Here is a 55,218-nt window from a genome sequence, read left to right on the forward strand (position 1 = left end):
CGACGGCGGCACGGAGCGATCGGCGCGCCCCCGACGGCGCGCCGCTCGCCCTGGAGGTCGCCGACCGGCCGGACCACCCGTGGCTCGAGGCCTGGCTCGCGGTCAAGTCCGGCGGGGACGGCCGCGACGTCGCCCGTCGGGTCGTCGCCGGGGCGCCCGCCGACTACGTCACCGCGCGGGACGGCCAGGGCGTCGTCGGGGTGGTCCGGGCGGCGACGCTCGGGCAGTGGTGCGTCGTCTCCTGCCTCATGGTCGACCCGCGTGCCCGGCGCCGTGGCGTCGCGTCGGTGCTGACCGCCGCGGCGCTCGACCGCGCCGCGGCCCGGGGCGCGGCGCACGTGCTCGTCCAGGTGGAGGAGGGCAACGCCCCGGCGCGCGCCCTCTACGCGGCGGCCGGCTTCACCCCCGCGGCGGCGTACCACTACCGCGAGCTCCCCTGACGACGGCCTGAGCGGCAGGACCCGCCTCCCCTGGTCGAGGTGCCGTGGGACGCGCACACTGGTCGCCATGATCTCCGTCGAGCTGGCCGAGCGGCTCGTGATCGCCGGCCTGAGGTGGCGTCCGGCGCCGGGCGACCGGTTCGTCATCCCGCAGCCGGAGCTCGCGGGCCAGGTCTTCACGCTGAGCGACATGACCATCGAGGTGCACGACCACCCGGGCGGGACGGTGCTCGGCTTCAACGGCACGACGGAGTGGGCGCTGGACTCCGTCGCCCAGGACGACGCGCTCTGGCTGCCCCGCGAGGACCAGCTGCGCGAGCTCCTCGGCGGCACGTTCGTCTCGCTCGCGGTGCAGGGCCGCGCGCCCGGCCCGCAGGACGACGTCGACGGGTCGGACCCGGCCCTCGGGACCTACGTCGTGACGACCCGCGCCGCCGACGGCGGGGAGCGCCGGTTCACCGCCGCGACCGCGGCCGACGCCTACGCGGGCGCCCTCCTCGTGCTCGTGGAGCGGGCCGTCGGGTCGGGCGTCGCGGGCTGACGGCCCGTCGGCGGCACCGCCGCGCACGCTCGGGGGCGGCGGCCGGTGACCACTAGACTCGCCAACCATGTCCACCATCTCCCGCGAGGAAGTCGCGCGCCTGGCCGCCCTGGCCCGGATCGACCTGTCGGAGGCGGAGCTGACGCGGTTGGCGGGCGAGCTCGACGTCATCGTCGAGTCCGTCGCGAAGGTCAGCGAGATCGCCACCGCCGACGTCCCGGCGACCAGCCACCCGCTGCCGCTGACGAACGTGTTCCGCGACGACGTCCCGGTCGAGCCGCTGCCCGTCGCCGACGTGCTCGCCGGGGCGCCGGCGGCCGAGGACGGCCGCTTCCTCGTCCCGCAGATCCTCGAGGAGGACTGATGGCGGCCGACCTCACGCGCCGCAGCGCCGCCGACCTCGCGCAGGCGCTCCGCTCCGGTGAGGTGTCCAGCGTCGAGGTGACGCAGGCGCACCTGGACCGCATCGCCGCCGTCGACGGCGCGGTGCACGCGTTCCTGCACGTCAGCACGGAGGACGCCCTGGCGACCGCGCGCGACGTCGACGCCCGGCGCGCCGCCGGCGAGGAGCTCCCGGCCCTCGCGGGCGTGCCCGTCGCGGTCAAGGACGTCGTCGTGACGAAGGGCATGCCGACGACGGCGGGCTCGCGGATCCTGTCGGGCTGGGTGCCGCCCTACGACGCGACGCTGGTCGAGCGGCTCCGGGCCGCCGGGATGCCGATCCTGGGCAAGACGAACATGGACGAGTTCGCCATGGGCTCCTCCACGGAGCACTCGGCCTACGGGGACACGCACAACCCCTGGGACCTCGACCGCATCCCGGGTGGCTCGGGCGGCGGCAGCGCCGCGGCCGTCGCGGCGTTCGAGGCGCCGCTCGCGATCGGCACGGACACGGGCGGCTCGATCCGCCAGCCGGGCGCCGTCACGGGCACCGTCGGGGTCAAGCCGACCTACGGCGGCGTCTCCCGCTACGGCCTCATCGCGCTCGCGTCCAGCCTGGACCAGGCAGGCCCGGTCACCCGCACCGTGCTCGACTCCGCGCTCCTGCACGAGGTGATCGGCGGGCACGACCCCCGGGACTCCACCTCGCTGGCCGAGCCGCTGCCCGACGTCGTCGGCGCCGCCCGGCTGGGCCTCACCGGCGACCTGACCGGTGTCCGCGTCGGCGTCGTGCGCGAGCTGGACGGGGAGGGCTACCAGGCCGGCGTCCGCGACCGGTTCGAGGAGTCGCTGGACCTGCTCCGCGGCGCGGGCGCCGAGGTCGTCGAGGTCTCCTGCCCGCACTTCGACTACGCGCTGGCCGCGTACTACCTCATCCTGCCCAGCGAGGCGTCGAGCAACCTGGCCAAGTTCGACGGCATGCGCTTCGGTCTGCGCGTGGAGCCCACCGACGGCCCGGCGACCGCCGAGCGCGTCATGGGCGCCACCCGCGGCGCCGGGTTCGGCGACGAGGTCAAGCGCCGCATCATCCTCGGCACGTACGCGCTGTCGGCGGGGTACTACGACGCCTACTACGGCAGCGCGCAGAAGGTCCGTACGCTCATCCAGCGCGACTTCGCGGCCGCGTTCGAGCAGGTCGACGTCCTCGTCTCGCCCACGGCGCCGACGACGGCGTTCAAGCTGGGGGAGAAGCTCGACGACCCCCTCGCCATGTACCTCAACGACGTGGCGACCATCCCGGCGAACCTCGCGGGGGTGCCGGGCATGTCCGTCCCGAACGGGCTGGTCGACGGCCTGCCCGTCGGCTTCCAGATCCTGGCGCCCGCGCGCGCCGACGACCGCCTGTACCGCGTGGGCGCGGCCCTGGAGACGCTGCTCGAGCAGCGCTGGGGCGGTCCGCTCCTGGCGCAGGCGCCCGAGCTGCCGACCGCCGCGCCCGAGGGGAGCCAGCCATGAGCACGTCCACCGTCGCCCTGGTCGACTACGACGAGGCCGTGGCCCGCTTCGACCCGGTCATCGGCATCGAGGTCCACGTCGAGCTCGGCACGCGCACCAAGATGTTCGACGGCGCGCCGACGGAGTTCGGGGCGGACCCCAACACCCAGGTGACGCCGGTCTCGCTCGGCCTGCCCGGCGCGCTGCCGGTGCTCAACGGCACGGCCGTCGAGTCCGCGATCAAGATCGGTCTCGCGCTCAACTGCCAGATCGCCGAGGTGTGCCGGTTCGCGCGGAAGAACTACTTCTACCCGGACATCCCGAAGAACTTCCAGACGTCGCAGTACGACGAGCCGATCGCCCACGACGGGTTCCTGGATGTCGAGCTCGAGGACGGGACCGTCGTCCGCGTGGAGATCGAGCGCGCGCACATGGAGGAGGACGCGGGCAAGAACACCCACGTGGGTGGTGCGACGGGGCGCATCCACGGTGCGGAGTACTCGCTCGTCGACTACAACCGCGCGGGGATCCCGCTCATCGAGATCGTCACCCGGCCCATCACCGGGGTCGGGACCCGGGCGCCCGAGGTGGCGCGGGCGTACGTGCAGACCCTGCGGGACATCTTCCGGGCGCTCGAGGTGTCCGAGGCACGGATGGAGCGCGGCAACGTCCGCGCCGACGTCAACGTGTCGCTGCGGCCGTCCCCCGACGCCCCGCTGGGGACCCGGACCGAGACCAAGAACGTCAACAGCTTCCGGTCCGTCGAGCGCGCGGTGCGGTTCGAGATCTCCCGTCAGGCCGCCGTCCTCGACGGCGGCGGCACGGTCGTCCAGGAGACCCGGCACTGGCACGAGGACACAGGCGTCACGACGCCCGGCCGCGTGAAGTCCGACGCGGAGGACTACCGCTACTTCCCGGAGCCCGACCTCGTGCCGGTCGCCCCGTCGCGGGACTGGGTCGAGGAGATCCGGGCGACGCTGCCGGAGATGCCGGTCGCGCGCCGTCGGCGGCTGCAGGACGAGTGGGGCTACGCCGACGCCGAGATGCGCGACGTGGTCAACGCCGGCGCGATCGAGCTCATCGAGTCGACGGTCGCCGCCGGGGCCTCGCCCGCGGCCGCCCGCAAGTGGTGGATGGGCGAGCTGGCCCGCACCGCGAACACCGACGGCGTCGCGCTGGAGGAGCTGCTGGTCACGCCGCTGCAGGTGGCCGAGCTCCAGGGGCTCGTCGAGTCGGGCCGCCTCAACGACAAGCTCGCCCGGCAGGTCCTCGCGGGCGTCCTCGCGGGGGAGGGGTCACCCGAGCAGGTCGCCCACGACCGGGGCCTGGAGGTCGTCTCCGACGACGGGCCGCTGATCGCGGCGGTCGACGAGGCCCTGGCGGCCCAGCCCGACGTCGCGGAGAAGATCCGCAGCGGCAACCTGGGGCCGGTCGGCGCGATCATCGGCGCGGTCATGAAGGCCACCCGCGGTCAGGCGGACGCCGGACGGGTGCGCGAGCTGGTGCTCGAGCGCGTGGCGCAGGACTGATCCGACGCCGGTCGGTGGCGGGACGGGTCGTCGGGGACGGCGGCCGGTCGCGTCCGAGGGAGGAACGTCATGGAGAAGCCGACGCTGCGCGGTGAGCTCGTCGTCCTGCGACCCGTCGCGGCGCGCGACGCCGAGCAGATGTGGGAGATGGTCAACGACCCCGAGGGGCGGCGCCTCACCGGCACCGTCGTCGAGCACACCCGGGAGCAGGTCGACGCCTGGTGCGCGACGGTCTCCGGGCGCCCCGGCCGCATCGACCTCGCGATCACGACCCACGACTCCGACGAGTTCCTGGGCGAGATCGTCCTGGCGGACGTCGACGAGCACGACGCCAACGCGTCGATGCGGATGGCCCTGCGTCCCGGGCAGCGTGGTCGGGGCTTCGGCGGCGAGGCGATCGGGCTCGTGCTCGAGCACGCGTTCGCGGCGCCGCCCGAGGGCCTGGGCCTGCACCGGGTCGCGCTGGACGTCCTGGAGATCAACCCGCGGGCCCGGATGCTCTACGAGAGCCACGGGTTCGAGGTGGAGGGACGTCTGCGGGAGGTGCACCGGGACGGGGAGTACTGGACCGACGTCGTCCTCATGGCGATCCTCGAGGACGACTACCGGGCGACCCGGGACGCCGAGCGCTGACCGGACCCCGCCGTCCCCGCGACGCGACCGTGCCCACGCCGCCCACGCCGCCCACGCCGCCCACGCCGCCCACGCGCTGCGGACGGGACGTCCCAGGACCAGGATGGCCCCGATGCTGACCGTCACCCTCGCCCACCCCGGGGTCCTCGACGCGCTCGAGGGCGCCGCCGACGGCGTCCCCGCGCAGGTCCGGCTCGTCGGCTGGGACCCTGCCGACCCGCTGCCCGACGGCGTCGCCCCGGCGGACGTGGCCGCCGTCGTCCTCGCCCGGGCCGACCGCGACCGGCTCCGGGCCCTGGAGACGCTGCCCGCGCTGCGCCTCGTGCAGCTGCCGAGCGCCGGGTTCGAGCACGCCCTCGCGCACGCCCCGGTGCGCGCGGCGCTGTGCAACGCCCGCGGGGTGCACGACGCCGGGACCGCCGAGCTCGCCGTCGGGCTCCTGCTCGCCGCGCAGCGCGGCATCGACGACGCCGTCCGGGACGCGCAGGAGGGGGTGTGGCGGCCCCGGGAGCGTCGGTCGCTCGCGGACCGGCGCGTCATGGTCCTGGGGCACGGGTCGATCGGTGCTGCCGTGGCCCGGCGGCTCGAGCCGTTCGAGGTCGTCGTCGTGCGGGTGGCCCGCACCGCCCGGGTCGAGGACGGCGCCGTGGTCCACGGCGCGGACGAGCTCGCCCGCCTCCTCCCGACGGTCGACGCCGTCGTCGTCGTGCTGCCGCTCACGGAGGCCACCCGCGGCCTGCTCGACGCCGCGGCGCTCGCCGCGCTGCCCGACGGCGCGCTCGTCGTCAACGTCGGGCGGGGGGCGGTCGTCGACACGGACGCGCTCGTCGCCGAGGTGACGGCGGGCCGGCTGCGTGCGGCGCTCGACGTGGTCGACCCCGAGCCGCTGCCGGCGGACCACCCGCTGTGGCGGGCGCCCGGCGTGATCCTCACGCCGCACGTCGGGGGCGCGTCGGACGCCACGGTGCCCCGCATGGCGGCCCTCGTCCGGGCGCAGGTGACCGCGCTGGCGACGGGCACCGCGCTGCGCAACGTGGTCCGGGAACCCCGGGAGGACCGGTCGTGACCGCGGGTGCGACCGGCCGGCTGCCGGGGGAGCGCGGGGCGGCGCCGCTGGGCCGGACCTTCCGCAACCCGGTCCTGCCCGGCTGCCACCCCGACCCGACGGTGTGCCGCGTCGGCGACGACTACTACCTCGTCACGTCGTCGTTCGAGTACGTGCCGGGACTGCCCGTGCACCACAGCCGCGACCTCGTGCACTGGCGTCCCGTCGGGCACGTCGTCGACCGGCCCTCCCAGGTCGCGCTGCACGACGTGGAGGCCTCGCGCGGCCTGTACGCCCCGACGCTGCGCCACCACGACGGCACGTTCTACCTGACCAGCACGGTGGTCCGGCACGGGACCCAGGAGCCCTCGGGCAGCTTCGTGATGACGGCCACCGACGCCGCCGGCCCGTGGTCGGACCCGGTCTGGCTCGACGCGGAGGGGATCGACCCCGCGCTGTTCTTCGACGACGACGGTCGCGCCTGGTGCACCGGCATGCGGGAGAGCCGGCCGATGGCGTGGGAGGGCCAGACGGAGATCTGGATCCGCGAGCTCGACCTGCGCACGCTGCGGCTGGTCGGGCCGGAGCACGTGCTGTGGAGCGGCGCGCTCCAGGGCGCCGTGTGGGCGGAGGGACCGCGGCTGTTCAAGGTCGAGGGACGGTACGTGCTCGTCGCGGCCGAGGGCGGGACCGAGCACACGCACGCCGTGACCGTGGCCAGGGCGGACCGGGTGACCGGTCCCTACCGCGGCAGCCCGGCGAACCCGGTGCTCACCCATCGCCACCTCGGCCGCGCGCACCCCGTCGTCGGCGTGGGTCACGCGGACCTCGTGGAGCTGCCGGACCACACGTGGTGGGCCGTCGTGATGGGCTCGCGGCCCTACGGCGGGCTCTACGAGAACCTCGGACGCGAGACGTTCCTCGTGCCGGTCACGTGGGAGCAGGGCTGGCCCGTGTTCGCGCCCGGCGTGGGTCAGGTGTGCCAGGTCGAGGTGGCGCCCTCGCTCCCGCCGCACCCGTGGCCGGTCCCGCCGGTCCGGGACGACTTCGCGGGCGGGCTCCGCCCCGAGTGGACCTCGGCGCGGGGCCCGGCGGAGGAGTTCTGCCGGCCCGTTCCCGGCGGGGGGCTCGAGCTCGCCCTGCGGCCGCAGACCCTCGCCGACGGCGTCCCGTGCGCCTTCGTGGGGCGTCGCCAGCAGCACGTCGACGTCGACGTCCGGGTGCGGCTCCACTTCGACCCGACGACGGGGGACGAGTGGGCGGGTCTCGCGGTCCGGCAGTCGGACAGCCACAGCTACCTCGTGGTCGTCGCAGGCCCGGACGTCGTGGACGGTCCGCGGCGGGTCCTGGTCGTGCGCCGCCTCGAGGGGCGACGCACCGTGCTGCACTCCGAGCCGGTGCCCGACGGCGCCCTCGACCTCACGCTGCGGGTCCGGGGGCAGGACTACGCGGCGCTCCTGACCGACGAGGCCGGCGTCGAGCGGCACCTGGCGACGCTCGACGGCCGGATGCTCGACAGCCGGGTGGAGGAGACCTTCGTCGGGGTGTGGATCGGGCTGTACGCGACGAGCAACGGGATGCCGACGCGCTCCGCCGCCCACGTCGACTGGGTGGAGTACCGGCCGGTGGAGCGCTGAGGGGCCGGTCTACCGGACCGCGGCGGTGGCACCGACCGGAGCCGGCGCGCAGGTACCCCGCTCGACCAGGCGCGTGGGCAGGCGCAGGTGGGCCGCGGGGACCGGGCGCCCGGCCATGAGCTCGACGAGCATGCCGATCGCGACCGAGCCCATCTGCTGCATGGGCTGCGCCACGGTGGTCAGCGGTGGCGTGGTCGCCGCCGCCTCGGGCACGTCGTCGAAGCCGACGACGGACAGGTCCCGCGGCACGGCGAGGCCCAGGTCGGCGGCGGCCTCGATCGTCGCGATGGCCATGAGGTCGTTGGCGGCGAAGACCGCGGTGGGCCGGTCGGCGAGCTCGAGCAGCTCGTGCGCGGGCCGGTCGGCGGTCTCGCGGCGGTAGCCGCCGACGCGCACGAGAGCGGGGTCCACCGGGACGCCGGCGCGCGCCATCGCGGTGCGGAAGCCCTCCTCGCGCAGCCGTGAGCTCTCCAGGTCCGGCCGCCCCCCGAGGAAGCCGATCCGGCGGTGCCCCAGGGCGAGCAGGTGCTCCGTCGCCGTGACCGCGCCGGCGAGGTTGTCCGAGTCGACCGTCGGGATGCCGGACGGGCCGGCGTGGGGGTCGATGGCCACGACCGGGACGCCGTCGTGCACCTCGACCACGGTGGGCGTCACGAGCACGGCGCCGTCGATGAGCGTGCCACTGAGGCGGGACAGCGAGCGGCGCTCCCAGCCGACGTCGGTGCCGCCGGCGCCGCCGCCGGAGTACGCGAGCAGCTCGTAGCCGGTGCCGGCCACCGCCTGGGAGACCCCCTTGAGGATCTCCGTGCTGAAGGGCTCGAACTCCGCGACGAGGATCCCGATGACGTTGGTCCGGTGGCTGCGCAGGCTGCGGGCGACGAGCGAGGACTCGTAGCCCAGGCTCGCGATGACCTCCTGCACCCGCTCGTTGGTGGCCTGCGCGACGCCGTAGCGACCGTTGATCACCTTGGAGACGGTCGCCACGGACACGCCGGCGGTCCGCGCCACGTCGTTGATGGTCACGCGTCCGGTTCGGCTCACGTCCCGGATCGTATCGCGTCGAAAACGTTATCGATAACGGTTGACACGCCTCGATCCGGTTGAGAGGCTTCCCCACGTCCCGGCCACCGGACCGCTCCAGGCCGGATCCACCGCGGAAACTCAACGAAGAGGACGACTCCATGAGCACACGCAAGGCTCTGATGCTCCCCATGGCGGCCGTGACGGCCGCCGCGCTCCTCGCCGCCTGCGGCGGGGGCGACGCCGGCTCCGGCAGCGCCGGGGGCGAGGGCGGCGGCGACGTCGAGCTCACCTTCTGGCACAACTCGACCACCGGCCCCGGCAAGGAGTACTGGGACGAGACGGCGGCCCAGTTCGAGGAGGCGAACCCGGGCGTCACCGTCTCGATCCAGACCATCCAGAACGAGGACATGGACGGCAAGCTCCAGACGGCGCTGAACTCGGGCGACGCGCCCGACATCTTCATGGCGCGCGGCGGCGGCAAGCTCGCCGACATCGTGGAGGCGGGCCAGGCGCTCGACCTGACGGACCTGATCGCCGACGACGTCAAGGACGCGGTCGGCGGCACGCTCAACGCGTTCAGCATCGACGGCAAGGTCTACGGCATGCCGACCTCCGTGCTTCCCGGCGGCATCTACTACAACACGTCGATGTTCGAGCAGGCCGGCATCGAGGGCACCCCCGAGACGATCGAGGAGCTCGAGGACGCCGTCGCGAAGATCAAGGAGCTCGGGGTCGACCCCATCGCGCTCGGCGGCAAGGCGGCCTGGCCGGCGGCGCACTGGTACTACTTCTTCGCGCTGCGCACCTGCTCGCAGGAGGCCATGGAGACCGACGGGGCCGCGGTGCAGTTCGAGGACCCGTGCTGGGAGGAGGCGGCCCAGGAGCTCCAGGACTTCGCGAGCATCGAGCCGTTCAACGAGGGCTTCCTCACCACCGACGCCCAGGGCAGCGCCGCCTCGTCCGCGGGCATGATCGCGAACGAGCAGGCCGCCATGGAGCTCATGGGTGCCTGGAACCCGGGCGTCATCGCGGACCTCACCCCGGACAAGCAGCCGATGGAGGACCTCGGCTGGTTCCCGTTCCCGGCCGTCGAGGGCGGCGAGGGTGACCCGAGCGCGATGATGGGCGGCGTCGACGGCTACGCCTGCTCGGCGCAGGCTCCCGCCGAGGAGTGCGCGGCGTTCCTCAACTTCTTCATGTCGCAGGAGCGGCAGGAGGCCTACGCCGAGGCGTTCGTCACGCTACCCGCCAGCCAGGAGGCCCAGGGCGTCGTCACCGACCCCGCCCTGCTCGACATCCTCGCGGCGTACAACGACGCGGCGTACGTCCAGGTGTGGCTCGACACGCAGTTCGGCCAGAACGTCGGCAACGCGCTCAACGCCGGTGTCGTCGAGATGCTCGCGGGCAGCGGGACGCCCGAGGGCATCGTCACCGCGGTCAACGACGCGGCGGCCAAGGGCTAGATCCCATGAGTGACTCCCAGGGCGAGAACACGCTCACGACGAGGTCGCCCGAGGGTCCCTCCCGGGTCGGGGGCGGTGCCACCACGGCGCCGTCCCCGGCCCGCCGGGCACGACGGGGGCCGGACTGGCGCAAGCGCGCGGAGATCGCGCTCCTCTCGGGACCGGCGGTCCTGCTGTTCCTCTCGTTCGTCATCTTCCCGGTCGTCATGGCGGCCTACTACGGGTTCTACCGGTGGAAGGGCTTCGGCCCGCCGACCGACTTCGTGGGCCTCGACAACTACCTGACGATCTTCCGGGACAGCACGTTCCACGACGCGCTCCTGCACAACGGCTTCATCGTCGTGGCGTCGCTGGTGCTGCAGGGTCCGGCGGCCGTGGCGCTCGCGCTGCTGCTCAACCAGCGGATGCGCGGACGCTCCGTGATCCGGGTGCTCATCTTCGTGCCGTACGTGGTCTCCGAGGTGATCGTCGGGACCGGCTGGAGCCTCATGCTCCGCACCACCGGCGCCTTCAACGACGTCCTGGACAAGATCGGCCTCGACGCCCTCACGGTGGACTGGCTCGCCGACCCGGACGTCGCCATCTGGTCGCTCATGATGATCATCACCTGGAAGTACATCGGGTTCGCGGTGATCCTCTTCCTCGCCGGGCTGCAGAGCATCCCCGAGGAGCTCTTCGAGGCCGCGTCCATCGACGGTGCGTCCTACTGGCAGATCCAGCGCCGCATCACGCTGCCGCTGCTCGGCCCGACCATCCGGATCTGGGCGTTCCTGTCGATCATCGGCTCGCTCCAGCTCTTCGACCTCGTCTACATCATCTGGGGTCAGTACGTGGCCGCGACCGCGGGCACGTCGACGATGGCGACCTACATGGTCGTGAACGGGCGCAACGCCGGCAACTACGGCTTCGGCAACGCCGTCGCGGTCGTCCTGTTCGTCATCTCCCTGGTCATCGCCCTCGTCTACCAGCGCTACGTGCTGCGGCGTGACACCGAGGGCGCCCTCACGGAAGGGAAGAAGCGATGAGCGCGAGCGCTGTCGCCGTACCGCCGCTGCCGGCGGAGCGGCCGTCCCGACGCCGGCGGGACGGCGGGCGCCTCGGGCGCAGCGGCCCGATGACCTACCTGATCGCCTTCTTCTTCGTCGGCATCTGCATCGGCCCGGTCGCCTACATCGTCATCGGCGGGTTCCGGAGCAACTCCCAGATCATCCTCAGCCCGTCGGGCTTCCCGGACCCGTGGGAGGTCGGCAACTACGCGAGCGTGCTGACCAGCGGGATCTTCTGGCGGCAGATGGGCAACTCGGCGATCGCCGCGGTCGCCACCACCGCGGGTGTGGTGGTGCTGGGCGTCATGGCCAGCTACGTCCTCGCCCGCTACCACTTCCGGGGGCGGACGGCGCTGTACTCGCTCTTCGCGGCGGGTCTCATGTTCCCGATGACCGTCGCCATCACGCCGCTCTACATCCTGGTCCGCGAGCTGGGTCTCATGAACAGCCTCGCCGGGATCATCCTCCCGCAGATCGCGTTCGCGCTGCCCGTGACGATCATCATCCTCGTGCCGTTCCTGCGGGCGATCCCCAAGGAGCTCGAGGAGGCGGCCGCCATCGACGGGGCCAGCCGGCTCGGGTTCTTCTTCCGGATGGTGGTCCCGCTGTCGGTGCCCGGCGTCATCACCGTCGGGATCCTCGCGTTCGTCGCGAGCTGGAACAGCTACATGCTCCCCCTGTTCATCCTCAACGACGAGACGTCGTACACCCTGCCGCTCGGCGTGCAGGCGTTCGCGGCGCAGTACTCGGTGGACACCGCACGGGTGCTCGCCTTCACGTCGTTGTCCATGATCCCCGCCCTGATCTTCTTCTCGCTCTTCGAGCGGCGGATCGTGGGCGGGCTCACCGGCGCCGTGAAGGGCTGATCGCTGTGCTCACCAACCAGATCGCGCAGGTGGACCACCTGCCCGCCCTGCCCGAGGTGTCGGAGCGGGTCCGGGCGCTGCACGCCCGGATGACGCTCGAGGAGAAGCTGGCGCAGGTCGTCGGCCACTGGCTCGACCAGAACGGCACCGTGGCCCCGATGCAGTCGGAGATGGCCTCGGGCCAGAAGGACCCGGGCCTGCTCCAGGAGGTCACGGAGCACGGGATCGGGCACTACACGCGGGTGTACGGGACGCGCCCCGTCGACCCCGTGGAGCGCGCGGCGTGGCTCTGGTCGGAGCAGCGCCGGCTCCAGCGCGAGACCCGGCTCGGGATCCCGGCGCTCGTGCACGAGGAGTGCCTCACGGGGCTGGCCGCCTGGCGCGCGGCGACCTTCCCGACGCCGCTGGCGTGGGGCGCCTCCTTCGACCCCGGGCTCGTCCACGAGGTGGGGCGGGCGATCGGTGGCTCGATGCGGACGCTCGGGGTCCACCAGGGCCTCGCGCCGGTCCTCGACGTCGTTCGCGACCCGCGCTGGGGGCGGGTCGACGAGTGCATCGGCGAGGACCCGTACCTGGTGGGCACGGTCGGGACGGCCTTCGTCCGCGGCCTGCAGGAGGCGGGGGTCCACGCGACCCTCAAGCACTTCGCCGGGTACTCGGCGTCCCGGGCGGGCCGCAACCACGCGCCCGTCTCGGCGGGGCCGCGCGAGATCGCGGACGTGTACCTCCCGCCGTTCGAGATGGCGGTCGTCGAGGGCGGCGCGCGGTCGGTGATGAACTCCTACACGGAGATCGACGGCGTCCCGGTCGCGGCGAGCAGCGAGCTCCTCACGGACGTGCTGCGGGGCCGCTGGGGCTTCGACGGCGTCGTCGTCGCGGACTACTTCGCCGTCGCGTTCCTCGAGGTGATGCACCGGTTCGCGGCGGACCGGGGTGAGGCGGCCGCCATGGCGCTGCGCGCGGGGATCGACGTGGAGCTGCCGACCGGTGACGCCTACCTGGAGCCGCTGGCGGAGCAGGTGCGCTCCGGCGCGCTGCCCGAGGCGTACGTGGACCGGGCCGTGCTCCGGGTGCTGCGGCAGAAGGAGGAGCTGGGGCTCCTCGAGCCGACGGCGTTCGACGACGGCCCGCCGACGTCCGTGGACCTCGACCCGCCCGCCCACCGCGCGCTGGCGCGTCGGCTCGCGGAGGAGTCCGTGGTGCTGCTCGCGAACGACGGCACCCTCCCGCTCGGCGCGTGGCCGACGACGCCCGCGCGCGTCGCGGTCATCGGCCCGAACGCACGCCGGGGCGACGCCCTCATGGGGTGCTACTCGTTCGTCAACCACGTGCTGCCGCACCACCCGGACGTGGCACCGGAGCTCGACGTCCCGTCGGTGGCCGAGGCGCTGCCCGGGGCCTTCGCGGAGCACGGCCTGCCCGTGCCCGAGCTCGTCGTCGTGGAGGGCTGCACGGTCGACGGCGACGAGCGGGACTTCGCGGAGGCGGTCGCCGCGGCGGCCGACGCCGAGGTGGCCGTCGTCGTCGTCGGCGACCACGCCGGGCTGTTCGGCCGCGGCACCGTGGGGGAGGGCAACGACGTCGAGTCGCTCGAGCTCCCCGGCGCGCAGCGGCGCATGGTGGAGGCGGTCGTCGCGACGGGAACGCCCGTGGTGATGGTCCTCGTCACGGGGCGGCCGTACGCGGTGGGCTGGGCGCTCGACGGGGGCGGGACCGCACCGCGCGCCGTCCTGCAGGCGTTCTTCCCCGGCGAGGCCGGCGGGCCCGCCATCGCGGACGTGCTGACGGGGCGGGTCAACCCGTCCGGCCGGCTCCCGGTCTCCCTGCCCCGCAGCGCCGGCGCGCAGCCGTACACCTACCTGCACCCGGTGCTCGGTGGGCCGTCGGACGTGACGTCTGCCGACTCCAGCCCGACCCGGCCCTTCGGGTTCGGCCTGTCCTACACGACGTTCTCGCACACCGACCTGGAGGTGGACCGCTCGGTCCCGGCCGGCGGCTCCTTCCGGGTGGCCGTCACCGTGACCAACACGGGCGCCGTGGCCGGGTCGGACGTCGTCCAGCTGTACGGGCACGACCGCCAGGCGAGCGTGACGCGCCCCGTCGAGCAGCTGCTCGGCTACGCCCGGGTCACGCTCGAGCCGGGCGCGTCCGTCCGCCTCGTGCTCACGGTGCCGACGGGGCGGTTCGCCCTCTCGGACCGCCGCCTGGTGCGGGTCGTCGAGCCCGGCGACGTGGAGGTCTGGGTCGCGTCCCAGGCCGGGGTTGCCTCCAGCGGCTCGTCGACCTGCGGCACGACCGGGGGTGCCATCCCCGAGCAGGAGCGCGCTGCCGCCGCCGTGGCGGGGACGACGACGCCGCGCGCCCTCGTCTCGATCGTCGGCGAGCTGCACGAGGTGGGCCTCCACGACCCGCGGACCGTCACCGTCGAGGAGCTGCCCGCGTGACCACGGTGCGCAACCCGATCCTGCCCGGCTGCCACCCGGACCCGTCGATCTGCCGGGTGGGGGACACCTACTACCTCGTGACCTCGACGTTCGAGTACCTGCCCGGCCTGCCGGTCTTCCGCTCCCACGACCTGGCGACGTGGGAGCAGGTGGGCCACGTCGTCGACCGACCGGGCCAGCTCGACTACGCGGGCATCGCGTCCTCCGGTGGCCTGTACGCCCCGACGCTGCGCCACCACGGTGGTCTGTTCTGGCTCGTCTGCACGCTCGTCGACCAGGACGACGACGCGCGGGGCGGGAACTTCCTCATGACCGCCGAGGACGCCGCCGGCCCGTGGTCGGACCCGGTGTGGCTCGGCGTCAGCGGCATCGACCCGTCGATCTTCTTCGACGACGACGGCCGCGCGTGGGTGCACGGCACCCGGCTCGCCCGCGACCCCGAGTGGTTCCACCAGACGGAGGTCTGGGTGCGCGAGCTCGACCTCGAGCGGCGCACCCTCGTCGGGCCGGAGCACGTGGTCTGGACGGGTGCGCTCAAGGGAGCCGTGTGGGCCGAGGGCCCGCACCTGTACAAGGTCGACGGCACCTACTACCTCCTCGCGGCCGAGGGCGGCACGGAGATCCACCACGCCGTGAGCGTCGCCCGGGCCGACGTCATCACCGGCCCCTACGAGGGGAACAAGGGCAACCCGGTGCTGACCCACCGGGACCTCGGGCGCGGTGCGGACGTCGTCGGCGTCGGTCACGCCGACCTCGTCCGGACGCCCGACGGCGACTGGTGGGCCGTGCTCCTGGGGATGCGCCCGTACGGCGGGTACCACTACAACCTCGGCCGCGAGACCTTCCTCGTGCCGGTCTCGTGGGAGGACGGCTGGCCCGTCTTCGCGCCGGGAACCGCTCGGGTCACCCCCACGGTTGACGTGCCGACGGCGGGCCCTCCACCGGCCGGCGGGGCCGGCGTCGGCGACGCCTCGGGCGTGGTGCCGTCGGGCGACCTGCGCTGGACGGCCGTGCGGGCGCTGCCCGAGGACGTCGCGGTCCGGCGGGACGAGGGCTGGGTCCTGCCGCTGCGCCCGGCCACGCTCGCGGACGTCGACGTCCCGTCCTTCGTCGGGCTGCGGCAGCAGCACCGGGACGTGGACGTGCGCGCGGTGCTCGAGGCGGCGCCCGGTCCGGGGCAGGAGGTGGGGCTCGCCGTCCGCCAGTCGGAGCAGCACCACGTCCTCCTGCACGTCACCGGCGACCAGGACGGTCGGTCGGCCGGGCGCCGGCGCGCCGTCGCGGTGCGGGTGGCCGGGTCGGAGCGCACCGTGCTCGGCGAGGTCCCGCTGCAGGGCGACTCCGACCGGGTCACCCTGACCGTCTCGGCGCGCGGCCAGGACTACGCGCTCGGGGTCCAGGAGGAGGGACGCAGCCCGGTCCTGGTCGCGACCGCCGACGGGCGGTGGCTCGACAGCGTCACCACGGGGGGCTTCCTGGGCCTGTGGATCGGCGTCTACGCCACCAGCGGGGGCCGCCCCAGCACCTCGACGGCGACGGTCGTCCGGGTCGAGTACGTCCCGCTCGACTGAGCCGCATGTCGGCCGGCGGTGGCAGAGTCGTGCCATGGACCTCTCCCACGCCGACGTCACCGCGGCCGTGGACGCCCGCCACTGGCGCGTCGTCCTCGGTCACCTCCAGGCCACCTTCCGCACCGGGTCGTTCGTGCGGGGCGCCGAGCTCGTCGCGGAGGTGACCCGCCTCGCCGAGGCCGCCGGCCACCACCCCGACGTGGTCCTCCGGTACCCGGCCGTGACGCTCACCCTGGTGTCGCACGACGTCGGGCGCCTCACGGAGCGCGACGTCGAGCTCGCCCGCGCCATCAGCGCGGTCGCCGACGCGCAGGGGCTGGAGGCGGACCCGGCGGCGCCGCGGATGCTGGAGGTCGCCGTCGACGCCCTCGACATCCCGGCCGTCCTGCCGTTCTGGCGTGCGGTCCTCGGCTACGTCGACGACCGGAGCGCCCCGGGCCGGCTGGTCGACCCCGAGGGCCGGGGACCCGTCGTCTGGTTCCAGCAGATGGCGGAGCCGCGGCCGCAGCGCAACCGGCTGCACCTCGACGTGGACGTGCCGCACGACCTGGCGGAGCGGCGGGTCGCCGACGCCGTCGCGGCCGGCGGTCGCGTCGTCGGCGCGGACCGTGCCCCGGCGTTCTGGGTGCTCGCCGACGCGGAGGGGAACGAGGTCTGCGTGTGCACCTGGCAGGGCCGCGACTGACCGGCTGTGACACCCGGTCCGCACTGCGGACGGTCCTGGGACGGCCACCTGCGACGGTCCTACACTCCGCCCATGACCCAGACCCCCGACGGAGCCGTCGACATCAAGCCCCGCAGCCGCCAGGTCACCGACGGTCTGGAGGCGACCGCCTCGCGCGGCATGCTCCGCGCCGTCGGGATGGGGGACGCGGACTTCGCCAAGCCCCAGATCGGCGTCGCGAGCTCGTGGAACGAGATCACGCCGTGCAACCTCTCGCTCGACCGGCTCGCGAAGGCCGTGAAGAACGGCGTGCACGCGGGCGGCGGCTTCCCGCTGGAGTTCGGCACGATCTCCGTCTCCGACGGCATCTCCATGGGCCACGAGGGGATGCACTTCTCCCTGGTCAGCCGGGACGTCATCGCCGACAGCGTCGAGACGGTCATGCAGGCCGAGCGGATGGACGGGTCGGTGCTGCTCGCAGGCTGCGACAAGTCGCTCCCGGGCATGCTCATGGCGGCTGCCCGCCTGGACCTGGCGTCCGTGTTCCTCTACGCCGGCTCGATCGCGCCCGGCTGGGTCAAGCTCACCGACGGGACCGAGAAGGAGGTCACGATCATCGACGCCTTCGAGGCGGTCGGTGCGTGCTCCCGCGGTCTGATGAGCACGGAGGACGTGGACCGCATCGAGCGGGCCATCTGCCCCGGTGAGGGTGCTTGCGGCGGCATGTACACCGCCAACACGATGGCGTCGGTCGCCGAGGCGATGGGCATGTCCCTGCCCGGCTCGGCCGCCCCGCCCTCGGCGGACCGCCGTCGTGACCAGTTCGCCCAGCGCTCGGGCGAGGCGGTCGTGGAGCTCCTGCGCCGGGGGATCACGGCCCGGCAGATCATGACCAAGGAGGCGTTCGAGAACGCCATCGCCGTCGTCATGGCCTTCGGCGGGTCCACGAACGCGGTCCTGCACCTGCTCGCGATCGCCCACGAGGCGGAGGTCGACCTCACCCTGGCCGACTTCCAGCGCGTGGCCGAGAAGGTGCCGCACCTGGGGGACCTCAAGCCGTTCGGCCGGTACGTCATGAACGACGTCGACCGCATCGGGGGCGTCCCGGTGCTCATGAAGGCGCTCCTGGACGCCGGTCTGCTGCACGGCGACTGCCTCACCGTGACCGGCAAGACCGTCGCGGAGAACCTCGCGGACGTGAACCCGCCGGACCCCGACGGGAAGATCCTGCGGGCGATGGACAACCCGATCCACCGCACCGGGGGCATCACGATCCTGCACGGCTCGCTCGCGCCGGAGGGCGCCGTCGTGAAGTCGGCGGGCTTCGACTCCGACGTGTTCGAGGGCACGGCGCGCGTCTTCGACCGCGAGCGGGCGGCGATGGACGCGCTCGAGGACGGCACGATCGTCGCCGGCGACGTCGTCGTCATCCGCTTCGAGGGCCCCAAGGGGGGTCCCGGCATGCGCGAGATGCTCGCCATCACCGGCGCCATCAAGGGTGCCGGGCTCGGCAAGGACGTCCTGCTCCTGACCGACGGCCGGTTCTCCGGCGGCACGACCGGCCTGTGCGTCGGCCACGTCGCGCCCGAGGCCGTCGACGCGGGCCCCATCGCCTTCGTCCGCGACGGCGACCGCATCCGCCTCGACGTCCGCAACGCCACGCTCGACCTGCTCGTGGACGAGGCCGAGCTGGCCGGCCGCCGCGAGGGCTGGGCGCCGCTGCCCCCGCGCTACACGCGCGGTGTCCTGGCCAAGTACGCGAAGCTCGTGCAGTCCGCCTCCAAGGGCGCCGTCCTCGGCTGAGACGGATCGGACGAGGGGCCGGGCGCAGCAGGTCGCGCCCGGCCCCTCGCTGTCCCGAGCCTCGGCGCGAGGCGAAGGAAGGTGTCAACGGACCGAAGGCCCGGTCAACGTTCGCGATCTGGACACGTGAACCACCATGTGAGATCGCCCGAGGGTGGCGTGACACCCGGGCTACGCAGGCGTAGGCTCCGGGACGTGCAGACGATCCTCGTAGTACTCGCCTAGGCGCCGGCCGACCCGCCAGCCAGGCATCGTCCGCGCGCCGACCCCTCGCAGCCCACCTGACGGGCGGAGGGGCTTTTTCATGTCGGGGCCCGCACGGGCGCCGACGGGAGCCGCACCACCACACGCACGACCAGGGAGAGCGACATGGCACAGGGCACGCACCAGGCCCCGCCCAGCGGCCGTCCGGCCGCCGAGACCGCCCGGCAGCAGCCGGCCGTCACGCCGGCGGACGTACGGCCTGTCGCCCCGGGGCGTGCCGGTGGCGGTCCCGCCCCGGTCGTGGCGGCCGGGACCCCGATGTCCGGTGCGGAGTCGATCGTCCGCTCGCTCGAGGCGGCGGGGACCGAGGTCGTGTTCGGCATCCCCGGCGGGGCGATCCTGCCGACGTACGACCCGCTCATGGACTCCAGCGCCCTGCGCCACATCCTCGTCCGGCACGAGCAGGGCGCCGGGCACGCGGCCTCGGGGTACGCCTACGCGACGGGACGCGTCGGCGTGTGCATGGCGACGTCCGGCCCGGGCGCGACGAACCTCGTCACGCCGATCGCCGACGCGAACATGGACTCCGTGCCGCTCGTGGCGATCACCGGCCAGGTGGGTGCGTCGATGATCGGCACGGACGCGTTCCAGGAGGCCGACATCGTCGGCATCACGCTGCCGATCACGAAGCACAACTTCCTCGTGACGAACCCGGACGAGATCCCCCGGGTCATCGCGCAGGCCTTCCACATCGCGAGCACGGGCCGTCCCGGCCCGGTCCTCGTGGACATCGCGAAGTCGGCCATGCAGACGCAGACGACGTTCTCGTGGCCGCAGTCGCTCGAGCTGCCGGGCTACCACCCGGTCACCAAGCCGCACGCGAAGCAGATCCGCGAGGCGGCCCGCCTGCTGGCGACCGCGCGCCGCCCGGTCCTGTACGTCGGGGGCGGGGCGATCCGCTCCGGCGCCGCGGACGAGCTGCGGCGCCTCGTCGACCTGTCCGGAGCGCCCGCCGTCACCACGCTCATGGCGCGGGGTGCCCTGCCCGACTCCCACCCGCAGCACCTCGGGATGCCCGGCATGCACGGCACCGTCCCCGCCGTGGCGGCCCTCCAGAAGGCCGACCTCATCGTCGCCCTCGGCGCGCGCTTCGACGACCGGGTCACCGGCAAGCTGTCGTCGTTCGCGCCGCTGGCGACCATCGTGCACGCCGACATCGACCCCGCCGAGATCGGCAAGAACCGCCGGGCCGACGTGCCGATCGTCGGTGACCTGCGCGAGGTCATCGCCGACCTGCTGCCGGAGCTCGCCCGCGAGCACGCGCAGCACGGCAAGCCGGACCTCGAGGCCTGGTGGCGGCAGATCGACGACTGGCGCGAGACCTTCCCGCTCGGCTACACCGACCCGGACGACGGCCACCTCGCGCCGCAGCGCGTCATCCAGCGCCTGGGCGAGATCGCCGGGCCGGAGGCGATCTACGTCGCCGGCGTGGGGCAGCACCAGATGTGGGCGGCCCAGTTCATCCGCTACGAGCGGCCGAGCTCGTGGCTCAACTCCGGCGGCCTGGGGACCATGGGCTACGCCGTGCCGGCGGCCATGGGCGCCAAGGTCGGGGACCCGGACCGGACGGTCTGGGCGATCGACGGCGACGGCTGCTTCCAGATGACCAACCAGGAGCTCGCCACCTGCGCGATCAACGAGATCCCGATCAAGGTGGCGGTCGTCAACAACTCCTCGCTGGGCATGGTGCGCCAGTGGCAGACCCTGTTCTACGAGTCCCGCTACTCCAACACGGACCTGCACACCGGCCACGGCACGGCCCGCATCCCCGACTTCGTGAAGCTCGCCGACGCCTACGGCTGCGTCGGGCTGCGCTGCGAGTCGCCGGCGGACGTCGACGCGACGATCAAGCGGGCGATGGAGATCGACGACCAGCCCGTCGTCGTCGACTTCACCGTCTCCCGCGACGCGATGGTGTGGCCGATGGTCGCGGCCGGCGTGAGCAACGACGAGATCCAGTACGCCCGCGGCATCAGCCCCGCCTGGGACCGGGAGGAGTGAGCGTGCCCCGACCTCACCCGTCGTCCGTCCGGCCCGTCGTGGCCCTCCCCGCGCGTCCCGCCCAGCCCGAAGAAGGTGCAGCATGAGCCGTCACACGCTCTCCGTCCTCGTCGAGAACAAGCCCGGTGTGCTGACCCGGGTCGCCGGTCTGTTCGCCCGGCGCTCGTTCAACATCCACTCCCTCGCGGTGGGCCCGACGGAGCACGAGGAGATCTCGCGGATCACCGTCGTCGTCGACGTCGACGCCCTGCCGCTGGAGCAGGTCACCAAGCAGCTCAACAAGCTCATCAACGTCATCAAGATCGTCGAGCTCGAGCCGGAGGCCTCCGTGCAGCGGGAGCTCCTGCTGGTCAAGGTCCGTGCGGACGCGGCGACGCGGACGCACGTCCTGGAGATCGTCCAGCTGTTCCGGGCGCACGTCGTCGACGTCGTGCCGGACGCCGTCGTCGTCGAGGCCACCGGGAGCCCGGGCAAGCTCGACGCCCTGCTCGCGGCGCTCGAGCCCTACGGCATCCGCGAGATCGTCCAGTCCGGCACGGTCGCGATCGGTCGCGGCTCCCGGTCCATCACCGACCGCGCGCTCGAGCGCGTCGCGCGGAGCGCCTGAGCGCACCCGTCGGGCGCGCGCGTCCGACAGACGGCCGGTCCCGGGTACGGGGACCGTCGTCCACCACACTGGCACCACCACCCCGACACAAGGAGACACCCCCGTGGCAGAGCTGTTCTACGACGACGACGCCGACCTGTCCCTCATCGCCGGCCGCAAGGTCGCCGTCATCGGCTACGGCAGCCAGGGCCACGCGCACTCGCTGAACCTGCGGGACTCGGGCGTCGACGTGACGGTCGGCCTGCGCGAGGGCAGCACGTCGCGCGCCAAGGCGGAGGAGCAGGGCCTCAAGGTCGCCACCGTCGCCGAGGCCGTCAAGGGTGCCGACGTCGTCGTGATCCTCGCGCCGGACCAGTTCCAGCGGCACATCTACCGCGACGAGATCGAGCCGAACCTGGCCGAGGGCGCGGCGCTCGTGTTCGGGCACGGCTTCAACATCCGGTTCGGCTACATCAAGCCCGCCGAGGGTCACGACGTCCTCATGGTCGCCCCCAAGGGCCCGGGCCACCTCGTGCGGCGCGAGTACGAGGCCGGGCGCGGCGTGCCCGTCATCGTCGCGGTCGAGCAGGACGCGAGCGGGCAGGCGTGGGAGCTCGCGCTGTCCTACGCCAAGGCGATCGGCGGCCTCCGGGCGGGCGGCATCAAGACCACCTTCACCGAGGAGACGGAGACCGACCTCTTCGGCGAGCAGGCGGTCCTGTGCGGCGGTGCGTCGCAGCTGGTCCAGTACGGCTTCGAGGTCCTGACCGAGGCGGGCTACCAGCCGGAGGTCGCCTACTTCGAGGTGCTCCACGAGCTCAAGCTCATCGTGGACCTCATGGTCGAGGGCGGCATCGCCAAGCAGCGCTGGAGCGTCTCCGACACGGCCGAGTACGGCGACTACGTCTCGGGCCCGCGGGTGATCTCCCCGGAGGTCAAGGAGAACATGAAGGCCGTCCTGGGCGACATCCGCAGCGGCGCCTTCGCCGAGCGGTTCATCGCGGACCAGGACGCCGGCGCGCCGGAGTTCCAGGAGCTGCGCGAGAAGGGTCAGCAGCACCCGATCGAGGCGACGGGCCGCGAGCTGCGCAAGATGTTCGCGTGGATCAAGGACTCGGACTCCGACTACACCGAGGGCAGCGCGGCCCGCTGAGGCCTTCGGCGCCCTGAGTCGCTTGCGCCGCGCCGCGTCGCTCCGCGCGGCGTCGCCGTCGGTCGGCGGGCCAGGCAGAAGAGACGTGCGGGGCACGGGTGGTCAGGTCACCCGTGCCCCGCACGTTGGTCCGGTCAGGTCAGGCCCGGTCAGGGGAAGAGCAGGACCTCGCTGATGCCGTGGGCGACCTGCGGGTTGCCCAGGTTGATGTCCAGGTGGCTGGGCGACAGGTGCGCGTCACGGGCGCCGGCGCCGTCGAGGAGGAAGGTCTGCCGGGCGTTCGGGCGGCGGACGTCGACGACGAGGGTGTCCCCGCCCGCCGTCCCGAGCTCCGCGCCGTCCGCGGTGACGGCGACGGCCGAGGTGACCGTCGCGCCGAGGACGACGTGGTCGAGCAGCACCTGCTCGACGGCCGGGAGGCCGAGGGCGGCCACCGCCGCGAAGACGTCCGCCTCGCTGTCCAGCTTCTGGCCGGAGAGGTCCTGGACCAGGGCCCGGAACGCGCGGTCCGTCGGGATGAACGCGGTGAGCGCCACGTCGCCGTCGAGGAGGACGGTCACGGGGGTGCCCTCGACGCCGGTGGCGACCGCCACGACGGCCTGGGTGACGATGTCGAAGTCGTTCCAGTCGGAGTCGAAGTCGTCGCCGTCGGCCAGCAGCACCTCGGCGAGGCTGGTGGGGGCGTGGCCGGCCGCGGACGCGACGGGGGCCAGGGCGACGGTCGAACCGGCGGCGACGGCGCCGGCGGCGATGCAGGACAGCAGACGACGGTGACGCATGGAACCTGCTCCTCGTGGTCGTGGGGCGCACGGGACGGGCCGCCGTGCGCGGGGCCGGAGGGGCCTTGCACCCACTACGCCGCGGGGTGCCCGGTCGGATGCAGAACGCGGCGGTTCGTCCAGCGGTTCGTCCAGCAGCTCGTCCGGCGGCGTCCTCAGCGCGTCGTGTCGTGGGCGCGGTCGCGCAGGTCGGGAGGGTCCGGGCGCCCCACCGCGGTGTCGGCCTTCACCGCGCCCCGCCGCCCCCGGGGCCGGTCCGGCCCCACCGTCGTGTCGGCGTCGGTCTGGTGCTCGGCCTCGGCGTTGAGCTCGGCACCGAGCAGCACGGCCATGCTGGTCAGCCAGAGCCACAGCAGCAGGACCACGACGCCCGCCACCGTGCCGTACGTCCGGCCGTACGTGCCGAACCAGTCGACGTACAGCGAGAAGCCCAGCGACGCGAGCACCCAGATGACCGTGCCGACGACGGCGCCGACGCTCACCCAGGCCGTACGGGCGTCGCGACGCTCGGGCGCGTACCGGTAGGTGGCCGCCAGCGCGACGGCGGAGAGCACGGCGAGCCCGACCCAGCGGACCAGCCCGACGACGACGGGCGGGACGTCCGTGGTGTCCACGGCGACGGGCACGACAGCGACCACGCCGACGAGGACGGCGACGGTGACGATCGCGCCCAGCGTGAAGAGGAGTGCGGCGGCGCGGCGCCGTGCCCACCCGACCCGCTCCGTCTCGTCGTAGGCGAGGTTGACCGCGCTGATGAGGTTCGCGACGCCGACCGAGGCGGACCACAGCGCCGTCGCCACGGCGACCACGAGCCCGAGGGACAGGCCCTCCCGGTCCTCCGCGACGAGCTCCCGCATCTGCTCGGTGAGGAGGTCGGACGCCGACGGCGGCAGCACCGCGGCGACGTTGCGCACGTGGCCGTCGAGGTCCGCGGGGTCGGCGACGAGGCCGTACAGCAGCACGGCGGCGATGAGGGCGGGGAACAGCGCCAGGAACCCGAAGAACGCGACGCCCGCACCGACCAGGGGTACCCGGTCCTCGGCGGAGCGGCGCAGCGTCCGCACGAGGACCTGCCACCAGCCGCGCGCCGGGATCTCCTCCGGGGTCCGGGCGTGCGCACCCGGGTGGCGCTCGTCGATCGGGGCGGCCACGGGACCTCCTCGCGTCGGGGTCACGGTGGTGACCACCGCCAGTCTCCTGAACCGGGCGGCGGCGCGCAGCGCGGCGCGCACCGTGACGGGCAGGGCGGCAGGCCGGGCGAGGGGCAGGGCGAAGGGCAGGGCGAAGGGCAGGGCGACGGGCCGGGCGGCGGTCAGCGCGGCAGGACGGAGCTGCCGGAGGACGGCCCGGGTGGGGGAGACTGGCGGCATGAGCCAGCCCGAGGACGACGCCCAGCACCCCGAGCCCCTCACCCCCGAGGAGGAGGAGCGGGCCGCCGAGCTTCAGCGGTTCTGGGAGGTGGCGCGGTCCCGCGCCGGGCTCGGGCGGCTGAGCGCCGTCGTCGGGACGGGCGTCCTGGCCACGGTGCCGCCGCCCGTCGGGCGCCTGGCCGCCGAGCCGGCCCTGGCGGACGAGCGCCTCGCCCGCGTGCTCGACGGCACCGTCACGGCCGTCAGCGCGCCGCTGGAGGAGCTCGAGCGGGCCGGCGCGGACCTCCCGCAGGCGGACGACCTCTGGATCGCCACCGACGGGGCCGGCCGGCCCCGGGCGCTGCTGCGCACGACCGGTGTCGAGGTCGTGCGGCTCGCCGACGTCGACGCGGACCACGTGCGCGCGGAGGCGGGGCACGACGACGTCGCGGCGTGGCGCCGGGAGACCGACGGCGCGCTGCGCACCGCGCTCGGCACCGAGCCCGACGACACGACCCCGCTGCTGGTGGAGCGGTTCGTCGTCGTCTTCCCCTGATCGCGCGCGCTCCCTGACCCCGAGAGCCTGTCCGGATGGCGGTATGCCCGTCCCGCTGACTGGGACGCGTCGCTAGGGTCGGCCCATGGGACGCACCGTGAAGCTCGCCGTCGTCGCTGGTGACGGCATCGGGACCGAGGTCGTGGAGCAGGGCCTCGCGGTCCTCGAGGCCGCCGTCGCGGGCAGCGACGTGACCTTCGGGACGACGGAGCTCGACCTGGGGGCGCGCCGCTGGCACGCGACCGGCGAGACGCTCACCGACGAGGACTTGGCGACCATCCGTCGCCACGACGCCATCCTCCTCGGCGCGATCGGCGACCCGGGCGTCCCGTCGGGCGTCCTGGAGCGCGGCCTGCTGCTGCGCCTGCGGTTCGAGCTGGACCACTACGTCAACCTGCGCCCCGGTCGGCTCTACCCGGGGGTGCGGTCGCCGCTGGCCGAGCCCGGTGAGATCGACTTCGTCGTCGTGCGGGAGGGCACCGAGGGCCCCTACGTGGGCAACGGCGGCGCCATCCGCGTCGGCACCCCGCACGAGGTCGCCAACGAGGTCAGCGTCAACACCGCCTTCGGCGTGGAGCGCGTGGTCCGCGACGCCTTCGCCCGGGCCCAGGCGCGGCCGCGCAAGCACCTCACGCTCGTGCACAAGCACAACGTCCTCGTTCACGCGGGCCACCTGTGGCGCCGCACCGTCGAGCGCGTCAACGCGGACTTCCCCGACGTCACGACCGACTACCTGCACGTCGACGCCGCGACGATCTTCATGACGACCAACCCGTCCCGGTTCGACGTCATCGTCACCGACAACCTCTTCGGCGACATCATCACCGACCAGGCCGCCGCCATCTGCGGCGGCATCGGGCTCGCCGCCTCGGGCAACATCAACCCGGACCGCACCTCGCCGTCGATGTTCGAGCCGGTGCACGGCTCCGCGCCGGACATCGCGGGCCAGGGCAAGGCCGACCCCACCGCGACGGTCCTCTCGGTGAGCATGCTCCTCGCGCACCTGGGGCTCGACGACGCCGCGGGGCGGGTCGAGCGGGCGGTCGCCGCGGACCTCGCCGAGCGGGGTGCGCGAGTACGGTCGACGGCCGAGGTGGGCGCCGACCTCGCTGCCCGCGTGCGCGGGTAGCACCGGACGCGTCGTCGTGCCGCGTCGGCCGTCACCCCGGTACCGTCTGGGACCGAGCGGGCTCACGCCCCGGTGAAAGGATCGACATGAGCACCACTGCTGCTGCTGCATCGACCGCGGACCGCTTCGAGGTCCGCCCCAGCACCACCGCCCGCTCGTCGGACGAGCGGGACGCGATCCTGCAGGCGCCGACCTTCGGGACGGCGTTCTCGGACCACATGGCCCGGGTCTCCTGGACCGCCGACGGCGGCTGGGCCGACCGCCGCGTCGAGGCGTACGGCCCGCTGGTCCTCGACCCGGCCACGGCGGTCCTGCACTACGGGCAGGAGATCTTCGAGGGCCTCAAGGCGTACCACCACGCCGACGGGTCCGTCTGGACCTTCCGCCCCGAGGCGAACGCCGCCCGGTTCGCCCGCTCCGCGCGGCGGCTGGCCCTCCCGGAGCTGCCCGTGGAGGACTTCCTCGGCTCGATCGAGGCGCTGGTGCGGACCGACCTGGCGTGGGTGCCGTCGGGGGAGGAGACCAGCCTGTACCTGCGTCCCTTCATGTACGCCTCCGAGGTCTTCCTCGGCGTGCGCCCGACGCGGCAGGCCGAGTACGTCCTCATCGCCTCGCCGGTCGGGCCGTACTTCTCCGGCGGGCTCAAGCCCGTGTCGATCTGGGTCGTCCGCGACTACCACCGGGCCGGCCCCGGCGGGACGGGCGCGGCGAAGTGCGGCGGCAACTACGCCGCGAGCCTGCTGCCGCAGCAGCAGGCCCAGGCGCGCGGCTGCGACCAGGTGTGCTTCCTCGACGCGCCGACGGGCTCCTACCTGGAGGAGCTCGGCGGGATGAACGTCTTCGTCGTGCGTGCGGACGGCTCGGTCACCACGCCCGAGCTCAACGGCTCCATCCTCGAGGGTGTGACGCGCTCCTCGATCCTCACGCTGCTCGGCGAGGCCGGCCACGAGGTGCACGAGCGCCCCGTGCCGCTCGAGGAGGTCCGCAGCGGGCTCGAGGACGGCTCGATCACCGAGATGTTCGCGTGCGGGACGGCGGCGGTCGTCACGCCGATCGGCCGGCTCGCGAGCGACGACTTCGACCTCACGGTCGGCGACGGCGCCACCGGTGCCGTCACCTCCGCCATCCGGACCCGGCTCACCGACATCCAGTACGGCCGCGCGGAGGACCCGCACGGCTGGATGCGCCGGCTGGTGTGACGGCTGCGGTACGTGCGGCGTCGTGCGTCCGAGAGCCGATCCCCCGAGGCCCCAGGTTCGGGACAGAGCGGTCGCGTCCCAGGATGTGACCGCTCTGTCCGACCCCCGGACGCTGTGGCATGATGACCGCGTGACCTGGATCACCCTCATTATCGAGTAGCGCGTTCGGCACACCCGCCGGACGCGCAGACCTCCCGTACCTCGGGGGGTCTTTTTGTTGGTCCGGGCACCACCCCAGCCCGGACCGTCGCCACAGCCGGCGCCACCCCCTGCCGGCGGGCCCAGGCACTCGAGCACGACCCGGCCGCACCCGCTGCCCCGCACCGCGGGGCCGGACGAAGAGAGCACGACGTGGACACCACGACCTTCGACGTCTACGACACGACGCTGCGCGACGGCGCCCAGCAGGAGGGGATGAACCTCTCCGTCGCGGACAAGCTGACGATCGCCCCGCTCCTGGACGAGCTCGGCGTCGGCTACATCGAGGGCGGGTGGCCGGGCGCCATCCCCAAGGACACGGAGTTCTTCAAGCGGGCGGCCAAGGAGCTCGACCTGAGGCACGCGGAGCTGGCCGCCTTCGGGTCCACCCGCAAGGCGGGCGCCCGGGCCTGGGAGGACGCCCAGGTCCGCGCGCTGCTGGAGTCCGAGGCGCCGGTCGTGACGCTCGTCGCGAAGAGCGACATCCGTCACGTGGAGCGCGCGCTGCGCACCACCGGCGAGGAGAACCTCGCGATGATCTCGGACACGGTGTCCTTCCTCGTGGGGGAGGGGCGGCGCGTCTTCCTCGACGCCGAGCACTTCTTCGACGGCTACCGGTACGACCCCGACTACGCGCTGCGCGCCATCGAGACGGCGTTCGCCGCCGGTGCCGAGGTGGCGGTCCTGTGCGACACCAACGGAGGCATGCTCCCGGACCGGGTGCACGAGGTGGTCCAGGCCGTCCGGGAGCGCGCGGCCGGCCGGCTCGGCATCCACGCGCACAACGACTCCGGGTGCGCGGTGGCGAACAGCATGGCCGCCGTCGCGTCGGGCGCCTCGCACGTCCAGGGCACCATCAACGGCTACGGCGAGCGGACGGGCAACGCCGACCTGCTGACCGTCGTGGCGAACCTCGAGCTCAAGGAGGGGCAGCGCCTCCTCGCGGGTGCGGGGCTGCGGGAGATGACGCGCATCGCCCACGCCATCAGCGAGGTCACGAACATCGCGCCGTTCGCGCGCCAGCCGTACGTGGGGGCGAGCGCGTTCGCCCACAAGGCTGGCCTGCACGCCAGCGCCATCAAGGTCGACCCGGACCTGTACCAGCACGCGGACCCGGTGGCCGTGGGCAACGACATGCGCATGCTCATCTCCGACATGGCGGGCCGGGCGTCCATCGAGCTCAAGGGGCGTGAGCTCGGGTTCGACCTGTCCGGCCAGGGAGAGCTGCTCTCCCGGGTGACGAACCGCGTCAAGGACGCGGAGGCCCAGGGCTACACCTACGACGCCGCCGACGCCTCGTTCGAGCTGCTGCTGCGGGAGGAGCTCGACGGCGCCCGGCCCGCCTTCTTCCGGACGGAGAGCTGGCGGGTCTTCGTCGAGACCGTCCCGGGGGACCCCACGGACGCCTCGAGCGAGGCGACGGTCAAGGTCCACGTCGGGGGGGAGCGGGTCATCGCGACGGGCGAGGGCAACGGCCCCGTCAACGCCCTCGACCACGCGCTGCGCAAGGCGCTGCTCCCGTGCTACCCGGAGATCGAGCGCTTCGAGCTCATCGACTTCAAGGTGCGGATCATGGACACCCAGCACGGCACGGACGCGACCACGCGCGTGCTCGTGGAGACCATGGACACCGGCGCGGAGACCACCTGGAGCACGGTGGGCGTGGGCCCGAACATCGTCGAGGCCTCCTGGGAGGCGATCGTCGACTCGATCGTCTTCGGGCTCCTGCGCGCGGGGGTCCAGCCGCGCCCGTGACCGGTGGGTGGTGCGCTCACGGGTGAGCGCACCGCCCCTCGACCGGGCTCAGGCGCGCAGGGCCCCGGTCGGCCGGTCCAGCGGGGTGTGTGCGGGGTCGACCCGCTCGCCCTCGCGGACCGGGCCCGGCGGGGTGCCGTCGCCGAAGGGGCGGCCGCCGAGCGACTCGCGCCCGTGGGCCGTCACCCAGCCGGAGAGGTCCGGGCCGTGCGGCACGATCTGCGTCGGGTTGATGTCCGTGTGGACGACGTAGTAGTGCTCCTTGATCTGCTGGAAGTCCACCGTGTCGCCGAAGCCGGGGGTCTGGAACAGGTCCCGCGCGTAGGCCCACAGCGCCGGCATCTCGCTGAGCTTGTTCCGGTTGGCCTTGAAGTGGCCGTGGTAGACCGCGTCGAAGCGGACGAGCGTCGTGAACAGCCGGACGTCGGCCTCGGTGATCGTGTCGCCCACGAGGTAGCGGCGGGTCGTCAGGTGGTCCTCGAGGTGGTCCAGCGCCGCGAAGAGCCGGTCGAAGGCCTGCTCGTAGGCCTCCTGGGACCCGGCGAAGCCGCACCGGTACACCCCGTTGTTGACGTCCCGGAAGACCCTGTCGTTCATCGCGTCGATCTCGGCCCGCAGGTGCTCCGGGTACAGGTCCGGCGCGCCGTCGCGGTGGTGCGCCCGCCACTGCGTGGACAGGTCCAGCGTCATCTGGGCGTAGTCGTTCGTGACGACGGCGCCGGTGGTGACGTCGACCAGCGCGGGCACCGTGATCCCGCGCGGGTACTCGGGGTCGCGGCGCAGGTAGGCCTCCTGCAGGCGCTCGATCCCCAGCACGGGGTCGCGGCCGTCGGGGTCCAGGTCGAACGTCCACGACCGGGCGTCGTGCGTCGGCCCCGGCGTGCCGAGCGAGATCGCGTCCTCCAGCCCGAGGAGCCGCCGCACGATGATCGCCCGGTTCGCCCAGGGGCACGCCCGCGCCGCCACCAGGCGGTAGCGGCCGGGCTCGACGGGGAAGCCGTCGCGGCCGTCCTCGGTGATCCGGGTGGGGATGTACCGGGTGTCCCGGGTGAACTCCTTGCCCTTGACCGTGTAGGTCCCGCCGGTGCTGTGCTCGGGGTGCTGCTCGCTCACCGCGACCTCCTGACTAGTTCATGATTCAACTAGTCTATGTCGGGCAGTGCTCCTGTGCCAGGGGGAGTGGCTGCTCGCACCGGTCGTGCGCATGCAGCGCCGGCGCGCGCCGGGCTCAGGAGGTCCGGGCGCCGAAGACGGCGGTACCGATCCGCACCATCGTCGCCCCCTCGGCCACGGCGAGCTCGAGGTCCCCGCTCATCCCCATCGACAGCTCGCGTGCGGTGGACGTCCCCGGTGCGCCGGAGGCACGCACCGCATCCCGGATCGCACGCAGCCGACCGAAGCCGACGCGCACGAGGGCCTCGTCGTCGGTGTTCGCCCCGATCGTCATGAGCCCGGTGAGCCGCAGTCGTGGCAGGGCGGCGACGGCCAGGGCGAGGTCCGTCGCCCCCTCGGGGTCCACGCCGTCCTTGCTCGCCTCCCCGGAGACGTTGACCTGGACCATGACGTCCAGCTCGCGGTCGGTGGTCTCGCAGCGACGCGCGAGGCGCTCCGCGAGGGCGAGCGTGTCGACGCTCTGCACGCAGTCCGCCCAGCGAAGCGCGGCGTTGACCTTGTTGGACTGGAGGTGCCCGATCAGGTGGAGCTCCGCACCGAGGTCCGCGAGCTCCGGTGCCTTCGCCGCGAGCTCCTGCACGGTGTTCTCACCGAGCAGGGTGCCGCCCGCGAGCACGGCCTCGCGGACGACGGCGGCCGGCATGCGCTTGGAGGCCAGGAGCAGGCGGACCTCCGACGGGTCGCGGTCCACGGCTCGCGCGGCGGCGGCCACCCGCGCCTGCGCCGCGGCGAGCCGGGCTGCCAGGTCGCCGTGGGAGGAGTCTGTCGCTGGCACAGCGTGACTGTAGCCGGGTGCGTCCGGGCCGGCGGGCGTCGTCACACCGAGGCGGAGGTCCGCGTCATGACGACGACGGCGGTGCCCGACGGGCCCCGGCACCCTGCGGGAGGATCGGTCACCATGAGCCAGGACGACGACGACCACGAGCGCCCGACGACGGGCTCGGACGCCGCCACGGAGGCCCTCGCCGCAGAGTTCGAGGCGCACCGGCGCCGGCTCACGGGGCTGGCGTACCGCATGCTCGGCACCCTCGCCGAGGCGGAGGACGTCGTCCAGGACGCCTGGCTGCGCCTGGCGCGGGTCCGGCGCGACGAGGTCCGGGACCTCGGTGCGTGGTTGACGACGGCGACCTCCCGGCTCTGCCTGGACCGGCTCCGCTCCGCGCGCTCCGAGCGGGAGGTCTACGTCGGTCCGTGGCTGCCCGAGCCGGTCGTCGAGGAGCAGGACGGTCCGGCCGCGCGGGTCGAGGTGGACGAGTCGGTCCGCCTCGCACTCCTCGTCGCCCTCGAACGGCTCACCGCCGAGCAGCGTGTCGCCCTCGTCCTCCACGACGTCTTCGCGCTGCCGTTCGAGGAGGTGGCGGAGGTGCTCGCCGTGACGCCCGCCGCGGCGCGCCAGCTCGCGAGCCGCGCGCGGCGCGCCGTCGAGGACCAGCGGGTGCCCCGGCCGGTCGACGCCACCCTCCAGCGGGAGGTGGTCTCGGCCTTCGTCGCCGCGGCCGCGGGTGGGGACGTCGGCCACCTGGTGCGCGTGCTGGCCCCGGACGTCGTGCTGCGCAGCGACGGGGGCGGCCGCGTCCGGGCGGCCCTGCGGCCGGTCGCCGGTGCCGACGGCGTCGCGCGCTTCCTCCTCGGCCTGGTCGAGCGCTCGGCGGGCGATGTGCGGGTCGTGCCGGTGCTCGTCAACGGCGAGGTGGGCCTCCTGGTGAGCGCCTCGACCGCTGCGGGCAGCGACCGATCCGTGCTCGTCCCGCACGTCGGACCCACGGGCACGGTGACGGGCGTGGACATCGTGCGCAACCCCGAGAAGCTCCGCCGGGTCCCGGCCCGGCTCTGGGGCACCTGACCGCGTGGCACCGCGCCGCGGGTCGGCCGGCTCAGCTCTCCGCGCGTGCGACCGCCCCGGGGACGGCGCAGACCGCTGCGTCGGTGAACCCCTGTGCGGTGATGCCGAGGCCGTGGTTGAACCGGGAGCGCTGGTTCTCCAGCGCCACCAGGTGGGTGAGCTCGACCAGGCCCGCGTCGCCCAGGTCGGTCCGCAGCTCGGCGACCTGCTCGTCCGTCACCGTGAGCGGTGTGGCGGTCAGAGCGTCGGCGTACGCCATCGCCCGCTGCTCCAGCGCGGAGAACAGCGGGGACCGTGCGTAGTCCGGCACCGCCAGCAGCCGCTCGGGGGTGAGCCCGGTGCGCAGGGCCAGCATCGCGCTGAAGTCGAGGCACCACGGGCAGCCGATGACGACCGCCGTGCGGTGGTTGACCAGGTCCGCCAGGCCAGGCGGTAGAGCGGTACGGGTGCGGAGCAGGACGCCGTCGCGGAGCAGGTCGGCCCAGAAGGCACCGCGGTGGTGCGCCGTCAGCACCTGCGGGTCCAGGCGTCGGCCGAACATCCGGCGGGTCACCGCGAGTGCCGCGCGGACGGGCAGTCCGATGCGGGCGGGGGGATCGATGCGGGCCATGGTGTCCTCCTGGCGTGTGGGATCGGTGCGTCAGTCACCCTCCTGACGGGCGGCACGCTGTGGATGTGACGCCCGGCCGGGACGGAGGACCAGGGGACGGGTCCGGTGGATCACCGATGTCGGCTCGACGCGCGGCACGAGAGGCTGGGAGCGTGAAGACGCTCCTCAACATCATCTGGCTGTTCTTCGCCGGTGCCTGGCTCGCCCTCGGGTACGTCGTCGCCGGGATCATCTGCTGCCTGCTCGTCGTCACGATCCCGTTCGGCATCGCCTCGTTCCGGATCGCCGGCTACGTGCTGTGGCCGTTCGGACGCACGGTCGTCGACAAGCCGGGGGCCGGGGCGTGGTCGACGCTCGGCAACGTCATCTGGCTCGTCGTCGCCGGGGTCTGGCTGGCGATCGGGCACGTGCTGACGGCGATACCGCTGTTCGTCTCGATCATCGGCATCCCGATGGGCATCGCGAACCTCAAGCTCATCCCGATCTCGCTGCTGCCGCTGGGCAAGGAGATCATCCCCACCGACCGGCCCTTCGCCGAGTCGGTCCGCTGAGCCTCCTGGGGCGGGGTGTCAGTCGCGCGCGATGTCGGCCACGACCGCACCGGTGAGCCGGACGAGGTCCGCCGGCGCCAGGCCGATGTCGAGGCCGCGCCGGCCGCCCGAGACGTACACGACGTCGAACAGCTCCGCGGTCTCGTCGACCACCGTGGGGTGCACCGTGCGCTGCCCCAACGGGGAGATCCCGCCGACGACGTAGCCCGTCGCCCGCTCCGCGACCGGCCGCTCCGCCATGACCGCCCGCTTCGCCCCGACGGCCTGGGCCAGCGCCTTGAGGTCGAGGAGCCCGGTCACGGGGACGACCGCGACGGTCAGCTCGCCGTCCACGGCGGCCATGAGGGTCTTGAACACCTGCTCCGCCGGCACGCCGATCGCCCGCGCGGCCTCCAGGCCGTAGCCGAGGTCCGACGCCGGGTCGTGCTCGTACGGGTGGACCGTGTGCGGCACGCCGGCCGCCTCCAGGGCGAGCAGCGCCGGCGTCCCCGCCGGACCCTTCTTCTTGACCACGTCGGGACTCTACGACCACCCGTGGGGCGGCTCAGAGCCGTCCGGCCGCCGTGACGACCAGGGCCGGCTCGCCGCGCTCGTCGCTCGCCGCCAGGTCGACGACGGCGTCGATCCGCCAGTCGCGGTCGCCCGCGGGGTCGTCGAGGACCTGGCGGACCTCCCAGCGCTCGCCCGTGGCGCCGGCAGCGGGCCGCTCGGTGATCAGGAGAAGGGCGGGGCCGCGGGCGTCCGGGCCGGTGCCCATCTCCGCGTGCTCGTCGAAGTACGGGTCCAGCGCGTCGGCCCACCGGTCCGCGTCCCAGGCGACACCGTCGCCGTCGACGTCGCCGAGTGCGGCCAGCGCCGCCCAGCGCTCGCGGGCGGCGAGCTCGACGCGGCGGAACAGGGCGTTGCGCACCAGGACGCGGAAGGCGCGGCGGTTCGTGGTCACCCGCGTCGCCGACGTGCCGTCGCCCGCGTCCGCCGCCCGCGACGTCCCGGCGGCGAACGCCTCCGGGTCCCGCAGGCGCTCCCACTCGTCCAGCAGGCTCGAGTCCGTGCCGCGCACGAGCTCACCGAGCCACTCGAGCAGGTCCTCGAGCTGCTCGTCCCGTCGCTCCGGCGGCACCGTCTGGCGCAGCGCCCGGTAGGCGTCCGCGAGGTAGCGCAGCAGGACCCCCTCGGTGCGCTCGAGCCCGTACACGGACACGAACTCCGTGAACGTCATCGCGCGCTCGTGCAGGTCCCGCACGACCGACTTGGGGGAGACCTGGTGGTCCGCGACCCACGGGTTGCTGCGCCGGTAGATCGTGAAGGTCGCCTCGAGGAGCTCGGCGAGGGGCTTGGGGTACGTGACGTCCTCGAGCAGCGCCATGCGCTCCTCGTACTCGTAGCCCTCGGCCTTCATGGCGGCGACGGCCTCGCCGCGGGCCCGGTTCTCCTGCGCGGCGAGCACCTGGCGCGGGTCGTCCAGCGTCGCCTCGACGACGGAGACGACGTCCAGGGCGTACGACGGCGCCTCCCGGTCCAGGACGTCCAGGGCGGCGTAGGCGAAGGGGGACAGCGGCTGGTTGAGGGCGAAGTCGTGCGGCACGTCGACCGTCAGACGCACCGTCCACCCCGCGCCGTCCGGCCGCCGGACGCGCTCGACCACCCCGGCGGTCCGCAGCGACCGGTAGATCCGCACCGCCTGCCGGGCGTGCCGACCGCGCGCGGCCTCGGGCTCGTGGTTGTCGGTGAGCAGGCGGCGCATGGCCGCGACCGGGTCACCGGGCCGGGACAGGACGTTGAGGACCATCGCGTGCGTCACGGCGAAGCTGGACGTGAGGGGCTCGGGCGGGGCGTCGCGCAGCCGCTCGAAGGTCTTGTCCGTCCAGTTGACCGACCCCTCCGGGGCCTTCTTCCGGACGATCTTCCTGAGCTTCTTCGGGTCGTCGCCCGCCTTGGCGAGGAGCTTGCGGTTCTCGACGACGTGGTCCGGCGCCATGACCAGCACCTCGCCGAGCGTGTCGTACCCGGCCCGGCCCGCCCGCCCGGCGATCTGGTGGAACTCCCGCGCGGACAGGTGCCGCATGCGCACGCCGTCGTACTTCACGAGCGACGTCAGGACGACCGTCCGGATCGGGACGTTGATGCCGACGCCCAGGGTGTCCGTGCCGCACACGACCGTGAGCAGGCCCTTCTGGGTCAGGCGCTCCACGACGCGCCGGTACCGCGGCAGCATGCCGGCGTGGTGGACGCCGACGCCGTGCCGCAGGAAGCGGGAGAGGGTCTTGCCGAAGCCGGTGCCGAAGCGGAAGGCGCCCAGCTCCTCCGCGATCGCGTCCCGCTGGGTGCGGGAGGCCACCGTGCTCGACAGGAGCGACTGCGCCCGTTCGACCGCGTCCTTCTGGGTGAAGTGGACGAGGTAGACCGGCGCGCGGCGGGTGTGCACGAGGTCCTCCACCACCTCGTGCAGCGGCTCGACGACGTAGGAGAACGTCAGCGGCACCGGCCGCTCGGCGTTCGTCACCTCGGCGACCGGCACCCCCGTGCGCCGCTCGAGGTCCTCGGCGAAGAAGGCCGTGTCCCCGAGGGTCGCGGACATGAGCAGGAACTGGGTCCGCGGCAGCTCCAGCAGCGGGACCTGCCAGGCCCAGCCCCGCTGCGGGTCGGCGTAGAAGTGGAACTCGTCCATGACGACCTGGCCGACGGCGTCCTCGCCGGGCACGGCGGGGTCGTCCACGTGGCCGGGCGCCTCCGCGACGCCCTCCCCGGTGCGGAGCGCGATGTTCGCCAGGATCTCCGCGGTGCAGCAGATGATCGGTGCGCCCGGGTTCACGCTGCTGTCGCCGGTCATCATCCCGACGTTGCCGGACCCGAACGCCGCGACGAGGTCGAAGAACTTCTCGCTCACCAGGGCCTTGAGCGGTGCCGTGTAGTAGGTGCGACGGCCCTGCGCGAGGGCCACGAAGTGCGCTGCCATCGCCACGAGCGACTTCCCGGACCCCGTGGGCGTGGACAGGATGACGTGCGAGCCGGTGACGAGCTCGAGCAGCGCCTCCTGCTGCGCGGGGTAGAGCTCGAGCCCGCGGTCGGCGGCCCAGCCGACGAACGCCTCGTAGAGCGCGTCGGGGTCCGTGGGGTCGGCAGGGAGCCGGGCGGCGAGGTCGGGCACCGTCGCGGCAGCGGGGTCGCCGGTGACGGCGGTGGAGGAGGTCATCGCGACCATCCTCGCAGGCGCGACCCACACGCCCCTGCCCGGCACGGCCAGAGGTGATCACCGTCCCTTGCGCGCGGGCCGCGGCGGGTGTGGTCTGGTGGTGGAGGTGCACCATGACCGCCACCGCACCGACCTCCCCGTCGTGGGGCCGCCCGCTCGTCGCGGCGCGCCGCCACCTGCGTCACGCCTGGATCGGCGTCGCGCTCGTGCCGGTCGCCTTCGTGGTGGCGATGCTCGTCGGTGACGGCGTGGCGTCGCTGCTCGGGCACGAGAGCGGCTCGGCGGCGGCGCCCTCCCTGGAGGTCTTCCTCCTCGCCGGCCTGCCGGCCACGGTGATCGGGCTGGCGCCCGCGGTGTTCGCCCTCGTCAACGGGCGCCGTGCCGAGCGCGAGGGCGAGCCGAAGGGTCTCGTGCCGACGGTCGTCGGCGCGGTCGTGGCCCTCTACTGGCTCGCCACGCCCGTGCTCACCGGCGTGGCAGGGCTGCTCGGCTGAGGGGGAGGTGGGCGTGGTGGAACGGGTCGTCGGACGGCCGACCGCCCGCCGGCCGGCCCGCCGGGGTGACGCGCCTGCCGCTCAGACGGCTGCGCCCGCCCCGGCGTCGACGACGTCCGGCTGCTCGGCGGGGTGGGCGTCCAGGGCGGCCGCGCAGACGGCGGTCAGTCGCGCCCTCAGCGGGGTCGACCGCTCGGCGAACGCGCGCTGCCGCCGGACGTACTCCGCCTTGCCCTCGGGGGTCTCGATCGCCACGGGGACCTCGCCGAGCCCGCTGACGTCGTAGGGCGACGCCTGCATGTCGAGGTGCCGCACGTCGGACGCGAGGACGAAGGCCTCAAGCAGCACGTCTCCCGGGACGAGGGGCCCCAGCTTGAGGGACCACTTCAGCAGGTCCATCGCCGCATGCAGGCATCCCGGCTGCTCGAGGGCCGGCTGGCTCTCCCGTGTCGGCTGGAGCGCGTTGCGTGGGGCCGCCTCCGGCGTGAAGAACCGGAAGGCGTCGAAGTGCGAGCAGCGCAGTGGGTGCCGCTCGACGACGGCGTCCGTCCCCTCGGCGCCCAGCCGCAGCGGCAGCGCGTGCCGGTGGCGCGCGGGGTCCTGGCGGTAGACCATCGCCCACTCGTGCAGCCCGAGGCAGCCGAGGTGCGCGGGCCGCCCGGAGGTCGCGACCAGGAGGTCGTGCACGTAGCGGACCGTCTCACCCCGGTCGGCGAGGTAGCCGACCAGGTCGAGGCGCACGGCGCCGTCGTCGTCCGTCGTGTACCAGCGCCACGCGCCGTGCGGGGCGGGGCCGTCCGGCCCGGGCGCCAGGCGCGTACCGGCACCGGGGTGCCACCGCCGCAGCGCCGCGGGCCTGAGGGAGTAGTACTCGAACAGGAAGTCCTCGACGGGGTGCTTCTCGCCCCGCGCGCGCCGGTCCCGGTGTCCCGCGGTGAGGGCGTCGGCGCGCTCGGCGTGCTGGCCGGCGAGCCGGCGCCATCGCGGTGCCGCCAGGGTCCGGGCACCGGCGGTCGCGGACGTCACGTCCCGAGGGTACGTCCCTCGCGCACGGGTCCCGCGGCACGATCCGGTGCCCTCACCCGTCCTCCTCGGGTGCGGGTGCCTCCCCCCGGCCGGCGGCGAGGTGCTCGAGGAACCAGTCCCGGGCTGCCGTCGCGGCGGCCTCGAGCGTCCCCGGCTCCTCGAAGAGGTGGGTCGCGCCGGGGACGACGACGAGCCGGGCCGGGCAGCGCAGCATGCGCAGCGCACGTTCGTTGCGGTCGAGGACGACGGGGTCGTCGCCGCCGACGACCAGCAGCGTCGGGGCCCGCACCGAGGTCAGGCGCAGTGCCGCGAGGTCGGGCCGCCCGCCGCGCGAGACGACCGCGGCCACCGAGGCGGCGGGTCCGGCCGCAGCCAGGAGCGCTGCTGCCGCACCCGTGCTCGCGCCGAACAGACCGAGGGGCAGTCCGGCCGTGCCCGGGAGCCCGGCGAGGTGGCGGAGCACGGAGTCGAGGCGCCTGGCGAGGAGCTCGACGTCGAAGACGACCGTGCGGTCGCCGTCCTCGGCCGGGGTGAGCAGGTCGAGCAGGAGCGTCGCGAGACCGGCGTCCGCCAGGACACCGGCGACGTACCGGTTGCGCGGGCTGTGCGGGCTGCTCCCGGAGCCGTGCGCGAACACGACGAGACCCCGCGCGTCCGCCGGGACGTCGAGGTCCCCCATGAGGTCGACGTCACCGGCCGGGACGGTGAGCGTCTCGCGGAGGGGCGGCCGCCGTCGCTCAGGGACCTGCTCGTCCGGACGGGGCACGTCGTCCGGACGGGGCTCGTGGTCGGCTCCGGGCCCCGGGGGACCTTCCCGACCGGGGGCCCGCGCGCGGGCGCCCTCCAGGCAGGCCAGCACCTCCTCGTCGCCGGTCTGCCGGAAGTCGTCGTAGAACTCCCCGATCGCCAGGAAGCCCCGCGGCGCCGACACCGCGACCAGCTCGTCCGCGACGCCGGCCAGGCGACGCTCCCAGCCCGACGGTGCGACGGGCACGGCCAGCACGAGGCGCCGTGCGCCCAGGGCTCGCACGACCTGGCACGCGGCACGGGCCGTCGAGCCCGTCGCCAGTCCGTCGTCCACGACGACGGCGGTGCGGCCCCCCAGGGGCACCCGCGGCCGGTCACCGCGGAACCGGGCGATCCTGCGGTCCAGCTCGGCACGCTCGCGGGTCGCCACCCGCTCGACGTCCTCGGGGGTGAGCCGGGTCGACCCGAGCACCCGGTCGTCCAGGACCGTGACGCCGTCCTCGCCGACGGCGCCCATCGCGAGCTCCGGCTGCCACGGCACCCCCAGCTTGCGCACCACCACCACGTCCAGCGGCGCCCCGAGCGCCTGCGCGACCCGGGCGGCGACCGGGACGCCCCCGCGCGGCAGGCCGAGGACCACGACGTCCTCGCTCCGCAGGTGCTCGAGCCGCGCTGCGAGCCGGCGGCCGGCGTCCTCGCGGTCGGCGAAGGTCGTGCGCCCGGCACGGTCGGTGGACCACATCGTCACCACCTCCGCCTCCACCATGACCCCGTCCGGCGGTCGTCGTCCATCCCCGGGGCCCTGGGCTAGCGTCGCCGCATGCCGCCTCTCGACGACGCCTCGTCCGCCTCGTTGCGCCGCACCCTGCGCCGCCTCCCGGCGCTCGCCGGCGCGCTGCCCCGGCTCGAGCCGCAGTCCCTGCCGGACGACCCGGTCACGGCCTTCCTCCGGTGGCTGCGGGAGGCGCTCGACGCGGGGGTGCCCGAGCCGCACGCCGTGACCGTCTCGACGGCGGACGCGGCGGGTCGCCCGTCCTCCCGCGTCGTCGTCCTCAAGGACGTCGACGACCAGGGGCGGTGGGTGTTCGCGACCGACCTGCGCAGCCAGAAGGCACGGGACCTCGAGGTCAACGCGGCGGTGGCCCTGTCCTTCTACTGGCAGCCGCTGGGCCGGCAGGTCCGTGTCGCGGGCACCGCGGTGCGCCTCGACGCCGACGAGTGCGCCGCGGACTTCCTGGCCCGCTCGCCGGCGTCCCGCGCCGCGGCCTTCGCGACCCGGCCGGGCGAGCCGTTGGCGGGCGTCGACGTCCTCCACGAGGCCATGCGTGCGGCGTCGGCGCGGGTGGAGGCGGAGCCGGACGCCGTGCTGCCGGACTGGGTGCTCTACGCCGTGGTCCCCGAGGAGGTCGAGCTCTGGCAGGGCTCTGGCGACCGTGCGCACCAGAGGGTCGTCTACCGGCGCGACGGCGCGGGGTGGTCCAGACGTCTCGTGTGGCCGTGACGCCCGTAGGGTGACGTGGTGGTCAGCCCCTCACCCGAGTCCGCCGTCGACCGTCCCGCGGTGGAGATCTGGACGGACGGCGCCTGCAAGGGCAACCCGGGTCCGGGCGGGTGGGGCGCGCTGCTGCGGGCCGGCAGCCACGAGCGGGAGCTCTTCGGCGGCGAGCCCGTGACCACGAACAACCGGATGGAGCTGAGCGCGGTCATCCAGGCGCTCGGCGCCCTCAACCGCTCCTGCGCCGTGACGCTCCACGTCGACTCCACCTACGTCATGCACGGCATGACCCGGTGGATGGCCGGGTGGAAGCGCAACGGCTGGCTGACGGGGGAGCGCAAGCCCGTGAAGAACCGAGAGCTGTGGGAGGCGCTGGACCGCGAGGTGGGGCGCCACGACGTGACGTGGGTCTGGGTCAAGGGCCACGCCGGGGACCCGGGGAACGAGCGCGCCGACGCGCTCGCGAACCGCGGCGTGGAGGCGCTCCAGGCGGCAGGGACCCGCGCACCGGTCCGCTGAGCGAGACGTTCCGTCCCGTGCGTTGATACGGCGCGCCCGCTCTGACTCACTGGACCCCGTGAGCGCCGACGTCTACACCCACGGTCACCACAGCAGCGTCGTCCGGTCGCACGCCCGGCGCACCGCGGCGAGCTCGGCGGCCTACCTGCTGCCCCTGCTCGAGCCCGGCCAGCGGCTGCTCGACGTCGGCTGCGGACCGGGCAGCATCACCGTGGACCTGGCGCGGGCCGTCAGCCCCGGCGAGGTCGTCGCCGTCGACGCGGCACCGGCGGCCGTGGAGCTGGCCCGCGAGGCGGCGCTCGAGGCCGACGTCCCGAACCTCACGGTGCAGGTCGCCGACGTGCACGCGCTGCCGTTCCCGGCCGCGAGCTTCGACGTCGTCCACGCCCACCAGGTCCTCCAGCACCTGACCGACCCCGTCGCGGCGCTGCGGGAGATGCGGCGGGTGACGCGCCCGGGCGGCGTGCTCGCCCTGCGCGACGCGGACTACGCAGCGACGACCTGGTTCCCCGCGTCCGCGGGGCTCGACGAGTGGCTCGCGCTCTACCACGAGGTCACGGAGGCGAACCGGACCGAGGCCGACGCCGGCCGCCGGCTGCTGCACTGGGCGCTCGAGGCCGGCTTCCGGCCCGAGCAGCTCACCCCGGGCGCCTCCGCGTGGTGCTTCGCGACCCCGGAGGACCGCGCGTGGTGGGCCGGGACCTGGGCCGAGCGCGTCACGTCGTCGGGCTTCGCGGAGCGCGCGCTCGCGGCCGGGCTGGCCGACGACGTCGCGCTGGAGGCCCTGGCGGAGGCGTGGCGGGAGTGGGGCGAGGCGCCGGACGGCTGGTTCGCCATCCTGCACGGGGAGCTCATCGCCCGGCCCTGACCGCCCTCCGCTCGGCGTCGAGGCGCGCGGCGTCGGTGGAGACCCGGTGCAGCGCCCGCTCCAGCGGCCCCCGGCCCAGCGCGGCGCGCCACGCCGTGGTCGCGACCACCGTGACGACGACGAAGGCCACGAGGTCGCCGTTCTCCGGTCCGAAGACGGCGTCGTCCCCGAGGGCCGCGATGACGACCACGTGGACGACGTACGCCGTGAGCGCGAGGGCGCCCGTCGCGGCGACCGGGACGAGGACCGCCGGGGCGCGCCGGCCGACCGCGAGCAGCAGCGCGAGGACGAGCAGCGACACCCCGAGGTTGCCGACGACCTCGGGCAGCGTGTCGGCGTGCGGCTCGGCGGTGAGCAGCGCGCGCAGGACGGTGGCGCTCTCCGGCAGCACGCGCAGCGCGACCGCGGAGGTGCCGTACCCGGCCACCAGGGCGACCGCCCCGACGACGGCGAGCCGGCGTGACGTCGTCGGCGCGGCGAGGTCCAGGCGGCCCACCGCCAGGCCGACGAGGAGGTACGCGGACCAGACCACGACGGGGTAGTGCTGGCCGACGAGGACGTCGACGGGCTGCGACAGGCCGCTGTCGGCCCCGGGCAGGACCGCCCGTCCGGCGAGCGCCAGCGGCGGCCCGACGACGGCGACCGCCCCCGCCGCGGCGACGAGCCAGGCGGGCGGCACGCGCAGCACCAGGACGAGGAGCGCGAACATCACGGCGTACGCCGGGAGGATCACGGCGACCGGCGTGCCCAGGGCGATGAGCACGACACCGATCGGCACGAGCAGCGCGGCCCGGACCAGGATGCGCACCCGCGCGAAGCGCAGGGCCGCCCCCTCGGCCGGCACGGGCCCCCCGCTCAGGAGCGCGGCCGAGAGCCCGGCGAGCATCGCGAAGGTGGCGGCGGACCGGCCGTCGGCGACCTGGAGCCACCCCGTGCCGGCCCAGAAGTCCGGTCCTGCGGCCCCCACGTGGGCGGCGAACATGCCGAGCACGGCGAGCCCGCGGGTCGCGTCGACGCCGACCAGCCGGGCCCGGGGTGCGCCCTGGTCCTCCCGCCGCACGGTGTCCTGGCTCGTCGGCATGCCCACCGCGGCAGCCTACGACGCGCTCGCCAGCGCCTACGCTGCGGCCATGCGCATCGCCAGGTTCACCACGGGGGACGACCCCCGCTACGCGCTCGTCGAGGGCGAGCCGGGTCAGGAGCAGCTGGTCGTCATCACGGGCGACCCGATCTACACGCCGGTCCAGCCGACCGGGGAGCACGTGCCGCTGGACCGCGACGACGTCCGGCTGCTGGCGCCGGTCATCCCGCGGTCGAAGGTGGTGGGCGTCGGGCGCAACTACGCCGACCACGCCGCGGAGCTCGGCAACGAGGTCCCGTCCAGCCCGCTGCTGTTCCTCAAGCCGAACACGAGCGTCATCGGCCCGGACGACCCGATCGTGCTGCCGCCGTGGAGCGAGGACGTGCACCACGAGGCGGAGCTCGCCGTCGTCATCGGCAAGGTGACCAAGGACGTCTCGCCCGAGCAGGCCCTGACGCGGGTCTTCGGCTACACGGTCGCCAACGACGTCACGGCGCGCGACGTCCAGCGCTCCGACGCGCAGTGGACCCGGGCCAAGGGGTTCGACGGGTCCTGTCCGCTGGGACCGTGGATCGTGCCGGGCCTGGACGTCGACGACCTCGCGGTCCTCTGCCGCGTCAACGGCACGACCACGCAGGACGGCCGCACGCGGGACCTCGTGTTCGACGTCGCCACGCTCGTCTCGTACATCTCCGAGGTGTTCACCCTGCTGCCGGGTGACGTCATCCTCACCGGCACCCCGGCGGGGGTCGGACCGGTCCGGCACGGTGACGTCGTGGAGTGCGAGGTCGAGGACATCGGGGTGCTGCGCAACCCGGTGATCCGTCGCGTCTGACGCCCGCCGACGGCGGCTCGGGGCGGTCCCCGAGGGCTCCGGGGATCGTGCGGCACGGCACTACGCTGGCCGCACCATGTCTGAGACCTCCTCCGCGCACCTCGCGACGCCGTCGTCCCCCTCGTCCTCCGCCACCGGCTCCGCCGTGCGGGTCCGCTTCTGCCCGTCGCCGACGGGCACGCCGCACGTCGGCCTCATCCGGACCGCCCTGTTCAACTGGGCGTACGCCCGCCACACCGGCGGCACGTTCGTCTTCCGGATCGAGGACACGGACGCCGAGCGCGACTCCGAGGAGAGCTACCAGCAGCTGCTGGACGCGCTCCGCTGGCTGGGCCTGGACTGGGACGAGGGCGTCGAGGTCGGGGGACCGCACGAGCCGTACCGGCAGTCCCAGCGCCTGGAGCTCTACGCCGACGTCGCGCGCCGGCTGCTGGAGGCCGGGTACGCGTACGAGTCCTTCTCCACGCCGGAGGAGGTCGAGGCCCGGCACCGCGCGGCGGGCCGCGACCCCAAGCTCGGCTACGACGGGTTCGACCGCGACCTCACGGAGGAGCAGAAGGCGGCGTACCGGGCAGAGGGCCGCGAGCCGGTCCTGCGGATCCGCATGCCCGACGAGGACGTCGTCTTCACCGACCTCGTGCGAGGCGAGCTGACCTTCAAGCCGGGCTCGGTGCCCGACTACGTCATCGTCCGCGGCAACGGCCAGCCCCTCTACACGCTGACCAACCCCGTCGACGACGCGCTCATGGGGATCACCCACGTCCTGCGCGGCGAGGACCTGCTGTCCTCGACCCCGCGGCAGGTGGTGCTGTTCCGCGCGCTGCTCGCGCTCGGCATCGCGTCCGTCGAGCCGGTCTACGGGCACCTGCCCTACGTCATGGGCGAGGCCAACAAGAAGCTCTCCAAGCGGGACCCGGAGTCCAACCTCTTCCTCCACCGCGAGCGGGGCTTCGTGCCGGAGGGGCTGCTCAACTACCTCGCGCTGCTCGGCTGGTCCATCGCGCCGGACCGGGACATCTTCTCGGTCCAGGAGATGGTCGCGGCGTTCGACGTCGCCGACGTCCTGCCCAACCCCGCGCGGTTCGACCTGAAGAAGGCCGAGGCGATCAACGCCGCGCACGTCCGGCTGCTCGAGCCGCAGGACTTCCGCGACCGGCTGGTGCCGTACCTGCACGACGCCGGGCTGCTGTCCGACCGCTCCTGGGACGGGCTGCGCGACGACGAGCGCGCCGTGCTGGACGTCGGCGCGCCCCTGGTGCAGGAGCGCATGACGCTGCTCGGCGAGGCGGTCGGGATGCTCGGCTTCCTCCTGCGCGCCGACGCGGACGTCGTCGTGGAGGACGACGCCCGCGCCGCCCTGCGGGACGACGCCGGCGCCGTTCTCGACGCCGCCGTCGCGGCCCTGGAGCCGCTCGCCGCGGACGCCTTCACGACCGCGGCCGTCCAGGACGCCCTGACGGCCGCCCTGGTGGAGGGCCTGGGCATCAAGCCCCGCTTCGCGTTCACGCCGTTGCGGGTCGCCGTCTCGGGGCGCCGCGTCTCCCCGCCGCTCTTCGAGTCGCTGGAGATCCTCGGCCGGGACTCCACGCTCGCGCGGCTGCGCGCCCTGCGCGCGACGGTGTGACCGGGTCGTCCAGGGGGAGGGGCGGCCCGCCCGCCGACCCTGCGCGCGCCGTGGACGGGGTGCTCCTGGACATCGACGACACCCTGGTCGACACCCGCGGCGCGTTCGCGGTGGCGCTCACCGCCGCCGCGGCCTCCTTCCTGCCGCACCTGCCCCCGGAGCGCCACGCGGAGCTGCTCCAGGTCTGGCGCGCGGACACCGGGGGGCACTACCGCCGGTACACCAGCGGCGAGATCGGGTACCGCGACCAGCGGGTGGCCCGGGCGGCGGAGCTGCAGCGCGTCTTCGGCGGGGCCCCGCTCGACGACGAGGCGTTCGCGCGGTGGGACGACCTGTTCGAGACCGGCTTCGCGGGCGCGTGGACGGCGCACGAGGAGGTGTCCGCCGTGGTGGACGCCCTGCTCGCCCACGGGGTGGCGGTCGGCGCCCTGTCCAACGCGGGGGTCGACTACCAGACGGCGAAGCTGCGTCGCGTCGGCCTGGCCGACCGGCTGGAGGTGCTCGTCGGCGTGGACACGCTGGGGGTGGGCAAGCCCCATCCCTCGGTCTTCCTCGAGGCGTGCCGCCGGCTCGGCACCGACCCGGCCCGCACCGCCTACGTCGGGGACGAGCTCGACGTCGACGCGGTCGCCGCGGTCGGGGCGGGCCTGGTCGGGGTGTGGGTCGACCGGCCCGGCCCCCGGCGCGTGATCGTCCCGCCGGAGGACGTGGCGGCGGCGCGCGCCGCCGGGGTGCACGTCGTGGCGACGCTGGCGGAGCTGCCGGTGGTCCTGGGGCTGGACGGGGCTCAGCGCCCGACGGCGTAGCCCTGCATGCCCCGGGGGTTCGCCGCCCCGCGGAGCAGGCCGTCGGACCCGGTCCCCACCGCGCTGAGGCGCCCGAGCGACCAGGGTCCGGCGACCGTGAGCCGGTGGCCCCGGCGGCGCAGGTCGGCGAGGACCTCCGGTCCCAGGCGGTCCTCGGCGGTGACGCCGAGCGGGTCCAGGTCGCGCGGGTCGAACGAGGACACCAGGTGCGTGGTGTGCCACGTGGGCGCGTCGATCGCCTCCTGGAGCCCCATGCCGTAGACGAGGTGGTTGAGCAGGAGCGGCACCTGCCACTGGTCCTGCTGGTCCCCGCCCGGGGTGCCGCAGGCGATCTCGGGCCGGCCGTCGCGGAGCACCAGCGTGGGGCTCAGCGTGGTCCGCGGCCGCTTGCGCGGCGAGACGGATCCCGGGAACCCCGGCTCGACCCAGAACATCTGGGCCCGCGTCGGCAGAGGCAGGCCGAGAGCGGGGACGACGGGGGAGGACTGGAGCCACGCCCCGCTCGGGGTCGCCGAGACGATGTTCCCCCACCGGTCGACGACGTCGAGGTGGCACGTGTCGCCGCGCGCCGACCCGTCAGGTCGCACGGCGGGGTCGGGGCCGAACGTCGGCTCGCCCACCCCCGCCGCGCGGGTTCGGGGACCGTCCGCCGCCGCGCCGTCGTCTGCGGCAGCGGCGATCGCCCGCTCCACCCGGGCGACGACGGCGTCCGGAAGGCCGCGCGGCGCGTGGCCGCCGGGGGAGCCGGGGCGGTACAGGTCCGAGGCGGTCGCGCCCACCAGCGCGCGGCGCTCGGCCGCGTACCCCGGCGACAGCAGGTCGCCCAGCGGGACGTCGGCGTGGTCGGGGTCGGCGTACCAGTGGTCGCGGTCGGCGTAGGCGAGCTTGGCGGTCTCGACGACGGCGTGGACCAGCTCGGCGCTGCCGGACCGGGTGTCCTCGAGGTCCATCCCCTCGAGCATCCGCAGCTGCTGCAGCAGCACCGGACCCTGGCCCCACGGGCCGGTCTTGGCGATCGTGCGCCCGGCGAACTCGATCGTCGTCGGCCGCTCCTCGCGCACCTGCCAGCCCGCGAGGTCCTCGGGGGTGAGCAGTCCGCGGTGCGGCCGGCCGGAGGAGTCCATGAGCTCCTGCGCGGCGCAGAAGCGGCCGATCTCCTCGGCGACGAAGCCCTCGTAGAACGCGCGGCGCGCACCCTCGATCCCGGCCAGGCGGTCCGGCCCGGCGGCCCGCGCCTCCGCGACGATCCGCTCCATCGTGGCCGCGAGTCCCGGCAGGCGGAACCGGCTGCCGGGCGCCGGGACCTCGCCGCCCGAGAGGTAGGTCGCGGCGGAGCTGGGCCAGTGCTCGCGGAAGTGGTCCGCGACGCGGGCGATGGTGGCGGACGCCTGGTCCAGGAGCGGGAAGCCGTCGCGCGCGTAGCCGATCGCGAAGGCCATGACGTCGGCGACGTGCCACGTGCCGTAGCGGGCGAGCAGGTCCATCCACGTGCCGAACGCCCCCGGGACGACGGCGGCGAGCAGGCTCGTGCCCGGCACGTGGTCCAGCCCGAGCCCGGCGAACGCCTCCGGCGTCGCGGCGGCCGGCGCGCTGCCCTGGCCGCACAGCACGAAGGGCTCGCCCGAGCCGCCGGTCGCTGCGATGAGGGGCAGGTCGCCCGCGAACCCGTTGAGGTGCGGCTCGACCACGTGCAGCACCAGGCCGGCCGCCACCGCGGCGTCGAAGGCGTTGCCGCCGCGCTCGAGGACGGCCATCCCCGTCCCGGAGGCGAGCCAGTGGGTCGAGGCCACCATCCCGGTGGTGCCGGTGAGCTCGGGCCGCGTGGTGAAGCGCTGCGTCGTCACGTCCGCATGCTCGCACGGGCCGGCGGCCGGCACCGGCGGACGGGTTCGGCCGGCCCGGGCGGTTTGGACCGGTGGTCGTTCTCGGGTAATGTTCCCCGGCGGTACGACGACCGGTTCGGATGCTCCTCCGGGGCCTCAGGACGCTGTCGTCATACCCCATGGGGTATGGTGTAATTGGCAGCACGAGTGATTCTGGTTCACTTAGTCTAGGTTCGAGTCCTGGTACCCCAGCGCTTCGCTGACCTGCGGTTTCTCCTCCTCGGAGGGGTGGTCGAGGGCCCGGCGGAGATGGTGTAAGGTACTCACCGGATCGAAGCCCGAGAGGGCGGAGATCCAGCCCAGGCCCCCATCGTCTAGTGGCCTAGGACGCCGCCCTCTCACGGCGGTAACAGGGGTTCGAATCCCCTTGGGGGTACGTCTCACGAAGGCTCGGTCGCCCAGCGACCGGGCCTTCGTGCTGTCCCGTCCGGCCGCCGTCGCGGTCGAGATCGTCGCGGGCAGCGCGGCTCCGGCTGCTCGCACGCCGGCCGCTCGCGTGCGGGCCGCTCGCACGCCGAGGGGGCCGCCGCGGAGTGCGGCGGCCCCCTCGGGAGCGGATGTCGGCGTCGTCGGCGACGGGGGTGGGGTCACCCCGGTGGTCACTCCGACGTGCGGCGCAGGACCTCCGTGAGCCGGTTGGCCGCGGCGACCACCGCCGCGGCGTGGAGGCGGCCCGGCTGGCGGCCGAGGCGCTCGACGGGACCGGAGATCGACACTGCCGCGACGACCCGGCCCGACGGTCCGCGGACCGGCGCCGAGACCGAGGCGACCCCGGCCTCCCGCTCGGAGACGGACTGGGCCCAGCCACGACGCCGCACGCCGGAGAGGATCGTGGCGGTGAACTTCGCCCCCTGCAGGCCGCGGTGCAGGCGGTCGGGCTCCTCCCAGGCCAGGAGGATCTGGGCCGCGGAGCCGGCGTGCATCGTGAGGGTCGCACCGACCGGGATCGAGTCGCGCAGGCCCATCGGCCGCTCGGCCGCGGCGACGCAGATGCGCTGGTCGCCCTGCCGCCGGTAGAGCTGCGCGCTCTCGCCGCAGTGGTCGCGCAGGGCCGTGAGCACGGGGTTCGCGGCGGCGAGGAGGCGGTCCTCGCCGGCGGCGGTGGCGAGCTCGGACAGGCGAGGTCCGAGCACGAAGCGGCCCTGCATGTCACGAGCCACGAGGCGGTGGTGCTCGAGGGCGACGGCCAGGCGGTGGGCGGTCGGCCGGGCGAGGTGGGTGGCGGCGACGAGCTGGGCGAGGGTCGCGGGTCCTGCCTCGAGGGCACTCAGGACCGATGCGGCCTTGTCCAGGACGCCGACTCCGCTAGAGTTGTCCATAGGTCGATATTGGCGTCTCACGCGGTGAGACGCAAGTCCCTCGGCCCCACCGGTTTCCCGGACCACCCCACCGGGCACGGACCGGACTCGGACACGGAGAGGAAGCATCACATGGGTCGCACGCTGGCTGAGAAGGTCTGGGAGGCGCACATCGTGCGTCGCGGCACGGACGGCGCACCCGACCTCCTCTACATCGACCTGCACCTCGTGCACGAGGTCACCAGCCCCCAGGCGTTCGAGGGGCTGCGGCTCGCGGGGCGCCCGGTGCGCCGCCCGGACCTCACCATCGCGACGGAGGACCACAACACCCCGACGCTGGACATCGACCTGCCGATCGCGGACCGGACCAGCCGCACGCAGATCGAGACGCTCCGCAGCAACGCCCGTGAGTTCGGCGTGCGCCTGCACTCCCTCGGCGACGCCGACCAGGGGATCGTGCACCAGGTCGGCCCGCAGCTCGGCCTGACGATGCCCGGCCTGACCGTCGTCTGCGGCGACTCGCACACGTCCACCCACGGCGCCTTCGGCGCGCTCGCCTTCGGCATCGGCACGAGCGAGGTCGAGCACGTCCTGGCGACGCAGACCCTGCCGCTCGCCCCCTTCAAGACCATGGCGATCACGGTCGACGGCACGCTGCCCAAGGGCACGACGTCGAAGGACATCATCCTGGCGATCATCGCCAAGATCGGGACCGGCGGGGGCCAGGGCTACGTCCTGGAGTACCGCGGCGAGGCCATCCGTGCGCTGTCCATGGAGGCGCGCATGACGATCTGCAACATGTCGATCGAGGCGGGCGCCCGCGCCGGGATGATCGCGCCGGACGAGACCACGTTCGAGTACCTCAAGGGCCGCCCGCACGCGCCCGAGGGGGCGGACTGGGACGCCGCGGTCGACTACTGGCGCACCCTGGCCACCGACGACGACGCCGTCTTCGACGCCGAGGTGGTCCTCGAGGCCTCGGACCTGGAGCCCTTCGTCACGTGGGGCACCAACCCGGGCCAGGGCCTGCCGCTGTCGGCGTCCGTGCCGGACCCCCGGGAGATCGCGGACGAGAACGAGCGCGTGGCCGCCGAGCGCGCCCTGGAGTACATGGGGCTCACCCCCGGGACGCCGCTGCGCGACATCCCGGTCGACACGGTGTTCATCGGCTCGTGCACCAACGGGCGCATCGAGGACCTGCGGTCCGTCGCCAAGCTGCTCAAGGGCCGGACCAAGGCGGACGGCGTCCGCGTCCTGGTCGTGCCGTCGTCGGCGCGGGTGCGGCTCCAGGCCGAGGCGGAGGGGCTGGACCGGATCTTCCTGGACTTCGGTGCCGAGTGGCGCAACGCCGGCTGCTCGATGTGCCTGGGCATGAACCCCGACCAGCTCCAGCCGGGCGAGCGCGCCGCCTCCACCTCCAACCGCAACTTCGAGGGGCGGCAGGGCAAGGGCGGGCGCACCCACCTGGTCTCGCCGCTCGTCGCCGCCGCGACCGCGATCCGGGGGACGCTGTCCTCGGTCGCGGACCTGGGCGCCGACGTCGTCGCCCCTGACGGCAGCCCGCTGACCGCGGCCGAGAGCGGCCTCCTGTCGGCCTGACGGCGACAGCACACCGACGCCCGGCCCCGCGGCCGGGCCCGCAACCCGGCCGTCCGCCGCCCGGCGGACCGGCCTCGACGGAAGCGTGAGGACGATGGAGAAGTTCACCCAGCACACCGGCGTCGGTGTCCCGCTGCGGCGCAGCAACGTGGACACGGACCAGATCATCCCGGCCGTGTACCTGAAGCGGGTCACCCGGACCGGCTTCGAGGACGCGCTGTTCGCGGCGTGGCGGGGTGACCCGTCCTTCGTCCTCAACCAGGACGCGTACCGCGCCGGGTCGGTCCTGGTCGCGGGCCCCGACTTCGGGACGGGCTCCTCCCGCGAGCACGCCGTGTGGGCGCTCAAGGACTACGGCTTCCGTGCCGTGCTGTCGCCGCGGTTCGCCGACATCTTCCGCGGCAACAGCGGCAAGCAGGGCCTCCTGGCCGCACAGGTGTCCCAGGAGGACGTCGAGCTGCTCTGGAAGGTCATCGAGGCCAACCCCGGCACCGAGGTGACGGTCGACCTCGTGGCGAAGCAGGCGCGCTGCGCGGACGTCACCGTCCCGATCCACGTGGACGACTACACGCGGTGGCGCCTCATGGAAGGCCTGGACGACATCGGGCTGACCCTCCAGCACGAGCCCGACATCACCGCCTTCGAGGCGGAGCGCGCGAGCTGGCGCCCGCGGACGCTCCCGGCCAAGCACCTCCCGCCGGTCGAGATCGTCGCGGCGCGCCCGGTCGCGGCCCCTCGCCACGCCGACGACGCCCTGGCCTGAGCGCACCCGACGACGGCCGTCCGCACCGCGCGGGCGGCCGTCGTCGTGCGTCCGGGGCCGACCGTCGCGAGCGTCACGACCTCCCGAGGTGACGGGTCGGCCCCGGGTGGGGGAGCATGACCCCCATGGACGACGTGCTCTACGTGAACGGCGGGAACCCCCTCAACGGTGAGATCACCGTTCGCGGAGCCAAGAACTTCGTGTCGAAGGCCATGGTGGCCGCGCTCCTCGGCGAGGGGCCCTCGGTGCTGCGCAACGTGCCGCAGATCCGCGACGTGGGGGTGGTGACCGGGCTGCTCGAGCTCCACGGCGTCGAGGTCGACAACGACGCCGACGGCGGCGTCCTCACCCTGGACCCCAGCAAGGTCGAGTCCGCCCACGTGGCCGACATCGACGCGCACGCCGGCTCCAGCCGGATCCCGATCCTCTTCTGCGGCCCGCTGCTGCACCGCCTCGGCGAGGCCTTCATCCCGGACCTGGGCGGCTGCCGGATCGGCGACCGGCCGATCAACTACCACCTGGACATCCTGCGGCAGTTCGGCGCCGAGGTGGACAAGCGGGCGCAGGGCATCCACATCCGCGCGCCGCACGGCCTGCACGGCACGAAGATCGAGCTGCCGTACCCGTCCGTCGGGGCGACGGAGCAGCTGCTGCTCACGGCCGTCCGCGCGGACGGGCTCACCGAGCTGAGCAACGCCGCGATCGAGCCCGAGATCATGGACCTGATCAACGTCCTCCAGAAGATGGGCGCGATCATCTCGGTCGACACGGACCGGGTCATCCGGATCGAGGGCGTCCCGCGGCTCGGCGGCTACCGGCACACGGCGCTCTCGGACCGGATCGAGGCGGCGTCCTGGGCGTCGGCGGCGCTCGCCACGCGGGGCGACGTCTACGTCCGCGGCGCGACGCAGCCCGAGATGACGGCGTTCCTCAACACGTTCCGCAAGGTCGGGGGCGAGTTCGACGTCGACGACGACGGCATCCGGTTCTGGCACCCGGGCGGCGACCTGTCGTCCATCGTGCTCGAGACGGACGTGCACCCCGGCTTCATGACGGACTGGCAGCAGCCGCTCGTCGTGGCCCTGACGCAGGCCAACGGGCTGTCCATCGTCCACGAGACGGTCTACGAGAACCGCTTCGGCTTCACCGACGCGCTGCGCGGCATGGGCGCGACCATCCAGGTGTACCGCGAGTGCCTCGGCGGTCACCCGTGCCGCTTCGGGCAGCGGAACTTCTACCACTCCGCCGTCATCTCCGGCCCGACCCCGCTCGCGGCCGCGGACATCGAGGTGCCGGACCTGCGCGGCGGGTTCAGCCACCTCATCGCGGCGCTCGCGGCGAAGGGCACGTCGTCGGTCCGCGGCATCCAGCTCATCGACCGCGGGTACGAGCACTTCCTGGACAAGCTGACGTCGCTGGGCGCGGAGTTCTCGCACGGCTGACCGCCGGTAGCATCGCCTGCCGTGCCCGCACCGCAGCGCTCGAACCCCGCGTACCGCGCCATCGCCCGCCTCGTGCGGCCCGTCATGATGCTCGTGACGCGGCGGGACTGGCACGGGGCGGAGCACCTGCCGCGCGACGGCGGCTTCATCGCGGTCGCGAACCACATGACCAACGTCGACCCGCTGACGTTCGCGCACTTCCTCTACGACAACGGCGTCGCACCGAAGGTCCTGGCGAAGTCGTCGCTCTTCGCTGTGCCGGTCCTCGGCCGCCTGCTGCGTGCCAGCGGACAGATCCCGGTCTTCCGCAACTCCGCGCGTGCGGGGGAGTCCCTGGTCGCGGCGGAGGCGGCGCTCGCCGACGGCGAGTGCGTCGCCGTCTTCCCCGAGGGCACCTTCACCGGTGACCCGGACCTGTGGCCGATGCTGGCCAAGACGGGCGTCGCGCGGCTCGCGCTGACGACCCGCGCCCCGGTCGTCCCCATCGCGCAGTGGGGACCGCAGGACCTCCTCGGCCGGTACGGCAAGGTGCCCCGGCTCGTCCCGCCCAAGCGGATCACCGTCGTCGCCGGACCGCCGGTGGACCTCACGGACCTCTACGGCCGGCCGCTGGATGCCGTGACCCTGCGCACGGCGACGGACCGGATCATGGGCGCCGTCACGCGGCAGCTGGCGGCCATCCGGGGCGAGGAGCCGCCCGCGACGCCCTGGGACCCCCGCCGGGCGGGCCGGGCGTGAGCGCCCTGCCGCTGCGCGCCGCCGTCCTCGGGACCGGCAGCTGGGGCACGACGTTCGCCGCCGTCCTCGCGGACGCCGGGTGCGACGTCACGCTCTGGGGCCGCAGCGAGGAGGTCTGCCGCGCGGTCCGCGAGGAGCACCGCAACGAGGCCTACCTACCGGGCGTCGAGCTGCCCGCACGGGTCACGGCCACGACCGACGGCGCGGCCGCACTGCGGGGCGCCCGGGTCGTCGCGGTCGCCGTCCCCGCGCAGAGCGCCCGGATGATCCTCGCGCCGCTGCGCGAGCACCTCGAGCCGGACGCCGTCGTCGTCTCGCTGATGAAGGGCGTGGAGCTGAGCTCGGACCGACGGATGAGCGAGGTGCTCCAGGAGGTCCTCGGCGTGCCGGCCGCCCGCGTGGCGGTCGTCTCGGGGCCGAACCTCGCCCGGGAGATCGCCGAGCGCCACCCGACGGCCACGGTCGTCGCCTCGAGCGACCCCGACACGGCGCGGCTCGTCGCCGCCGCCTGCGCCTCCCCGTCGTTCCGGCCGTACACGAACGCCGACGTCGTCGGGGTGGAGCTGTGCGGTGCGGTGAAGAACGTCATCGCGCTGGCCGTCGGCATCGCGCAGGGCCAGGGCTACGGGCACAACACCACCGCGACGATCATCACCCGGGGGCTCGTCGAGATCACGCGGCTCGGCCTCGCGCTGGGGGCGGAGGCCGAGACCTTCGCCGGCCTCGCGGGCATGGGCGACCTCGTCGCCACCTGTGCCTCGCCGCTGTCCCGGAACCACAGCCTCGGCGTGCAGATCGGCCGCGGGCTGACCCTCGACCGGGCCCTCGCCGCCACACGCGGCACCGCGGAGGGCGTGAAGTCCTCCACGTCCGTCCTCGAGCTGGCCCGCACGGTCGGCGTCGACATGCCCATCACGGAGGCGGTCGTCGAGGTGCTCGCGGGACGCCTCCCGGTGGAGGAGATGGCGGCGGCCCTGCTGGCCCGGCCGCACCGCGCCGAGGGCGTCGAGGGCGCCCACGAGCCCCTGCCGCGCCCCCTGGCCGAGCCCGCCGTCTGACGGACCGGCGCGAGCGGGACGGG

Annotated in this window: 49 protein-coding genes and 2 tRNA genes; 38 read left to right on the forward strand and 13 right to left on the reverse strand. The window is 74.1% G+C overall.

From position 1 onward, the window contains the following. The 8 genes from N866_RS01675 to N866_RS01710 form a co-directional block, all read left to right on the forward strand. The coding region (locus N866_RS01675) for a GNAT family N-acetyltransferase (RefSeq protein WP_155855150.1) at positions 1-440 on the forward strand (440 nt) is incomplete at its 5' end. 67 nt (positions 441-507) lie between these two features. Further along, positions 508-981: a hypothetical protein gene (locus tag N866_RS01680; protein ID WP_034221758.1), complete on the forward strand. Its 474-nt coding sequence runs from the start codon at positions 508-510 to the stop codon at positions 979-981. Between the two features lie 67 nt (positions 982-1,048). Beyond that, positions 1,049-1,345 (forward strand): Asp-tRNA(Asn)/Glu-tRNA(Gln) amidotransferase subunit GatC, encoded by a 297-nt coding sequence (gatC, locus tag N866_RS01685; RefSeq protein ID WP_034221760.1) that lies wholly within the window; start codon positions 1,049-1,051, stop codon positions 1,343-1,345. Then, entirely contained in the window at positions 1,345-2,877 is a 1,533-nt protein-coding gene (gene gatA, locus N866_RS01690) for an Asp-tRNA(Asn)/Glu-tRNA(Gln) amidotransferase subunit GatA (protein ID WP_034221763.1), read from the forward strand. The genes gatC and gatA overlap by 1 nt, the downstream gene beginning before the upstream one ends. Then, positions 2,874-4,385 (forward strand): Asp-tRNA(Asn)/Glu-tRNA(Gln) amidotransferase subunit GatB, encoded by a 1,512-nt coding sequence (gene gatB / locus N866_RS01695; RefSeq protein WP_034221766.1) that lies wholly within the window; start codon positions 2,874-2,876, stop codon positions 4,383-4,385. Before gatA ends, gatB begins: the two co-directional genes overlap by 4 nt. 69 nt (positions 4,386-4,454) lie before the next feature. Next, complete coding sequence (locus N866_RS01700; RefSeq protein ID WP_034221769.1) at positions 4,455-5,018, forward strand: GNAT family N-acetyltransferase; 564 nt, start codon at positions 4,455-4,457, stop codon at positions 5,016-5,018. Positions 5,019-5,130: 112 nt separating this feature from the next. Further along, positions 5,131-6,084, forward strand: coding sequence for an NAD(P)-dependent oxidoreductase (locus N866_RS01705; protein WP_155855151.1), 954 nt, complete (start codon positions 5,131-5,133; stop codon positions 6,082-6,084). Further along, entirely contained in the window at positions 6,081-7,700 is a 1,620-nt protein-coding gene (locus N866_RS01710; protein ID WP_245612329.1) for a glycoside hydrolase family 43 protein, read from the forward strand. Before N866_RS01705 ends, N866_RS01710 begins: the two co-directional genes overlap by 4 nt. 9 nt (positions 7,701-7,709) lie before the next feature. Here N866_RS01710 and N866_RS01715 read toward each other — a convergent pair whose 3' ends face one another. Continuing rightward, a complete protein-coding gene (locus N866_RS01715) occupies positions 7,710-8,741 on the reverse strand; it encodes a LacI family DNA-binding transcriptional regulator (protein ID WP_034221775.1) in 1,032 nt (343 codons plus the stop codon). A 140-nt stretch (positions 8,742-8,881) separates the two neighbouring features. Here N866_RS01715 and N866_RS01720 point away from each other — a divergent pair, with 140 nt between their 5' ends. The 10 genes from N866_RS01720 (at position 8,882) to ilvC (ending at position 22,584) form a co-directional block, all read left to right on the forward strand. Beyond that, positions 8,882-10,186 carry an extracellular solute-binding protein gene (locus tag N866_RS01720; RefSeq protein WP_245612330.1) on the forward strand — a complete coding sequence of 435 codons (1,305 nt, stop codon included), beginning with the start codon at positions 8,882-8,884 and terminating at the stop codon, positions 10,184-10,186. Between the two features lie 5 nt (positions 10,187-10,191). Further along, a complete protein-coding gene (locus N866_RS01725; protein ID WP_034221781.1) occupies positions 10,192-11,211 on the forward strand; it encodes a carbohydrate ABC transporter permease in 1,020 nt (339 codons plus the stop codon). After that, positions 11,208-12,098 (forward strand): carbohydrate ABC transporter permease, encoded by an 891-nt coding sequence (locus tag N866_RS01730; RefSeq protein WP_034221783.1) that lies wholly within the window; start codon positions 11,208-11,210, stop codon positions 12,096-12,098. The genes N866_RS01725 and N866_RS01730 overlap by 4 nt, the downstream gene beginning before the upstream one ends. 5 nt (positions 12,099-12,103) lie before the next feature. Continuing rightward, on the forward strand, positions 12,104-14,542 hold the full coding sequence (locus tag N866_RS01735) for a beta-xylosidase/alpha-l-arabinosidase (protein ID WP_052022247.1): 2,439 nt from the start codon (positions 12,104-12,106) through the stop codon (positions 14,540-14,542). Beyond that, positions 14,539-16,113 (forward strand): glycoside hydrolase family 43 protein, encoded by a 1,575-nt coding sequence (locus N866_RS01740; protein WP_034221785.1) that lies wholly within the window; start codon positions 14,539-14,541, stop codon positions 16,111-16,113. The genes N866_RS01735 and N866_RS01740 overlap by 4 nt, the downstream gene beginning before the upstream one ends. Positions 16,114-16,147: 34 nt before the next feature. Beyond that, entirely contained in the window at positions 16,148-16,798 is a 651-nt protein-coding gene (locus N866_RS01745) for a VOC family protein (RefSeq protein ID WP_034221787.1), read from the forward strand. 72 nt (positions 16,799-16,870) lie between these two features. After that, positions 16,871-18,580: a dihydroxy-acid dehydratase gene (gene ilvD / locus N866_RS01750; protein WP_034221790.1), complete on the forward strand. Its 1,710-nt coding sequence runs from the start codon at positions 16,871-16,873 to the stop codon at positions 18,578-18,580. 369 nt (positions 18,581-18,949) lie between these two features. Continuing rightward, positions 18,950-20,845: an acetolactate synthase large subunit gene (locus tag N866_RS01755; RefSeq protein WP_034221792.1), complete on the forward strand. Its 1,896-nt coding sequence runs from the start codon at positions 18,950-18,952 to the stop codon at positions 20,843-20,845. 82 nt (positions 20,846-20,927) lie between these two features. Beyond that, positions 20,928-21,452, forward strand: coding sequence for an acetolactate synthase small subunit (ilvN, locus tag N866_RS01760; RefSeq protein WP_034221794.1), 525 nt, complete (start codon positions 20,928-20,930; stop codon positions 21,450-21,452). A 103-nt stretch (positions 21,453-21,555) separates the two neighbouring features. Further along, on the forward strand, positions 21,556-22,584 hold the full coding sequence (ilvC, locus tag N866_RS01765; RefSeq protein WP_034221796.1) for a ketol-acid reductoisomerase: 1,029 nt from the start codon (positions 21,556-21,558) through the stop codon (positions 22,582-22,584). Between the two features lie 149 nt (positions 22,585-22,733). On the opposite strand, the gene N866_RS01770 is transcribed toward ilvC, so the two are convergent. Together N866_RS01770 and N866_RS01775 are read right to left on the reverse strand one after the other, a co-directional pair. Beyond that, a complete protein-coding gene (locus N866_RS01770) occupies positions 22,734-23,363 on the reverse strand; it encodes a fasciclin domain-containing protein (protein ID WP_034221798.1) in 630 nt (209 codons plus the stop codon). Between the two features lie 155 nt (positions 23,364-23,518). Then, positions 23,519-24,733, reverse strand: coding sequence for a YihY/virulence factor BrkB family protein (locus tag N866_RS01775; RefSeq protein ID WP_155855152.1), 1,215 nt, complete (start codon positions 24,731-24,733; stop codon positions 23,519-23,521). Here N866_RS01775 and N866_RS19645 point away from each other — a divergent pair. From N866_RS19645 to cimA, 4 genes are all read left to right on the forward strand, one after another. Next, complete coding sequence (locus tag N866_RS19645; RefSeq protein ID WP_052022248.1) at positions 24,732-25,268, forward strand: ASCH domain-containing protein; 537 nt, start codon at positions 24,732-24,734, stop codon at positions 25,266-25,268. The two genes, N866_RS01775 and N866_RS19645, sit on opposite strands and share 2 nt — an antisense overlap. 85 nt (positions 25,269-25,353) lie before the next feature. Then, positions 25,354-26,397: a 3-isopropylmalate dehydrogenase gene (locus tag N866_RS01785; RefSeq protein ID WP_034221800.1), complete on the forward strand. Its 1,044-nt coding sequence runs from the start codon at positions 25,354-25,356 to the stop codon at positions 26,395-26,397. An 86-nt stretch (positions 26,398-26,483) separates the two neighbouring features. Further along, positions 26,484-27,596, forward strand: a complete 1,113-nt coding sequence (locus N866_RS01790) for a branched-chain amino acid aminotransferase (RefSeq protein ID WP_034221802.1) — start codon at positions 26,484-26,486, stop codon at positions 27,594-27,596. A 351-nt stretch (positions 27,597-27,947) separates the two neighbouring features. After that, a complete protein-coding gene (gene cimA / locus N866_RS01795; protein WP_034221804.1) occupies positions 27,948-29,549 on the forward strand; it encodes a citramalate synthase in 1,602 nt (533 codons plus the stop codon). Positions 29,550-29,597: 48 nt separating this feature from the next. Here cimA and N866_RS01800 read toward each other — a convergent pair whose 3' ends face one another. Then, positions 29,598-30,662, reverse strand: a complete 1,065-nt coding sequence (locus N866_RS01800; RefSeq protein ID WP_034221806.1) for a glutathione S-transferase family protein — start codon at positions 30,660-30,662, stop codon at positions 29,598-29,600. 115 nt (positions 30,663-30,777) lie between these two features. Further along, positions 30,778-31,497, reverse strand: coding sequence for a YggS family pyridoxal phosphate-dependent enzyme (locus tag N866_RS01805; protein WP_034221842.1), 720 nt, complete (start codon positions 31,495-31,497; stop codon positions 30,778-30,780). A gap of 123 nt (positions 31,498-31,620) precedes the next feature. Here N866_RS01805 and sigJ point away from each other — a divergent pair, with 123 nt between their 5' ends. Further along, the gene (gene sigJ, locus N866_RS01810) at positions 31,621-32,565 is read left to right on the forward strand and encodes an RNA polymerase sigma factor SigJ (RefSeq protein ID WP_034221844.1); all 945 of its coding nucleotides are present in this window, start codon (positions 31,621-31,623) and stop codon (positions 32,563-32,565) included. A gap of 31 nt (positions 32,566-32,596) precedes the next feature. Here the strand turns inward: sigJ and N866_RS01815 are convergent, their stop codons facing one another. Continuing rightward, complete coding sequence (locus tag N866_RS01815) at positions 32,597-33,175, reverse strand: carboxymuconolactone decarboxylase family protein (protein WP_034221808.1); 579 nt, start codon at positions 33,173-33,175, stop codon at positions 32,597-32,599. A 152-nt stretch (positions 33,176-33,327) separates the two neighbouring features. Here N866_RS01815 and N866_RS01820 point away from each other — a divergent pair, with 152 nt between their 5' ends. Continuing rightward, on the forward strand, positions 33,328-33,726 hold the full coding sequence (locus tag N866_RS01820; RefSeq protein WP_034221810.1) for a YccF domain-containing protein: 399 nt from the start codon (positions 33,328-33,330) through the stop codon (positions 33,724-33,726). Between the two features lie 18 nt (positions 33,727-33,744). Here N866_RS01820 and ybaK read toward each other — a convergent pair whose 3' ends face one another. Further along, the gene (gene ybaK / locus N866_RS01825) at positions 33,745-34,239 is read right to left on the reverse strand and encodes a Cys-tRNA(Pro) deacylase (protein WP_034221813.1); all 495 of its coding nucleotides are present in this window, start codon (positions 34,237-34,239) and stop codon (positions 33,745-33,747) included. A gap of 31 nt (positions 34,240-34,270) precedes the next feature. Next, the gene (locus N866_RS01830) at positions 34,271-36,919 is read right to left on the reverse strand and encodes a DEAD/DEAH box helicase (RefSeq protein ID WP_081802239.1); all 2,649 of its coding nucleotides are present in this window, start codon (positions 36,917-36,919) and stop codon (positions 34,271-34,273) included. 113 nt (positions 36,920-37,032) lie between these two features. On the opposite strand from N866_RS01830, the gene N866_RS01835 reads away from it, so the two are divergent. Continuing rightward, positions 37,033-37,413 (forward strand): hypothetical protein, encoded by a 381-nt coding sequence (locus N866_RS01835; protein ID WP_034221815.1) that lies wholly within the window; start codon positions 37,033-37,035, stop codon positions 37,411-37,413. An 81-nt stretch (positions 37,414-37,494) separates the two neighbouring features. Here the strand turns inward: N866_RS01835 and N866_RS01840 are convergent, their stop codons facing one another. Next, a complete protein-coding gene (locus N866_RS01840; RefSeq protein WP_052022249.1) occupies positions 37,495-38,439 on the reverse strand; it encodes a hypothetical protein in 945 nt (314 codons plus the stop codon). A gap of 52 nt (positions 38,440-38,491) precedes the next feature. Then, complete coding sequence (locus tag N866_RS01845) at positions 38,492-39,952, reverse strand: phosphoribosyltransferase (protein ID WP_245612331.1); 1,461 nt, start codon at positions 39,950-39,952, stop codon at positions 38,492-38,494. Positions 39,953-40,006: 54 nt separating this feature from the next. Here N866_RS01845 and N866_RS01850 point away from each other — a divergent pair, with 54 nt between their 5' ends. Genes N866_RS01850 through N866_RS01860 form a run of 3 tightly spaced genes read left to right on the forward strand, consistent with a single transcriptional unit; the run spans position 40,007 to position 42,068 of the window. Beyond that, on the forward strand, positions 40,007-40,687 hold the full coding sequence (locus N866_RS01850; RefSeq protein ID WP_034221817.1) for a pyridoxine/pyridoxamine 5'-phosphate oxidase: 681 nt from the start codon (positions 40,007-40,009) through the stop codon (positions 40,685-40,687). Positions 40,688-40,705: 18 nt separating this feature from the next. Continuing rightward, positions 40,706-41,200 (forward strand): ribonuclease HI, encoded by a 495-nt coding sequence (gene rnhA / locus N866_RS01855; RefSeq protein ID WP_034221856.1) that lies wholly within the window; start codon positions 40,706-40,708, stop codon positions 41,198-41,200. A 49-nt stretch (positions 41,201-41,249) separates the two neighbouring features. Next, positions 41,250-42,068: a methyltransferase domain-containing protein gene (locus N866_RS01860; protein WP_034221859.1), complete on the forward strand. Its 819-nt coding sequence runs from the start codon at positions 41,250-41,252 to the stop codon at positions 42,066-42,068. Here N866_RS01860 and N866_RS01865 read toward each other — a convergent pair. Beyond that, on the reverse strand, positions 42,052-43,149 hold the full coding sequence (locus tag N866_RS01865) for a heparan-alpha-glucosaminide N-acetyltransferase domain-containing protein (RefSeq protein ID WP_052022250.1): 1,098 nt from the start codon (positions 43,147-43,149) through the stop codon (positions 42,052-42,054). The two genes, N866_RS01860 and N866_RS01865, sit on opposite strands and share 17 nt — an antisense overlap. A gap of 49 nt (positions 43,150-43,198) precedes the next feature. Between N866_RS01865 and N866_RS01870 the strand changes: the two genes are divergently transcribed. The 3 genes from N866_RS01870 (at position 43,199) to N866_RS01880 (ending at position 46,414) form a co-directional block, all read left to right on the forward strand. Further along, positions 43,199-43,984 (forward strand): fumarylacetoacetate hydrolase family protein, encoded by a 786-nt coding sequence (locus N866_RS01870; RefSeq protein WP_034221864.1) that lies wholly within the window; start codon positions 43,199-43,201, stop codon positions 43,982-43,984. A 76-nt stretch (positions 43,985-44,060) separates the two neighbouring features. Beyond that, complete coding sequence (gene gltX / locus N866_RS01875; RefSeq protein ID WP_052022251.1) at positions 44,061-45,608, forward strand: glutamate--tRNA ligase; 1,548 nt, start codon at positions 44,061-44,063, stop codon at positions 45,606-45,608. 50 nt (positions 45,609-45,658) lie between these two features. Further along, positions 45,659-46,414 carry an HAD family hydrolase gene (locus N866_RS01880; protein ID WP_034221819.1) on the forward strand — a complete coding sequence of 252 codons (756 nt, stop codon included), beginning with the start codon at positions 45,659-45,661 and terminating at the stop codon, positions 46,412-46,414. Here the strand turns inward: N866_RS01880 and N866_RS01885 are convergent. Further along, positions 46,396-48,258, reverse strand: coding sequence for a gamma-glutamyltransferase family protein (locus tag N866_RS01885; protein WP_034221870.1), 1,863 nt, complete (start codon positions 48,256-48,258; stop codon positions 46,396-46,398). The two genes, N866_RS01880 and N866_RS01885, sit on opposite strands and share 19 nt — an antisense overlap. 159 nt (positions 48,259-48,417) lie before the next feature. Here N866_RS01885 and N866_RS01890 point away from each other — a divergent pair. Together N866_RS01890 and N866_RS01895 are read left to right on the forward strand one after the other, a co-directional pair. Then, positions 48,418-48,489 (forward strand) — tRNA-Gln (locus tag N866_RS01890). A 111-nt stretch (positions 48,490-48,600) separates the two neighbouring features. Beyond that, positions 48,601-48,673: transfer RNA gene (locus N866_RS01895), tRNA-Glu, on the forward strand. A gap of 223 nt (positions 48,674-48,896) precedes the next feature. Here the strand turns inward: N866_RS01895 and N866_RS01900 are convergent. Beyond that, positions 48,897-49,616, reverse strand: a complete 720-nt coding sequence (locus N866_RS01900; protein ID WP_034221820.1) for an IclR family transcriptional regulator — start codon at positions 49,614-49,616, stop codon at positions 48,897-48,899. Between the two features lie 111 nt (positions 49,617-49,727). Here N866_RS01900 and leuC point away from each other — a divergent pair, with 111 nt between their 5' ends. The 5 genes from leuC to N866_RS01925 all read left to right on the forward strand — a co-directional run bounded on the left by leuC (position 49,728) and on the right by N866_RS01925 (position 55,195). Beyond that, positions 49,728-51,194, forward strand: a complete 1,467-nt coding sequence (gene leuC / locus N866_RS01905) for a 3-isopropylmalate dehydratase large subunit (RefSeq protein WP_034221823.1) — start codon at positions 49,728-49,730, stop codon at positions 51,192-51,194. A 94-nt stretch (positions 51,195-51,288) separates the two neighbouring features. Continuing rightward, positions 51,289-51,957, forward strand: a complete 669-nt coding sequence (gene leuD, locus N866_RS01910; RefSeq protein ID WP_034221824.1) for a 3-isopropylmalate dehydratase small subunit — start codon at positions 51,289-51,291, stop codon at positions 51,955-51,957. Between the two features lie 125 nt (positions 51,958-52,082). Continuing rightward, entirely contained in the window at positions 52,083-53,399 is a 1,317-nt protein-coding gene (murA, locus tag N866_RS01915; RefSeq protein ID WP_034221827.1) for a UDP-N-acetylglucosamine 1-carboxyvinyltransferase, read from the forward strand. A gap of 21 nt (positions 53,400-53,420) precedes the next feature. Beyond that, entirely contained in the window at positions 53,421-54,137 is a 717-nt protein-coding gene (locus N866_RS01920) for a lysophospholipid acyltransferase family protein (RefSeq protein WP_034221829.1), read from the forward strand. After that, positions 54,134-55,195: an NAD(P)H-dependent glycerol-3-phosphate dehydrogenase gene (locus tag N866_RS01925; protein WP_245612332.1), complete on the forward strand. Its 1,062-nt coding sequence runs from the start codon at positions 54,134-54,136 to the stop codon at positions 55,193-55,195. Before N866_RS01920 ends, N866_RS01925 begins: the two co-directional genes overlap by 4 nt. Positions 55,196-55,218: the final 23 nt, after the last annotated feature.

The organism is Actinotalea ferrariae CF5-4, from assembly GCF_000603945.1.
Lineage (GTDB): Bacteria > Actinomycetota > Actinomycetes > Actinomycetales > Cellulomonadaceae > Actinotalea > Actinotalea ferrariae.

Coding starts and splice junctions, on each gene's coding strand:
- N866_RS01680 (WP_034221758.1), top strand. CDS start 508: ATGATCTCCGTCGAGCTGGCCGAGCGGCTCGTGATCGCCGGCCTGAGG.
- gatC (WP_034221760.1), top strand. CDS start 1,049: ATGTCCACCATCTCCCGCGAGGAAGTCGCGCGCCTGGCCGCCCTGGCC.
- gatA (WP_034221763.1), top strand. CDS start 1,345: ATGGCGGCCGACCTCACGCGCCGCAGCGCCGCCGACCTCGCGCAGGCG.
- gatB (WP_034221766.1), top strand. CDS start 2,874: ATGAGCACGTCCACCGTCGCCCTGGTCGACTACGACGAGGCCGTGGCC.
- N866_RS01700 (WP_034221769.1), top strand. CDS start 4,455: ATGGAGAAGCCGACGCTGCGCGGTGAGCTCGTCGTCCTGCGACCCGTC.
- N866_RS01705 (WP_155855151.1), top strand. CDS start 5,131: ATGCTGACCGTCACCCTCGCCCACCCCGGGGTCCTCGACGCGCTCGAG.
- N866_RS01720 (WP_245612330.1), top strand. CDS start 8,882: ATGAGCACACGCAAGGCTCTGATGCTCCCCATGGCGGCCGTGACGGCC.
- N866_RS01725 (WP_034221781.1), top strand. CDS start 10,192: ATGAGTGACTCCCAGGGCGAGAACACGCTCACGACGAGGTCGCCCGAG.
- N866_RS01730 (WP_034221783.1), top strand. CDS start 11,208: ATGAGCGCGAGCGCTGTCGCCGTACCGCCGCTGCCGGCGGAGCGGCCG.
- N866_RS01745 (WP_034221787.1), top strand. CDS start 16,148: ATGGACCTCTCCCACGCCGACGTCACCGCGGCCGTGGACGCCCGCCAC.
- ilvD (WP_034221790.1), top strand. CDS start 16,871: ATGACCCAGACCCCCGACGGAGCCGTCGACATCAAGCCCCGCAGCCGC.
- N866_RS01755 (WP_034221792.1), top strand. CDS start 18,950: ATGGCACAGGGCACGCACCAGGCCCCGCCCAGCGGCCGTCCGGCCGCC.
- ilvN (WP_034221794.1), top strand. CDS start 20,928: ATGAGCCGTCACACGCTCTCCGTCCTCGTCGAGAACAAGCCCGGTGTG.
- N866_RS01770 (WP_034221798.1), bottom strand. CDS start 23,363: ATGCGTCACCGTCGTCTGCTGTCCTGCATCGCCGCCGGCGCCGTCGCC.
- N866_RS19645 (WP_052022248.1), top strand. CDS start 24,732: ATGAGCCAGCCCGAGGACGACGCCCAGCACCCCGAGCCCCTCACCCCC.
- N866_RS01775 (WP_155855152.1), bottom strand. CDS start 24,733: ATGCCGCCAGTCTCCCCCACCCGGGCCGTCCTCCGGCAGCTCCGTCCT.
- N866_RS01785 (WP_034221800.1), top strand. CDS start 25,354: ATGGGACGCACCGTGAAGCTCGCCGTCGTCGCTGGTGACGGCATCGGG.
- N866_RS01790 (WP_034221802.1), top strand. CDS start 26,484: ATGAGCACCACTGCTGCTGCTGCATCGACCGCGGACCGCTTCGAGGTC.
- sigJ (WP_034221844.1), top strand. CDS start 31,621: ATGAGCCAGGACGACGACGACCACGAGCGCCCGACGACGGGCTCGGAC.
- N866_RS01815 (WP_034221808.1), bottom strand. CDS start 33,175: ATGGCCCGCATCGATCCCCCCGCCCGCATCGGACTGCCCGTCCGCGCG.
- N866_RS01830 (WP_081802239.1), bottom strand. CDS start 36,919: ATGACCTCCTCCACCGCCGTCACCGGCGACCCCGCTGCCGCGACGGTG.
- N866_RS01835 (WP_034221815.1), top strand. CDS start 37,033: ATGACCGCCACCGCACCGACCTCCCCGTCGTGGGGCCGCCCGCTCGTC.
- N866_RS01845 (WP_245612331.1), bottom strand. CDS start 39,952: ATGGTGGAGGCGGAGGTGGTGACGATGTGGTCCACCGACCGTGCCGGG.
- N866_RS01850 (WP_034221817.1), top strand. CDS start 40,007: ATGCCGCCTCTCGACGACGCCTCGTCCGCCTCGTTGCGCCGCACCCTG.
- N866_RS01865 (WP_052022250.1), bottom strand. CDS start 43,149: ATGCCGACGAGCCAGGACACCGTGCGGCGGGAGGACCAGGGCGCACCC.
- N866_RS01870 (WP_034221864.1), top strand. CDS start 43,199: ATGCGCATCGCCAGGTTCACCACGGGGGACGACCCCCGCTACGCGCTC.
- gltX (WP_052022251.1), top strand. CDS start 44,061: ATGTCTGAGACCTCCTCCGCGCACCTCGCGACGCCGTCGTCCCCCTCG.
- N866_RS01900 (WP_034221820.1), bottom strand. CDS start 49,616: ATGGACAACTCTAGCGGAGTCGGCGTCCTGGACAAGGCCGCATCGGTC.
- leuC (WP_034221823.1), top strand. CDS start 49,728: ATGGGTCGCACGCTGGCTGAGAAGGTCTGGGAGGCGCACATCGTGCGT.
- leuD (WP_034221824.1), top strand. CDS start 51,289: ATGGAGAAGTTCACCCAGCACACCGGCGTCGGTGTCCCGCTGCGGCGC.
- murA (WP_034221827.1), top strand. CDS start 52,083: ATGGACGACGTGCTCTACGTGAACGGCGGGAACCCCCTCAACGGTGAG.